Origin of the sequence: uncultured Paraglaciecola sp. (assembly GCF_913020055.1) — a bacterium.
Classification (GTDB): Bacteria; Pseudomonadota; Gammaproteobacteria; order Enterobacterales; family Alteromonadaceae; genus Paraglaciecola.
The window spans coordinates 1-45,344 of record NZ_CAJWCF010000026.1; the positions used below are offsets into that span (position 1 = coordinate 1).

At 41.0% G+C, this 45,344-nt stretch carries 38 protein-coding genes; 25 read left to right on the top strand and 13 right to left on the bottom strand.

Annotation, left to right across the window (positions count from 1 at the left end; translation table 11 throughout):
* The first annotated feature begins 52 nt into the window (after positions 1 to 52).
* The 6 genes from tsaA (at position 53) to QZ488_RS07590 (ending at position 5,831) form a co-directional block, all read left to right on the top strand.
* Positions 53 to 754, top strand: a complete 702-nt coding sequence (gene tsaA / locus QZ488_RS07565; RefSeq protein WP_293747266.1) for a tRNA (N6-threonylcarbamoyladenosine(37)-N6)-methyltransferase TrmO — start codon at positions 53 to 55, stop codon at positions 752 to 754.
* A gap of 90 nt (positions 755 to 844) precedes the next feature.
* On the top strand, positions 845 to 2,560 hold the full coding sequence (locus QZ488_RS07570; RefSeq protein ID WP_293747230.1) for a proline--tRNA ligase: 1,716 nt from the start codon (positions 845 to 847) through the stop codon (positions 2,558 to 2,560).
* Between the two features lie 171 nt (positions 2,561 to 2,731).
* The gene (locus QZ488_RS07575) at positions 2,732 to 3,571 is read left to right on the top strand and encodes an MBL fold metallo-hydrolase (protein WP_293747231.1); all 840 of its coding nucleotides are present in this window, start codon (positions 2,732 to 2,734) and stop codon (positions 3,569 to 3,571) included.
* Between the two features lie 12 nt (positions 3,572 to 3,583).
* Positions 3,584 to 4,714: a patatin-like phospholipase family protein gene (locus QZ488_RS07580; protein ID WP_293747232.1), complete on the top strand. Its 1,131-nt coding sequence runs from the start codon at positions 3,584 to 3,586 to the stop codon at positions 4,712 to 4,714.
* 98 nt (positions 4,715 to 4,812) lie between these two features.
* Positions 4,813 to 5,400, top strand: coding sequence for a hypothetical protein (locus tag QZ488_RS07585; RefSeq protein WP_293747233.1), 588 nt, complete (start codon positions 4,813 to 4,815; stop codon positions 5,398 to 5,400).
* A 299-nt stretch (positions 5,401 to 5,699) separates the two neighbouring features.
* A complete protein-coding gene (locus QZ488_RS07590) occupies positions 5,700 to 5,831 on the top strand; it encodes a hypothetical protein (protein WP_293747234.1) in 132 nt (43 codons plus the stop codon).
* Between the two features lie 146 nt (positions 5,832 to 5,977).
* On the opposite strand, the gene QZ488_RS07595 is transcribed toward QZ488_RS07590, so the two are convergent.
* The 3 genes from QZ488_RS07595 to fadR form a co-directional block, all read right to left on the bottom strand.
* Complete coding sequence (locus tag QZ488_RS07595; protein WP_293747235.1) at positions 5,978 to 6,607, bottom strand: hypothetical protein; 630 nt, start codon at positions 6,605 to 6,607, stop codon at positions 5,978 to 5,980.
* Positions 6,608 to 6,712: 105 nt separating this feature from the next.
* The gene (locus tag QZ488_RS07600) at positions 6,713 to 7,066 is read right to left on the bottom strand and encodes a phasin family protein (RefSeq protein WP_293747236.1); all 354 of its coding nucleotides are present in this window, start codon (positions 7,064 to 7,066) and stop codon (positions 6,713 to 6,715) included.
* A gap of 202 nt (positions 7,067 to 7,268) precedes the next feature.
* Complete coding sequence (fadR, locus tag QZ488_RS07605; RefSeq protein ID WP_293747268.1) at positions 7,269 to 7,979, bottom strand: fatty acid metabolism transcriptional regulator FadR; 711 nt, start codon at positions 7,977 to 7,979, stop codon at positions 7,269 to 7,271.
* Between the two features lie 225 nt (positions 7,980 to 8,204).
* Between fadR and nhaB the strand changes: the two genes are divergently transcribed.
* Together nhaB and dsbB are read left to right on the top strand one after the other, a co-directional pair.
* Positions 8,205 to 9,788: a sodium/proton antiporter NhaB gene (nhaB, locus tag QZ488_RS07610; protein WP_293747237.1), complete on the top strand. Its 1,584-nt coding sequence runs from the start codon at positions 8,205 to 8,207 to the stop codon at positions 9,786 to 9,788.
* A 17-nt stretch (positions 9,789 to 9,805) separates the two neighbouring features.
* Positions 9,806 to 10,321 (top strand): disulfide bond formation protein DsbB, encoded by a 516-nt coding sequence (gene dsbB / locus QZ488_RS07615; protein ID WP_293747270.1) that lies wholly within the window; start codon positions 9,806 to 9,808, stop codon positions 10,319 to 10,321.
* 33 nt (positions 10,322 to 10,354) lie between these two features.
* Here dsbB and QZ488_RS07620 read toward each other — a convergent pair whose 3' ends face one another.
* The gene (locus QZ488_RS07620; RefSeq protein WP_293747238.1) at positions 10,355 to 11,239 is read right to left on the bottom strand and encodes a formate dehydrogenase accessory sulfurtransferase FdhD; all 885 of its coding nucleotides are present in this window, start codon (positions 11,237 to 11,239) and stop codon (positions 10,355 to 10,357) included.
* Between the two features lie 49 nt (positions 11,240 to 11,288).
* On the bottom strand, positions 11,289 to 12,185 hold the full coding sequence (locus tag QZ488_RS07625) for a sulfite exporter TauE/SafE family protein (RefSeq protein WP_293747239.1): 897 nt from the start codon (positions 12,183 to 12,185) through the stop codon (positions 11,289 to 11,291).
* 84 nt (positions 12,186 to 12,269) lie between these two features.
* Here QZ488_RS07625 and QZ488_RS07630 point away from each other — a divergent pair, with 84 nt between their 5' ends.
* On the top strand, positions 12,270 to 12,770 hold the full coding sequence (locus QZ488_RS07630; protein ID WP_293747240.1) for a DUF2244 domain-containing protein: 501 nt from the start codon (positions 12,270 to 12,272) through the stop codon (positions 12,768 to 12,770).
* Positions 12,771 to 12,800: 30 nt separating this feature from the next.
* Complete coding sequence (locus tag QZ488_RS07635; protein WP_293747241.1) at positions 12,801 to 13,280, top strand: DUF4920 domain-containing protein; 480 nt, start codon at positions 12,801 to 12,803, stop codon at positions 13,278 to 13,280.
* A 97-nt stretch (positions 13,281 to 13,377) separates the two neighbouring features.
* On the opposite strand, the gene QZ488_RS07640 is transcribed toward QZ488_RS07635, so the two are convergent.
* Positions 13,378 to 14,490 carry a DUF2855 family protein gene (locus QZ488_RS07640; protein ID WP_293747242.1) on the bottom strand — a complete coding sequence of 371 codons (1,113 nt, stop codon included), beginning with the start codon at positions 14,488 to 14,490 and terminating at the stop codon, positions 13,378 to 13,380.
* 126 nt (positions 14,491 to 14,616) lie between these two features.
* Between QZ488_RS07640 and QZ488_RS07645 the strand changes: the two genes are divergently transcribed.
* Entirely contained in the window at positions 14,617 to 15,855 is a 1,239-nt protein-coding gene (locus QZ488_RS07645) for a saccharopine dehydrogenase NADP-binding domain-containing protein (RefSeq protein WP_293747243.1), read from the top strand.
* A gap of 274 nt (positions 15,856 to 16,129) precedes the next feature.
* Positions 16,130 to 17,368 (top strand): ABC transporter substrate-binding protein, encoded by a 1,239-nt coding sequence (locus QZ488_RS07650; RefSeq protein WP_293747244.1) that lies wholly within the window; start codon positions 16,130 to 16,132, stop codon positions 17,366 to 17,368.
* Positions 17,369 to 17,472: 104 nt separating this feature from the next.
* On the opposite strand, the gene QZ488_RS07655 is transcribed toward QZ488_RS07650, so the two are convergent.
* From QZ488_RS07655 to QZ488_RS07670, 4 genes are all read right to left on the bottom strand, one after another.
* The gene (locus QZ488_RS07655) at positions 17,473 to 18,546 is read right to left on the bottom strand and encodes a metallophosphoesterase (RefSeq protein WP_293747245.1); all 1,074 of its coding nucleotides are present in this window, start codon (positions 18,544 to 18,546) and stop codon (positions 17,473 to 17,475) included.
* A 90-nt stretch (positions 18,547 to 18,636) separates the two neighbouring features.
* Entirely contained in the window at positions 18,637 to 19,194 is a 558-nt protein-coding gene (locus QZ488_RS07660) for a hypothetical protein (RefSeq protein ID WP_293747246.1), read from the bottom strand.
* Position 19,195: 1 nt separating this feature from the next.
* Entirely contained in the window at positions 19,196 to 19,573 is a 378-nt protein-coding gene (locus QZ488_RS07665; RefSeq protein ID WP_293747247.1) for a PadR family transcriptional regulator, read from the bottom strand.
* 371 nt (positions 19,574 to 19,944) lie between these two features.
* Positions 19,945 to 21,060, bottom strand: a complete 1,116-nt coding sequence (locus QZ488_RS07670; RefSeq protein WP_293747248.1) for a DcaP family trimeric outer membrane transporter — start codon at positions 21,058 to 21,060, stop codon at positions 19,945 to 19,947.
* Between the two features lie 200 nt (positions 21,061 to 21,260).
* Between QZ488_RS07670 and acs the strand changes: the two genes are divergently transcribed.
* Together acs and QZ488_RS07680 are read left to right on the top strand one after the other, a co-directional pair.
* Complete coding sequence (acs, locus tag QZ488_RS07675; protein WP_293747249.1) at positions 21,261 to 23,201, top strand: acetate--CoA ligase; 1,941 nt, start codon at positions 21,261 to 21,263, stop codon at positions 23,199 to 23,201.
* 15 nt (positions 23,202 to 23,216) lie between these two features.
* On the top strand, positions 23,217 to 23,870 hold the full coding sequence (locus QZ488_RS07680; RefSeq protein ID WP_293747250.1) for a response regulator transcription factor: 654 nt from the start codon (positions 23,217 to 23,219) through the stop codon (positions 23,868 to 23,870).
* Here QZ488_RS07680 and QZ488_RS07685 read toward each other — a convergent pair.
* Positions 23,824 to 27,255, bottom strand: a complete 3,432-nt coding sequence (locus QZ488_RS07685) for a PAS-domain containing protein (RefSeq protein WP_293747251.1) — start codon at positions 27,253 to 27,255, stop codon at positions 23,824 to 23,826. The two genes, QZ488_RS07680 and QZ488_RS07685, sit on opposite strands and share 47 nt — an antisense overlap.
* A 315-nt stretch (positions 27,256 to 27,570) precedes the next feature.
* On the opposite strand from QZ488_RS07685, the gene QZ488_RS07690 reads away from it, so the two are divergent.
* The 5 genes from QZ488_RS07690 to QZ488_RS07710 all read left to right on the top strand — a co-directional run bounded on the left by QZ488_RS07690 (position 27,571) and on the right by QZ488_RS07710 (position 32,783).
* Positions 27,571 to 28,941, top strand: a complete 1,371-nt coding sequence (locus QZ488_RS07690) for a substrate-binding protein (RefSeq protein ID WP_293747252.1) — start codon at positions 27,571 to 27,573, stop codon at positions 28,939 to 28,941.
* An 84-nt stretch (positions 28,942 to 29,025) separates the two neighbouring features.
* On the top strand, positions 29,026 to 30,042 hold the full coding sequence (locus QZ488_RS07695; RefSeq protein ID WP_293747253.1) for a branched-chain amino acid ABC transporter permease: 1,017 nt from the start codon (positions 29,026 to 29,028) through the stop codon (positions 30,040 to 30,042).
* Positions 30,042 to 31,244, top strand: a complete 1,203-nt coding sequence (locus QZ488_RS07700) for a branched-chain amino acid ABC transporter permease (protein ID WP_293747254.1) — start codon at positions 30,042 to 30,044, stop codon at positions 31,242 to 31,244. Before QZ488_RS07695 ends, QZ488_RS07700 begins: the two co-directional genes overlap by 1 nt.
* Positions 31,241 to 32,002 carry an ABC transporter ATP-binding protein gene (locus tag QZ488_RS07705; protein ID WP_293747255.1) on the top strand — a complete coding sequence of 254 codons (762 nt, stop codon included), beginning with the start codon at positions 31,241 to 31,243 and terminating at the stop codon, positions 32,000 to 32,002. The genes QZ488_RS07700 and QZ488_RS07705 overlap by 4 nt, the downstream gene beginning before the upstream one ends.
* Positions 31,995 to 32,783, top strand: a complete 789-nt coding sequence (locus tag QZ488_RS07710; protein WP_293747256.1) for an ABC transporter ATP-binding protein — start codon at positions 31,995 to 31,997, stop codon at positions 32,781 to 32,783. The genes QZ488_RS07705 and QZ488_RS07710 overlap by 8 nt, the downstream gene beginning before the upstream one ends.
* A gap of 250 nt (positions 32,784 to 33,033) precedes the next feature.
* Here the strand turns inward: QZ488_RS07710 and QZ488_RS07715 are convergent, their stop codons facing one another.
* Positions 33,034 to 33,783 (bottom strand): GntR family transcriptional regulator, encoded by a 750-nt coding sequence (locus QZ488_RS07715; protein ID WP_293747257.1) that lies wholly within the window; start codon positions 33,781 to 33,783, stop codon positions 33,034 to 33,036.
* Positions 33,784 to 34,215: 432 nt separating this feature from the next.
* Between QZ488_RS07715 and QZ488_RS07720 the strand changes: the two genes are divergently transcribed.
* The 6 genes from QZ488_RS07720 (at position 34,216) to QZ488_RS07745 (ending at position 43,845) form a co-directional block, all read left to right on the top strand.
* Positions 34,216 to 36,339: an alpha-xylosidase gene (locus QZ488_RS07720; protein ID WP_293747258.1), complete on the top strand. Its 2,124-nt coding sequence runs from the start codon at positions 34,216 to 34,218 to the stop codon at positions 36,337 to 36,339.
* Entirely contained in the window at positions 36,336 to 36,878 is a 543-nt protein-coding gene (locus QZ488_RS07725) for a TRAP transporter small permease (protein WP_293747259.1), read from the top strand. Before QZ488_RS07720 ends, QZ488_RS07725 begins: the two co-directional genes overlap by 4 nt.
* Before the next feature lies 1 nt (position 36,879).
* Positions 36,880 to 38,166, top strand: coding sequence for a TRAP transporter large permease (locus QZ488_RS07730; protein ID WP_293747260.1), 1,287 nt, complete (start codon positions 36,880 to 36,882; stop codon positions 38,164 to 38,166).
* 1 nt (position 38,167) lies between these two features.
* Entirely contained in the window at positions 38,168 to 39,208 is a 1,041-nt protein-coding gene (gene dctP, locus QZ488_RS07735; RefSeq protein ID WP_293747261.1) for a TRAP transporter substrate-binding protein DctP, read from the top strand.
* Positions 39,209 to 39,448: 240 nt separating this feature from the next.
* Entirely contained in the window at positions 39,449 to 41,830 is a 2,382-nt protein-coding gene (locus QZ488_RS07740; protein WP_293747262.1) for a TonB-dependent receptor, read from the top strand.
* A gap of 320 nt (positions 41,831 to 42,150) precedes the next feature.
* Positions 42,151 to 43,845 carry a diguanylate cyclase gene (locus QZ488_RS07745; RefSeq protein WP_293747263.1) on the top strand — a complete coding sequence of 565 codons (1,695 nt, stop codon included), beginning with the start codon at positions 42,151 to 42,153 and terminating at the stop codon, positions 43,843 to 43,845.
* 30 nt (positions 43,846 to 43,875) lie between these two features.
* Here QZ488_RS07745 and QZ488_RS07750 read toward each other — a convergent pair whose 3' ends face one another.
* Complete coding sequence (locus tag QZ488_RS07750; RefSeq protein WP_293747264.1) at positions 43,876 to 45,117, bottom strand: cation:proton antiporter; 1,242 nt, start codon at positions 45,115 to 45,117, stop codon at positions 43,876 to 43,878.
* Positions 45,118 to 45,344: the final 227 nt, after the last annotated feature.

The window sequence follows — 45,344 nt, forward strand, 5'->3', positions numbered from 1 at the left end:
CGGCAACTATGTCAATCACTCAGCCTATAAAGCCGCAACGTATTATTCGTTTATGACCATCAATATCCAGCCTATTGGCAAAATCAGTACACCTTACAAAGAGAAATTTGCCATTCCCCGTCAGCCCGGTTTGGCCAAAAGTGCCGAAGGTAAAATTACATTTTTTGAAGGGTTTAACGATCCTAACTATTTACGTGGTATCGAACAGTTTAGTCATCTATGGCTGCTATTTCATTTTCATCAAACTGCGGATAAAGGCCACTCCCCCCTGGTGCGCCCTCCGCGCTTAGGCGGTAATAAAAAACTAGGCGTGTTTGCCACACGTAGTACCTTTAGGCCAAATGGTATAGGCATGTCTGTGGTTGAATTTGGGTCGGTGAGTTATCAAAACAATCAACTTAGTCTGATTGTGCGGGGGATAGATTTATTAGACGGCACACCGATTCTAGATATCAAACCCTATGTACCTTATGCCGATAGTATTGTGCAGGCATCGGGAGGTGTGGCCCAGCATAGTCCAGAATTAATGGAGGTGACTTTTAGCGAACAAGCCAGCAGCCAATTAAATCAGTTTGAATCGCACTATCCTAAATTAGCCGCACTGATACAAGAAGTGCTCAGCCAAGATCCCCGCCCTGCCTATCACAAAGATTCTCACTCAGATAAAACCTACGGTATGAGCCTGTACGATCTAAATATTCAATGGCAAGTGATTAACCAACAAAATGTAGTCTTGGCAATCCAATTAATTTAACCCGGTATAATACTCAATAATAGCTTTAGACATTATTGGTGTTAGAATAAGCGCCGTTTTTTCCTTTAAACCCTAGAGATTTTATTGTTCATGCGCACTAGTCAATATTTATTATCCACACAAAAAGAAACCCCAGCCGACGCAGAAGTCATTAGCCACCAGTTAATGTTACGTGCAGGTATGGTCAGAAAGTTAGCTGCGGGTTTGTACACTTGGTTACCAACAGGTTTACGTGTGCTGAATAAAGTTGCCGAAATAGTGCGCGACGAAATGAACAAAGCAGGCTCAATAGAAATATTAATGCCTGTAGTCCAGCCTGCTGATTTATGGCAAGAGTCTGGCCGTTGGGAAGAATACGGTCCTGAGTTACTGCGTATAAAAGACAGGCAATCAAGAGACTTTGTATTAGGCCCGACACACGAAGAAGTGATCACCTCGCTGGTCAAAAACGAAGTCAACAGTTACAAACAATTGCCACTTAATTTATATCAAGTACAAACCAAATTCAGAGACGAAATTCGCCCTAGATTTGGCATCATGCGTTGCCGTGAATTCACCATGAAAGATGCTTATTCTTTTCACCTTGGTCAAGACTGTTTAGAGACAACCTATCAAAACATGTACCAAGCCTACTGCAATATTTTTGAGCGTATTGGCTTAGACTTCCGCCCGGTTATTGCCGACAACGGTTCAATAGGCGGCAGTGCGTCCCATGAATTTCATGTGTTAGCTGAATCAGGTGAAGATGATATAGCCTTTAGTAACGGCTCTGATTATGCAGCTAACATTGAAATGGCCAGTGCGTTGGCACCAACCAGTAACTGCCCTGAAGGTACGCAAAACCTAGAAAAGGTGGCCACTCCCGAGCAAAAAACTATCGAAGCGGTGTCAGCGTTCTTAAACGTACCTGCAGAACAATCAGTTAAAACACTGATTGTATTGGCTGAACCAGACGAAAAAGGCAAGCAAGGATTAGTCGCATTAGTATTACGTGGCGATCACCAACTTAACGAAGTCAAAGCTGAAAAACTAACAGGTGTATTTGCCCCACTGACCATGGCAGGCGAACAACAAATACAAGACACACTGAATTGCACTATAGGCTCACTTGGGCCAGTGGGTATGTCTATCCCTGTAATTGTTGATACCAGCGCTGCGCATTTAGCTGACTTTGTTTGTGGCGCTAACGAAGAAGGGGTGCACTTCACTGGCGTAAATTGGGCAAGAGACGCAGGTGAATTTAACGTTGCTGACATTCGTAATGTAGTCGCCGGTGATGCTTCGCCAGATGGCAAAGGCACGTTAGAAATAAAGCGCGGTATTGAGGTCGGGCATATATTCCAACTTGGTGATAAATATTCGCAAGCAATGGGTTGTGGCGTGTTAGATGAAAACGGCAAAAATAAAATACTCAGCATGGGATGTTACGGTATTGGTGTTTCACGCATAGTGGCTGCCGCAATTGAACAAAACCATGATAAATATGGGATCATCTGGCCGGATGCCATCGCACCTTTTAAAGTTGCGCTAATTCCTATGAATATGCATAAATCACATCGAATAAAAGAACTCGCCGAATCGATGTATACACAATTTCAAGAAGCCGGTCTTGAAGTATTATTTGATGATCGAAAAGAACGCCCAGGCGTGATGTTCAACGACATGGAATTGGTCGGTATACCGCACACAATCGTAATAGGTGAACGTAACCTAGATGAAGGTAAAGTGGAATACAAAAATCGCCGTAGTGGTGAGAAAGAATTGATTGAAATCGACCAATTTGCTGAATTTGTTGCTAACTTATAAGCAACCAGTAGCTTTTAAAAAAGCGCCTTTATGGCGCTTTTTCATTATATAAAACAGGTTCTTAGAAATTTATACCCATACCTTTAGTAATAAGTTTATACTTAATTCAGTTTAGCTTTGGTGGTAATGTTTAGGCTCATGGATGCAACTAGTTTATTAATGAGATCATAAATGCAAGTGACCTTCTACGGTGTACGCGGCTCCTGCCCCGCTCCTGGCCCAGAATTTATTAAATATGGTGGTAATACTGCTTGTGTGCACGTCTGTTTAGACGACGGCACAGATTTCATTTTAGATGCTGGCACCGGAATAAAAAACCTCGGTCAAAAGCTGGTCAAACAAACTAACGATATCCATTTATTACTCACTCACAACCACTGGGATCATATTCAAGGTTTTCCCTTTTTTGCGCCTATCTATCAGCCCGAGCGTAATATTTTAATTACTCCAGGTCAGATTACCTTTGATGCAGATCATGCCATTTTAGAACAAATGAGTGGCAGTTACTTCCCGGTCGATTACAAAACACTGCCCTCAAATATACAAGTAGTACCGCAACCCAAAGAGGTAAATAATTGGAAAATTGGTAACGCCACTGTTAGCCGTTTAGCCATGAACCACCCCGGCAGTGGCAGTTCTTTTTGCATTGAGGCTGATGGCAAAAAAGTGACCTATATCACCGACAATGAATTATATCCTCCTTACAAAAAGAACACCGACTTTTTAGACTGGGTTGAATTTGCCCGTGATGCCGACCTCATTATTCATGATGCACAATATATGATTGCCGACATGCCCGCTAAGTCAGGCTGGGGACATTCCGTCGCCGAAGAAGCCGTCAAACTGGCCATGGGCAGCCGGGCAAAACGTATGGCATTGTACAGCCATGATCATATCCGCACCGATGAGGAAATTACCGAAATAGAAAGTCATTGCAAAGAAATCATCGAAATTGGCGGTGCAGACTTAGAGCTTTTTGCTGCAGCCGAAGGTTTAACGCTTAACTTATAGGGAACGAGGTTTTTGTCAGAGCGTAATCAATATGCGTTGTTATTATCTGGTGGTGGTGCAAGAGCCGCTTACCAACTAGGTGTACTTAAAGCCATTGCGACCTTTTTACCACGCAACCAAGGTTTACCATTTCCCATAGTTTGCGGTAATTCAGCCGGTGCAATTAACGCAACAGGTTTAGCCTGTTACGCCTCTTGTTATCATCTTGGTTTGAGAAAATTAGAATGGGTATGGAAAAACTTCAACACACGCCAAGTATACGACAGTGGTATTAGAGACGTATTCAAACATTTAACTGGCAATTTTTTGAGCAGCTTTCAATCCGAGCAAAATCAAAAAAATCCGTCCAGTTTATTAAATAATCAACCTCTGAGACAGCTGATCAGAAGCCGCTTAGATTTTCATCGTATTGATAGAAATATATTAAGTGGCCACTTACGCGCGATTACCGTCAATGCCTCTAGCTATACTAGCCATGACTCCATCAGTTTTTATCAAGGGCATGCCGATATAGAGCCTTGGGAGCGTGAACAAAGACGGGGCATACCCTGCACCTTAAACTCAGAACACTTAGTTGCTTCATCGGCTATTCCTATGCTGTTTCCCCCGGTGAAAATGATGGGTGAGTTTCTCGGCGATGGCTCGGTACACCAATTATCACCACTGAGTCCAGCGATTCATTTAGGTGCAAAAAAAATACTGATCATTGGTGTCGAACAACCAGAGAAAACCTCACGTTTTACCGACATGAACCGATTTCCCAGTAGCATCGCTATTGCAGGGCATTTACTCGATACTATTTTTGCCGACACCCTTAAAGCCGACCTTGAACGTCTAACGCGTATAAACGAAACAATCGCCCATATGACCTACAGGCAACAGCAACAAACTAATTTAAAAACCATTGATACCTTAGCCATCAACCCAACGGTTAACTTTAACGAAATGGCCGCCAAACATTTTCACCGCATGCCTTCGGGGATAAAAATCCTTCTGCGTATGATGGGCTTACACGATAAAGCCGACACTAGTTTGCTCAGTTATCTATTGTTTGAGAAAGAGTTCTGCCGAGAGTTGATTGATTTAGGTATGCAGGATGGCTTGGCTAGACAAGAAGAGTTACGTAGTTTTTTGTCAATATAGCATAGGGTTCTTTATTTTTAGAACATGTGCATCTCACACTTGTATTTATGTTGTCCGACTGACTTATTTTAGGGAGGTTATATCCAAAGGAGTGTATTTTGAAGTTTATCTTTTTTTTCATATTTTCTTTTTCTTCGGTGTTAGTTCACGCTGAAGTAGATTATAGAGTCCCATCTCGTGACTATATTAATATAAAAGGTGGCTGGAACATTTTTTATGAAGCTAGTATGGAAAGGGAAAATCCTAAGCTAGCGAAAGACTCTTTGCTTAAATTAAAAAACACCTTAAAGGTTATTGAACAAAAATCACCTTATTCTTCCTTGCGAAAACTAAAAACCTTGAAAATATTTTTGATGTGGGGCGAAGACTCCCAACATGGAGGGAAAAAAAGTGGAATGAGATTTGTTAGGAAAGGAGAAACAATTAAAAGGCTTCATTATGATAATCAATGGGAACATTCTGTAGTTATTTATAGTGCAGTAAATTTGATGTATTTAACCGATATGTGGGCAAAAAAAGCGTTAACCCACGAACTTTCACATGCTTGGCATATAATGCACTGGCCAGATAAGTATGCTGAAATAGTAAAGCCTTGGAAGAATGCTAAGTCTAAAAATTATACACTAATGTTAAAGACTACAAGAATCGTACTAAACCCGAAGCATATGCTACCAAAAACAATCTAGAATATTTCGCTGAATTATCAGCTATGTATTTTGTTGGTGGGGATTACTTTCCATATGATAGGGAAAAACTAGCTCGTTATGATCCTTCTGGAGTCGCTATGATCAAAAAACTATGGTCTGTCAGGTAATTGAATCAAGGGCTCAGGTTCGTTGAAAATCAACATGGCAGTCATATTAAATCGTTAATAATATTGGACATTATGATGTCATCAAATGCACCATGTGCGTTATGTATCTAACCATTTCAGTAACAGCTAAATACTCGTAATATTTTAATTTACAAAGCATAAGGTTCAACAATGAGCAAAATTAACGAAAAAGTCGAAGAGTTACTCGCCAAACATCCAACCCTATCGCAAGAAGAGGCAATCAAGATCGTAACTGAAAAAAATGAGCGCAAAAAGAAAAAGAGAACCGAAAAAAACAGATAGGAGTGAATCAAAAAACAGCCAATATAAAAGTCGATACCCTACGTCCAAATAAAAAGCCCTATGATCTTCCCCCTCCATAAAAAAAGCCGCTAAATTAGCGGCTTTATTAACAATATAGAGATTGAAGGGGTATAAAATCTCAGTCGTTAATCTTTAGACTCTGCTTTCACTTCGCTAGCCGGTGCAACTTCGGTCTTAGCAGGCGCTTTAGTTACAGTAGCTTTGGCTGTTGGTTTAGCAGCGGCCTTTGCTGGTGCTTTTTTAGCGGCGGCTTTTGCAGCGGGTTTAGTCGCTGTTTTAGCAGGAGCTTTAGTAGCAGTAGTTTTTGCTGCTGGTTTAGCTGCCGTTTTTGCTGTCGCTTTAGTTGCTGTAGCTTTTGCTGCTGGCTTAGCTGCTTTTTTAGCAGGCGCTTTTTTAGTGGTGGTGGCTTTTTTCTCTGCTGCTTTTTGTTGAGCGAGTTTAGCCACTACTTCAATTAGGCTATCAACACGTTGAGTTAACATATCGATTTGTTGGTCGCGGTTTTCGTTACCGAAACCAAGCTTTGCTTTTAATGCTGAAATTTTATCTTTTAACATTTTTCTGGCCTCTAATTTTTCTTGTATTTGCGTTTCAATTGATTCGCCTTTTTCTAGCAACTCGTTGACGAATTGTGAACTTTCAACAAATAGTTGGTCAATTTTGTCAGCGGCTTTTTCGCGCCCACTGTCGTAAGCACCTACGCCAACCAACCAAGTTTTATGTGCCATAGCGATCGTTTTTTTAGCAGGGTTCAAATTGATTCTCCTAATATCTTAGTTCACGCTAATTTAGCGCAAATATAAAAAACCCAACGCAACTTAGAACTTACAGCCCTAAACCAACGTTGGGTGTTGTACTAATTACTTAGCAGCTAGTTTTGCAACAGCGTCAGTCAATGCATCGATTTTTGCTGATAATTCTTCAACTCTTTGATCGGCACTTACGCTGTCTAGACCTAGTTTCTTACGTACTTCTGCTACGCGAGTTTCAACTTTGTCTTTCACTTGAAATTTGTCTTTTGCTTCAGTTTCGATTTTAGAACCTTTAACCACTAGCTCATCGAACACTTTGCTCGCTTCAACACTGATTTTTTCGTAACGGCCTTGGGCTTCATCAAAACTTTTACCGTATGCGCCTAAACCTGCAAGCCAAATTTTACGTGCAAATTCTTCAGCTTCGTTTACTTTACCTTTGATAGAATCTAATTTAGTCATGGGTCTTTCCTCGTTTAAATAAATGGGTCTGTCTGGATTGAGGACAAGATTAGAGAAACGAATTAGAAACCGCATACTAATTGAGCAATTATTTTAATTTTATTTTGAAATGAGTCTCATGTTATTGATATATAGATGATTTTTATTTTGATTTTTTTTCGAACAATCTCGACTGACAAGGGTGTCAGCCGGTTTAACACTTTTAATCTACTAACCCTTTGGGCATATTTGCTCGTAATTCTTGCCAAATTTTGCCACTTTCGATGCCATAGTCTCTGATGACCAGTGGAACGCCTTCGTAGTCGCCCTTTTCTGCAAGCTCTAACAATTGTTTGTAATAACCGCGAGTTAGGTCTCTGGAATCTTGATTAGAGAAATAATAACCTCCGATGCGCGAATACAATCCTCTAAAACCGTTCATCATTAAGACATACACTGGATTACCAGAAGCAAAGGCTAAGTCATGATTAAGTTGGTAATCACTGTGCGCAAAAATTTTGCCATCATCAGGAATATCACTATGACTTTTTAATATCTCGATAGTTTTTTCTTGTTGATTACGAATTGCGCCGCGAATAAACACCGCACTTAAATTAGTTCTTGCGGCCAATAGGTGATCAACAAGCTCTGGGATCCCCTCTTCGTCAAGTCTGGCTAAGGTTTCTAATATATTAAGACCCGACGTTTCCCAAAAATTATTAACCTTAGTCGGCTTACCATGTTGAATGGTTAACCAACCGTCTCGCGCTAAACGTTGTAATACTTCACGCAAAGTTGTACGAGTTACACCGATGAGCTCTGATAATTCACGCTCAGCTGGTAGAATTGTGCCTGGGGGGAAGCGTCCACTCCAGATAGATTCCACTATATATTCTTCAGCGAATCCTGCTGGGCTTTGTGCCTTGTATATCATCAACTACTCACTTCGTTGCTATTGTTCTTCTAATTTTTATAAACTGATTGTACCAGATGATTTTTGCTGGTAACAAGGAAACTTTGAATTGTTAACGAAGTATTGCTAAAAAGCAGATTAATTTTACCAATTTGTCTTCTAACTGTGGGATTTTGCGATTGTTTTTGGGTACAATCGATAAATCGTTGATTCAATAATTATAATATTCAGCAAGGAATTTTGCTTATGCAAATGTCAGTACCTCAAGCAGTAGCAGCCAACTTTTTGGGAAAAGCCCCAACTTGGTACAAACAGGCGATTATAGCCTTTCTTATTATTAACCCCATTCTATTCATAATTAATCCATATGTAGCGGGCTGGGCGTTAGTACTTGAATTTATTTTCACCCTTGCGATGGCATTAAAATGTTATCCACTTCAGCCCGGTGGACTGTTGCTGATGGAGGCGATGTTTATTGGCATGACCACCCCTGAGCATATGAAACATGAAATGGTGGTGAATATTGAGGTAATACTGCTATTGGTCTTTATGGTGGCCGGTATTTACTTTATGAAAGGGTTGTTACTTTATCTTTTCACCAAATTATTGATAAAGCTTGAAAACAAAATCACCTTATCCATAGCGTTTGCGGCATCCTGTGCGATTTTATCGGCGTTCTTAGATGCGTTAACAGTAGTGGCGGTGATTATTACCGTAGGTTTAGGCTTTTACTCCATCTACCACAAAGTGGCATCAGGCAAAGACTTTCATGCTGATCACGATCACTCTCACGATGGTGAAGTCCCCCACCCCAAGCGTAATGATCTAGAAGATTTTAGAGCATTTTTACGTAACCTAATGATGCACGCCGGCGTAGGTACTGCATTGGGTGGCGTAATGACTATGGTTGGTGAGCCTCAAAACCTTATTATCGCCGATAAAGCAGGTTGGGACTTTATTGAGTTCTTTATTCGTATGTCCCCTATCACTATTCCTGTATTTTTTGCCGGATTAGCCACTACCTATGTAGTAGAAAAATTTAGCCTCTTTAGTTACGGTGCGCAAATACCGCCAGTAGTTAGACAAATATTGACTGACTATGACAAAAATGTAGATGCAAACTTAACCACACAAGACAAAGCCAGATTAGCTGTTCAAGGCCTGATTGCAGTTTGGTTAGTAGTAGGTTTGGCAGGGCATTTAGCCGCTGTTGGATTAATTGGGCTGTCTATTATTGTTTTGGCGACCTCAATGAGTGGCGTGATTGACGAACACTCTATAGGCAAATCCTTTGAAGAAGCTTTACCTTTTACCGCTTTATTATGTGTATTTTTTGGCATTGTGGCAGTCATAATCGACCAAGGGTTATTTAGTCCGGTGATTAACTGGGTATTAACCTTTGAAGGTAAAACCCAATTAGTGATGTTTTATTTAGCCAATGGCCTGTTATCCATGGTCAGTGACAACGTGTTTGTTGGTTCTGTATATATCACCGAAGTAACAGCTGCACTTAATAGTGGCGTAATCACTCGCGACCAATTTGATTTGTTAGCAGTGGCGATTAATACCGGTACTAACCTGCCAAGTGTTGCTACACCTAATGGTCAAGCTGCTTTCTTATTCTTGTTAACGTCAGCTATTGCGCCACTACTTAGATTGTCATACGGCACTATGGTGTATATGGCACTGCCTTATACAGTGGTACTGACATTAGTAGGTTTAGCTGCAACATACTTCGGTTTGTATGACTTAACACAATGGTTATATGACATGCACCTAATTGAGCATCACTCTGGGGTGATACCCGGCAGTGATGTTGTTCCTCATTAGTCAAGGATAGACCATTGATAAACACGTTATCAGCGTTATCCACAAACAAACGCGCATGGGGGTTATTATTTGTCTCCGCGCTTTGTTTGGAAGTAACCGCTTTGTATTTTCAACATGCAGCGGATTTACGCCCCTGCATTATGTGCATTTATCAGCGAACAGCCGTTTTTGGCGTAATGTTCGCTGCAATGCCAGCGATGTTAGTGAATAACCTTATCACCCGATTGATTGGTTATATTGGCTGGGGAATATCGGCTATTTGGGGCTTACTGATAGCCATCGAACACGTTGATATTCAAACGGCTGCCAACCCATTTTTTGCTACTTGTGAGTTTGTGCCTAACTTCCCTAGTTGGGCTCCTTTACATGAATGGCTACCGAATATCTTTGGCGCGACAGGTGACTGTGGCGATATAAATTGGTCATTTTTTGACATGAGTATGCCGCAATGGATGATTGTGATTTTCGCCGTTTATACGACTATTTGGGTGGTGATTTTGCTCAGTCGACTATTAGTGAAACGTAGTCTGTAATCTTAAGCGAACACTAATGTGTTCGCTGTTTATTCAAGCCAACAGATGGGGGTTTGAATAAACATTAAATTTAATTGAGTTTGCTGACGTTTTTATAAAGCCAAGTAAACAAATATCACATTCTTTTGCTAAATCTATGGCTAAACTAGTTGGTGCGCCCATAGCAATAATAAACCGAATATTTACCATTGCCGCCTTTTGTACTAATTCAAAACTAGCTCTTGAACTCAACACCACCCCCCAAATAGACCCTACCTGATGATTATCAACAGCCAACATTTTTATGTTTGCACCTATCAGTTTGTCAAAAGCGTTATGTCTGCCTACGTCTTCTCGGACATCTAATATGTGTAAACCTTGGTCAAATAACGCGACACCATGACTACCACCGGTTTGAGCGAATATCCCCTGGTTGGCTGTTAAGTTTTGGGTTAACGAGCGAAGTTCAGATATTGGCAGCGAAGCAACTTGCTCTTCTGTTCGTAGGGTCTGTGGCAATTTATCTAGTAGATTTTCGATGCTTTGCTGGCCACATACGCCACAAGCCGAGTTCATGATTTCAACTCGCTGATATGCCGCAAGATCAATATTCGCCCCAACAGCTAAGTTAACTTGTACGCGGTTAGTAGGCTCGGATTTTAATCGACCCGTTCCTGTATGCACAATTGAAGTGATTTTACTGGGATCTTGAATGGCGCCGCTAGAATATAACCAACCTCTGACCAAGTTCAGATCGTCGCCTGGTGTACGCATAGTGGTTAATAATAACTCTGGTGATGCTTTGGAGTAGGAAGATAACCAGATTTCTAGAGGCTCTTCGACTACCACTAGGTCGTCACACTCAATACGCTCAGGGGATGCTCCCTGCTCGCTAGACTGAGAAACTTTAACTATTGGATATTGTGCAATTGATCGCAAGAATAAAAACTATAACAAGAAAGACTAAGGTCTAAACTACCTTAGGCGATTAGAAGGGTAAAGATGTGAACCCTAAAATAAATATCCAACCTGCAAAAAACAGCTTTAAATTTTTAGCAGAAAAATACAATACCAATTGTTTAGCTAATATCCCGCCTGCTATGGCTCCCGCACCGGCAAACAGTACCACAGGCCAATATATCGCTTGGGTAATCACTAGGTGAAAAACAATTCCGCCCCATACTGTCCAAGCGCTCAAAATAACGGCAGCAGCAATAGCGAGGGTCACATTAAAACGGCAAATAATTAAATACACCGCTACCAATTCCCCTACACCTATTGATAGCCATGCAGTAATGCCGCCACCAACCAAAGCAATAACTGGCAATGCAATATAGTCATGTTTAGCTAGCTGAGTATTAAAACTGGGGTTATTCAGCAACAACACTGTGGCAAAAATGGCTAATGCTAAGCCAATTGAAAAGATCCCAAAACCTGTATGCAAACTTGTAGGGTCGCTAAAATGCGCAAAAAATTGTGGATTAATTTGCACCATCCACAAACCCATTAGGGAAAATGGGATCGTGAGTAACAATACCCTAACCAAAGGTTGCCATTGGTTACTCTCTGGTTGATTGTGAGTTTTAACCTGTTTGTAAAAGACCCACCACGTTATGGCTCCAGCGGTCATGCCGCAACATTGGATAGCAAAACTGGTGGCCACAGAGGTAGCAGCGGAAAAATCAAGTTGATTAAAAAACGGCACAAAAACAACACCACCGCCCGCACCAGTAGCATTGGCAAAAATAGCACCTAACAAACCCAAAAAGGTGAAACCGCCGTACTCTTGTATTAAGGTTAAAGGATGTGTTTGCCAAAACAGCAAACCTAACCAAATAAGCAGCATAGATATTCGGATATGTTTGCTGGATATTTTTGAAAACATAAAAAATTCTTGGCCTAAACTGAAAAAACAAAGGCGGACTTTGCCAGAATATGACACTACAAACAAAGAAAAATTGTTATTTAAATGGTTAAACTAAAATATAAACATGACTCGGTTATTTTAACCCTGCAACCTAATCGTTCGGCCAATTGGCGGGAAAATAAACTGATCATTGGATTTATCGCAGCCTTTGTGATGATCATTGCCATTGCTTGGAGTGTGGTCGGTGTTTGGATGATTTTGCCTTTTGCCGGTTTTGAAGTGGGTCTATTGGCTTTTTTAATGTATCGGGTGTCTTATTCGACCTATCAAAAACAAATTATTACCATTGATAAAGATACGCTCTCCTTTCATGCTGGCGTTTATTACCCCAAACGTTCATGCTTGTTCATCAAAGATAAGGTGTTAGTAAAAACAATCGAACCTAAAACTGAATATGAACACACCTATATTGCTTTACATGACGGACATCAGAGCATAATAATAGGCCAATTTCTAAACCAAGCTGACAGAATTACCACCCTAGAATATTTAAAAAAGGCAAAACTACATATCCACAAAGATAAATGGTGGAAAACCCAATAATTGCGTCTGAAAATTTACTTAAGGTTACCTATGAAATCGATACTGAATATTTTAATTGGCCTTTCACTGAGCATGAGTGTTTATGCTGAAACAATCAGACTATCTGAACCTGTTGAGCAGAATACCAATAGCGAAACCTTTGGTGTGATACTTGATGAATCTTTGCCTAACTTGAGTATGGAAAACCTAGTGGTTGACTCATCGACTCACCTAACGAAACCATTCCAAGTAGAAGCTAGAATAGCCAAAGTGTGTCAAAAGAAAGGATGTTTTTTTATCGCCCAACAAGACCAGCATATCTTGCGTGTTTCGTTTCGTGATTATGGCTTTTTTATCCCAACAGACAGCAGCGGAAAAACAGTAACCCTTGCCGGAGAATTGGTACAGAAAGACCTTAGCCCAGAACAAGCGGCTCACTTTAAAGCCGACCTAAAAAGCGATACCGAAATACTCAAGCCAGGTGTGGTATATGAAATTGTGGCTGATAGTGTAAGAATTCCACGAAGCTAATAAAACAGGAGTCTGCTCCTTTTTGCTGGAGCTGTAGAATGAATAGAAGCGGTCACAGCCATCTTTTCCAGTGACCGCTTAACAAGTGTTACTTAACTTAAAACTTCAATACATTAATTTCCAAGTTATTTAACTTATTCTCAAGGCCGGTATGATAGAGCGCTTCAATCGCTTTAGCGCCAGAATAATTAGCCACTGCCACTTTGTTATTCATATGCACCGCAAAACTTTGCCACCCTTTTGCATAACGCTCTGCAAAACCAGCATGTCCCCATTCTCCAGTGCGTTTTTTCACTTGGCTAGGAGCAAAGAAAAATTCACTGTCAAGGTGACCATCAGGTTTATCTTGCTGGGCATCCACATCGGTAGAACCAATTAGAATCAACTTATCGAGGTTGTCAGCAAACTGTTTTTTTAAATTCAGCAGTAAATTTTTGTTACCTGCAAAATCCAATACCCAGCTCGCCTTGTCTTTTCCTAGCTGAGCAATGTCGTCATAACTAATGACTTGGTCGTAACAGTCTAGGTCTTGGGTAAAGGCTTTATTGCTTGCCGAAGTTAGGCCAACCACTTGATAATCTAAACCTCGTTCGGCTTTATGTTTCATCAACAGATGCGCCGCGCCATAAGCGGTTTTACTCGACGCACTGGTTAGTATCACTTGCTTAATTGGTTGCTGCGCAGCCACTAACCCTTCACCAACAAAATCATCTAATACAAAAGACGTCATAAACAATGGGCGGTAATTGAGTTGCCATGATTCTCGATCAGCTTGGTAACCGGGGTCGGTGGCACAACGCACATAGTTATCATATACAGGAGAAATGCTTTTGCGTTTTTCACTGATATCAAAAAAGTGAGTGGGTGACATCTTGCCTGCTTTGATCACTAAATGACTTGCCATAGGCAAATAACCAAATACTTTCTCACCTACTTTTACATCAGCATGATTTGACTCAAGCACAGTGGCAAAACCCCACATGGGTACAATTCCCCAAGTGTCATCCGCGGGGAAAAAACCCCAGTACCCCATTTTATCGCCGAAAACTGAATAGGTAACATTATTCGCAGAAAAACCAAAAGTATCGATTTTAAGCAACACATCATCTGCGTCTAATTGTTTGCTATCTATACTTTTCTCAACAATTTTGGTGTTCGCCACATTGGATTTTTCAATCCAGATTTCGGTGACATTATGTACTTCGCTCATTTAGTTTCGCCCTAAAGTGAATTTATTCTGATAGATTGAGTATAAGTATTTAATCCGTTATCACGGCATCACAAATTTGAATGCGGTGAAATAAACCAAGATGATTAGCTCAGAGGCAAAGCAACCATGAAAGACACTCACCCTAAGTTTGATATTGTAATATTTGGTGCCACCAGCTTTGTGGGTCAAATATTAACACGATACATGCTTGCGCAGTTTCCCATTGAAGGCGAATTAAAGTGGGCTATAGCAGGACGTTCACAAAACAAACTAAATGAATTAAAGCAGTCTTTAGGCATAGCCGGAGAACCTCTTGACATTTTAGTCGCCGATTCAGCAGACGAAAATAGCTTGCACGAGCTATGTAGTGCTACCCGAGTGGTTATTTCGACGGTGGGACCTTACGCACTGTATGGTGAACCTTTGGTAAAAACCTGTGTGGCTTTAGGCACTGATTACTGCGATTTAACCGGCGAAGTGCAGTGGATAGCCAAAATGTTAGAAGGATACGAAGACCAAGCTAAAACAACTGGTGCGCGCATTGTTAACAGTTGTGGCTTCGACTCTTTGCCCTCTGACTTGGGTGTGTACTTTTTACAGCAACATGCCAAACAAAAATTTGGCGAGCCATGCAGTAGTATCAAAATGCGAGTCAAAAAAATGAAAGGTGCTGCGTCGGGTGGCACAGTTGCCAGCATGACTAATATATTTAAAGAGGTTGCGAGTAACCCTGCCCTACGCAAACTGTTGGCGAACCCCTATGCGATTTGTCCGCCTGACCATGGCAATAAAGTGCGCCAAGACAACATGAACCGGCCTCAATATGACAATGACTTTAACAGCTGGCTAGCGCCTTTTGTGATGGCTGTTATTAACACCCGCATAGTACATAGAAGTAATGCCTTAGTTGAAGGTGGCTACAGCCCACATTTTGAATACAACGAAGCAATGTTAACCGGTAAAGGGCTCATGGGCGGTGGTTTGGCAGCCGGTGTAGGTTTTGGATTAGGTGGTTTTGCCATGGCGGCGGTGATCCCCCCTACCCGCTGGGCAATGGAAAAATTTATTTTACCTAAACCCGGTGAAGGCCCAAGCCAAGATGCCCAAGAAAAAGGGTTTTACGACTTACGTTTTTACGGCACAACCGATAGTGGTCAAGAAATTCGCTGTAAAGTCACAGGCGATCAAGATCCAGGTTATGGCTCTACCGCTAAAATGTTAGGCCAAGCCGCAGCCTGTTTGGCGCAAGATATCAGCAAAGAGAATACACCCGGTGGATTTTGGACTCCCGCCAGTATCTTTGGCAATCAATTAATCACACGTTTAGAGAATCATGCTGGTTTAACATTTGAGATTATTGATTAATAACCTCAGAGTTTTCTTCACGACAAGCTTTTTGTGGCCTGTCTTTTTGAGGCCGATGCTTGTGTGTCGGCCAATTTGATTTGGTTTAGGATATACTTTATACAGTAAACCAATTTCATATGTGGAATCTCTGTTTTAGGCATTCCTGGCAACAACTATTTGTAATACAAGGAACTCACCTAGTTGCAAAATAGAATTTCAAGCGAAACATGGATAAAACTGTAATAATAGTAGTTATGTTTTAGTAAACTTTTTTGCAATATTTGGAATGCAATTGAATCATACAGGTTACATTAATCTAATTTTTATTAGCGTTATAAGCACGATACTTCTGAGTTTTTCAGCCTTTGCGTTGACTATTGGTGTCGTTCACGACAATGCAGCAGAGCGTTATAATTTTTTTGAAATTAAAAATAGCTTTCATGCACTGTACCCCGATATTCCAATTGAGTTTATTGGCTTACCTTCGGCAAAATATAAACTGCAAGTGAATGACTGGTTAACCAGTGAAACGGGTCCTGACGTGCTTTTTTGGTATGGTGGTATGCGTTTAAAGCAATTTATCCGTCAAGGTTATATAGAGAATTTGGACGGGCTTTCAACAGAACTCAACTGGCAACAAAACTTTTCCTCAACCGCGCTACAAACGGCAAAATACAAAGATTCGATCTACGCCATTCCTGTTTCTTATTATCAATGGGGTATTTATTACAACAAAAAAATACTCAAGCAATTTAACATTGCACCACCAAGTAATTGGAAGGATTTTCTCGCCGCTTGTAAAGCCCTGAAAAACGGTCGATTTGAACCTATTGCACTAGGCAGTGCTGAACCTTGGGTCTTAGCGGCATGGTTTGACTATCTTAATTTGCGATTGAATGGACTCGATTTCCATCAAAATTTATTGATTGGAGACATCCCCTTTACTGACCAACGGGTTATTAAGGTATTCGAGTATTGGGCTGAGTTAATAAACAAAAAATATTTTTTATCAGGTCATCAACGACTGAATAGAAATGAGGCTATGCCTTATTTGTTTAGAGACTTATCAGCTTTTATCCTGAATGGTAATTCCCTTTCGAATAGGATACCGGCTAATCTTGAACAAAATATTGGGTTTATGCCTTTTCCTGAAATTGCTCCTGAACATGCCGGTTATGAAGACGCACCTATGGATGTGTTTTTTGTTAGAGCAAGCAGTAAAAATAAGAAAGATGCAAAAACCTTCATAACCTATTTATCACAAGCTGATGTGCAAACTAAATACAATAAGTACGCGGCTGGCTATCCTCCAAATATAGCTAGTAGCATATCCGAAAATCTATTTAGTAAAGCTGGATTACAGTTATTACAAAATGCCAAAGGTTTAGCGCAATTTTTTGATCGAGATTCGGAGTCTGATTTTTCAGAACCGGCTTTGGCAGTCTTCGCAGAATTTATGAAAAATCCAAACATAGAAGTAACAGTGGCAAAACTAGAGCAACTTAGACAATCCAAATTGTTAGATAAATAACCTTATCTTTACAGCATCAATTTTGTGCCATCACTAAGTATTTGATAATACTCTTCATCTTCAATGAGTAATCCTTCAGAGCTTCTTGGAGGAAAATGAGACTCCTAGTCATTAGGGTGTTTCACATCGATTGCGAACACTTTCCCTTGGTACCGCTTGTTCACTGACCATTGTATGGTGTGACCCACTACCACTGCTTTTGCAGAAAAATGGTTCAAGCCTTTTTCTACTTCTTTTTGACTTAGATTATCTTTGAAATAACCGCGATACCAAGCGGGGCCGGTTTTTGAAGAAACCAAAAACGCCTCGTTGTCGCTATCTCGTTTTGTATAATATGGTTTTCTATAATTGCTGCGAATAATTTGATTTATTTCTTCAAGGCTATAATTAAACTCGCTAATTTTGGGGTGTATACCACCATGTACAAACAAATGGTCATTAATGCGTTCAAGGATATTTTTACTGGCCATCCAACGGCCTAAAAACGACTCTTTACTGTATAAATCAGATTGTGTTTTATCGATAATAGATGCCACATAAAGATACTTTTCAGATGCACTGTAGAAGTTATTTTGCATGTTTTTAATTTCGTGGTTACCAATGATGAAATGTACATTACCTCCATGCTTTTTGGCATCTTGCTCCATTTTGTAGATGAACCACAGCACTTGGGTGACAGAGTTACCACGATCAACAAAGTCCCCCACTAAAACCAAATGCCCTTGGCCAAAAGTCCAATTTAATTTTTCATCGATTACATCATGGGTTATCAAAAAGTCGCGAAAAGTTTTATAAGCACTTTCGATATCTGAAATAGCCAAGATAGGATTTTTATCGGTATAAATTGATGGTGGTGTTTCAATGAAGGCATTCACTTCAAAATCAATATCCTGCTGTTCTAAAGCGAAATAAGCCTTAACTGGAATATCACTACCCAATGGATAATGACTTTGATCGTTATAAAAGCCTTCAGGTTTACCACCTCGAACATAATTAACCACCAGCTGGTTGTCTTCAAAAAAGATATGCGGCCCTTCTTTATCAAGTTTATAGGCCAATCTATCTTCATTAAAATGCGCTTCTGCGCCATGGTAAATACCCAATGCAACAACCAATACAAACACAATACTAAAAGTAATGAAAAAGTGTTTGAGGTTAGTTTTCAAAATCTTAAACATATCAATCAACTCCCTAATTCAGGCCGAACAAATTTACATCTCTACAATTGAGCAGAAATGAAAGGTACTATTTGATAAATAGATTTTTAGTTATTGAATACTTTGTTTAAGCACGCGTAACACGCTCTTAGTTAACTGAGCGATACCGACTCCAAGACCAATAGCGATGGGGCTCAACCAATAACCCAATAACTCTGCCGAATCAGGATAGACGTGTTCAGAAAATGTAATCATGATGCTATTGCCTTGCGCTGCTGACCACACGCCAATCTCACCCGGCATAAAGAGTTTTGCAAGACCAATGGTTATCAATAAAACTGATATTCCAAACCCTAAAAACCCCATGGAATAATAAAGTGTATTTGTAGCGCCTTTTTTAACGTTTTGAATCGCTTTAAACCCTATTGGAGGAGGCGTGCCCTTTAATAAATGTTCGACATATTGATTTGCCAGTTCCCGTGGCTCGCCAAACCCATCTAGAATTTCCTGTGGGTCACTCAAGCGTCCACTATTTTCTTGAATTTCAAGGGCATCAAGAATGTGACTTTCAATCTCACGAATGACTTCTTGGGCGTCAGACTTATCCAATCTAGATAAGTATTTAGATAAATTTTTCAAATATTGATGAATTAACTCACGATCTGGCATGTCATTCTCCTTTAGGATGAGTAGTCTGTGGATTTGAGTTTTGTATAAGGTGTTCGATATCTTCAACAGATTGACGCCAACGATTAGTTAATGCTTCAAGCTTAATCAAACCTTGCTGGGTTAGTTGATAGTATTTCCTTGGTCTTGAATCACCTTCTTGACGCCAAAATGCATTCACCAATTCATCGCGTTTTAGACGATCCATCAAGGGATAAAGCGTACCTTCAGTGATCTTCATTGTTTCAAATGAGTGCAATAACTTCAGCAACTCCAAACCATATAACGTACGTTCTTTTAACGCCGCCAAGATGACCAACTCCAACGTGCCTTTTCGAAGTTGTACATCCCATTTCTCATTCAAGCTTTGTTGTTTTGTCATCATTTAACCTATGTTGTACACTGTTACTATGCAGTACATAGCAACAATGTACAACATAGGTTGGTAGAAGCGCAAGTTTTAAATGATGTTAGTGACAAAGAAGAATTGAGCCACTATTGGTTTTGCTAAGAGTAACATTCACAAAAAACAAAAGTGTTAAAGCGAATGAAAACCCCACGTTATTGAACGTTGCAAGGAGATTAATGATTTTTTATTGAAATTAAACTAATTACAAATGAAGTTATGAATTTGCTACTAAGGCTTTGATGGTTGATTTATATACAAAAAGTTATTCACGTACTAATAAGTAAGCAAAAAAAAGGAGGAAGTTACCTTCCTCCTCCTTTGCTAGGTTTTTATGAAATCAAACTCTACAGAGTAAATTTCACTGATGTTTGTAGGTAGCTTGAGTCAAGATCCAAACCACCGTCATCAACTACGTATTTACCAAATTCTAAACCAATTATCATCTTAGGCGTGTACTGTCTGATGAGGTTAACTGCGTAATGAGAACGATCATGTCCAAGTATATCGGTTTCACCGTTACCGTAGAAAATTGTGCTGCGATATTCATCACTCCACACTCTTCTATATCCAACATACCAAGCAGTTGTATCTTCTACTTTTGTTTTACCATCAACAGGGTCAACAACAATATCTGTCGCCAAAGTGGTACCCACATAACGACCCGACTCACCTAGAGTCATCTGAAAACGGATATCATCTTTGCCTACAGCGTTAATTTTACCTGACAAGCTAAATGCTAAGGCAGTATCATCAATGCCACCTTGGTCAACTTTTCTCAATAAACCAGCGGCACTGACCTGTCCCCAATCACCCTTCATATTGTATCTGGCAACAAAATCTGGAATTTTACTGTCTGGATCATTATTAGCGCCAGTTACACCAACATTACCAGAACCACCAGTATCACCGTCTCCGTATGTTTGCGCATTTTCAAGAGCAAATTGCCAATTGCCAACGGTATAACGTATTTGTACTTGTCGAATAAACCCTTCAGCAACATGTGGCCCACCGAAGTCCAAAGACTCAAGCAAAGCAGCTAGTGGCATAAAGGTTGACCATGTTTGACCAACTAACCAGTTTTTGTTTTTAACGAAGGCATGACGTAAACGCGGATTGACCGAGTTACTGATAATTTCGTTACCACCACCACCATAAAAATCCATTTCAATAAAGCCGGTCCATTCTCCGTGTGTATAAGTGGTATTAAAACGGGTTTCTTTTATGTTTAAACCCAATTTGGAGGTATCTACCGCACCTGGGTTATTACCTATCCAATAATCCTGGTAATTCAAATCTCCGCTGACATATCGTGCGTCAGCTTTTAAATAACCACCAAACTTCATCTTGTCGCCATTTTTGAAGTCTATTTCAAATGCATCTGCGTTTGCTGCAGTACTCATAAGGCTTGCGCCGGCTAACAAAGCACAAACAGCTGTCGTTTTCTTTATAGTTTTATTCATGTGTGTAACCCCAGTGTGTAAAGATTATGTTAACTTTGAACCAGAATTGTAAAACTGCATATAAGCTTATGGTCTATAAGACCAAGGTCGTATAAGAATGAAGAACAAATTATTCAGATTAAGACCAAAGTCTTATTTCTAAGTTTTTGTAGAAGAATAGAGTACCCGATTAAGGTTTTTACAGTATATGGAGTATCGACGTGTTAAAGAAAATATATCCGGTGCCTGAACAGGCAAAACAAAATAGCCATTTAACTGAGCAAGCTTATCATGAAATGTATAAGCAGTCGGTTGAGTCACCTGACGCATTTTGGTCCGGACAAGCCAAAAGATTAGATTGGTATAAAACTCCCACACTGATTAAAAACACTTCCTTTGACCAAGACGATTTGCATATTAAGTGGTTCGAGGACGGTGAATTGAACGTCTCTTACAATTGCATCGACCGCCACCTTGCTGAGCGGGCTAACGTTACAGCACTTATCTGGGAAGGAGACGATCCTGAAACTCACGATATAATAAGTTATCAGCGTTTACACGATGAAGTGGCAAAACTGGCTAATGGCTTGAAGAAACTTGGGGTTACCAAGGGAGATAGGGTCGCAATTTATATGCCTATGGTGCCACAAGCTGCCTATGCCATGCTTGCTTGTGCACGAATTGGTGCTGTGCATTCAGTTATTTTTGGCGGTTTTTCACCAAATGCTATTGCTGACCGCATCGAAAACTGCGGGGCGAAAGTCATAATTACCGCAGATGCTGGTTTACGCGCAGGTAAAACGGTGCCGCTAAAAGAAAATGTTGATATCGCTTTGGCTGAACATGAATGCGCTACGTTGGAACAAGTGGTCGTGTTAAAGCATACTGGTGCAGATGTCGACTGGAATACGAAAGATGTATGGTGGCATGAGCTAGTTGCTGATTGCCCAGCCGTATGTGAACCTGAAGTCATGAACGCAGAAGACCCCTTGTTTATCCTATATACCTCAGGTTCAACAGGTCAACCTAAGGGAGTGGTGCATACCACAGGCGGCTATTTGTTATATGTAGCCATGACTCACGAACAAGTTTTCGATTATCAACAAGGAGAAATATACTGGTGCGCAGCAGATGTTGGATGGGTGACAGGTCACAGTTATATGATCTACGGTCCTCTAGCGAATGGTGCCACGACTGTATTATTTGAGGGCGTGCCGACCTACCCAGATGTACGCCGTATCGGGCAAATAGTAGACAAACACAAAATTAATATTTTATATACAGCGCCTACCGCGATCCGCGCATTGATGGCCCAAGGTGATCGCGCTGTGGAAGGTATGAGCGGAGAATCTCTACGTTTACTCGGCTCGGTAGGTGAGCCCATTAATCCCGAAGCATGGCACTGGTATCACAGCAAGATGGGTAAAGGTCTCTGCCCTATCGTAGATACTTGGTGGCAAACTGAAACCGGCGGCTTGATGATTTCTCCTTTGCCAAGCATTACCCCATTGAAACCCGGCTCTGCTACGCGTCCTTTATTTGGTATTCAACCAGCATTAGTGGATAGTGAAGGTGTTGAACTAGAAGGGGCAACAGATGGTAATTTGATTATAAAAGACAGCTGGCCGGGTCAGGCGAGAACAGTTTATGGTGACCATGAACGTTTCATTCAAACTTATTTCTCTACCTACAAAGGTCATTATTTTACAGGTGACGGAGCAAGGCGAGATGAAGATGGATATTATTGGATAACTGGCCGCGTAGATGATGTTTTGAATGTATCAGGTCATCGACTTGGTACAGCAGAAATTGAAAGTGCGCTAGTATCGCACCCAGCAATAGCTGAAGCGGCGGTTGTGGGCTATCCCCATGATATAAAAGGACAAGGGATCTATGTCTACGTGACCCCCGTCGAAGGGACCGTCAGTGATGATGCCCTAACGCTTGAGATACGAAATTGGGTTCGTAAAGAGCTAAGCCCTATTGCCACACCCGATTTAATCCAATGGACAAATGGTTTGCCAAAAACGCGTTCGGGGAAAATCATGCGCAGAATATTACGTAAAATTGCTGCCAACGAATATGAACAATTAGGTGACACATCTACATTGGCAGACCCTTCAGTTGTTGATACACTTATTGACCAAAGGTTAAATAGATAACAACTAGGCTACTTTATGGCAACATTGCTAATCGCTGATGATCATCCGTTGTACCGCGATGCGATAAGGGGAGCATTGACTAGCAACTTCGAGCAACTCACCTTGCTTGAAGCTGCTGACTTAGACACTACAGTCGAAATGTTGCACCACAATAAACAAATTGATTTGCTACTACTTGATCTTCATATGCCAGGTAGTGGTGATCTTTTCGGTTTGATTCATATCCGTAAAATATTTCCTGATTTGCCCGTTGCTGTTGTATCAGGGCTGGAAGATGTCGACATAATCTCCAAAGTCATCAATGTAGGTGCAATGGGTTTTGTACCCAAAACAACTAGTGCCGCACAAATTTCAAAAGCAGTAAATGTGATGCTTGAAGGCGATATTTGGTTGCCGGAAAGTTATGCAGCTAATGACGTTGAATTGGATACAGAATTTACAGAGTTAGCCGTTAAAGTCGCTAGCCTTACGCCCGCACAATATAAAGTGCTGTGTTACATGCGTGACGGCTTGTTAAATAAACAAATTGGTTACAATCTAGATATTGCAACGGCAACGGTCAAAGCTCATGTAACCGGCATATTCAAGAAACTACATATCAATAATCGCACTCAAGCAGTGCTTATTGCTTCGCACCTTCAACTTGCACCGCCTGAAGCAGGGATCTGAGTTTAGCTGGTTTTACCGGTTTGCTTAAATAATTACAATTTGCTTTAAACGCTTCGGTAATAATCTCATCGTCCTGATTCGCTGTAACTAAAATAACAGGGATCGGATAACCCAAAAATTTACGTATCTTGGCAACAAGTTGTAGTCCGTTTTCGCCCTTATCCAAATGGTAGTCCATCAAAATGACTTGTGGTTCACTGACTTTCAGCGCTGCCATCGCTTCATCAGATGTTAAGGCTGTAGTGACATTTACCTGCCACTTATCTAAAAACGTCAGCATAGCATCCAGATTTTCTTGTTTATCATCAACACACAACACTCTTAATCCAGCTAAGCCAACTTTATTGCCACTTGCTTTCTTAATGCTTACTGGCTCGACTGCTGCACAGCTTGGTAATTCGATTGAAAAGCAGCTTCCTCTTCCCAATATCGAGCGAACCTCTACTAGCGCATTCAGTTGCTTACTAAGACGTGCGACTACGCCTAACCCCAAACCAAATCCTTGCTGACTATGATCACCAGAACGGTAAAAATCTCCAAAGATATTATTTAATTCCTCTTGATGAATGCCGGTACCGGTATCCCAAACTTGTAAAAGCACCTTGTCTCTTCGCTTACGTACACTCAATAACACTTTTCCTGTAGGCGTGTATTTAATCGCATTTGATAACAAGTTTTGTAAAATTCTGTACAAATAAGTACGGTCAGTTTTAAGCCAAAGGTCTTGTAATCTGTATTTGAGTTGCAAACCTTTTTCTTCCGCATTCATACTTAGCTCATCGATTAAAGGAGACACTAAGGCTTTAATTGAAACAGCACTATAACGGGGTTTCATATCTCCTTGATCTAAACGTGCAATGTCTAACAAGGTGGCGATTAGTGCTTCACTAGCGTTAAGACTTTCACCCAATTTTTGCACAATTTGACTGGCATCCTTTTCAAGAGATACTTCTTGTAGCGCACTCAGATAAAGTTTAGCGGCATTTAGAGGCTGTAAAATGTCATGGCTAGCAAGGGCTAGAAAATGTGTTTTATTGGCATTAGCGACCTCAGCATTTTTTCGAGCACTGACAAGTTCTTTTTCGGCGTCAGCACGACGCTCAATTTCTAAATGTAATTCCGCGTTAATGGTTTGCACTTCTTCTGAGCGCTTTTGAATACGGTTTTCCAGATCTATATTGGCTTCTTTTAGTGCATGCTGAATTTCAATATGCTGAGTAACATCATTAAAACTAGTGACAAAGCCCCCTCCAGGTAAAGGGTTGCCAACCATTTCAATCACGCGACCATCACTACGTTGACGTAAAAATCGATGGCTGGTGCCGCAACGCATATGTTCAAGTCGCTTCTGAACCAAAGTGTCAACATTACCTACCCCACATTCGCCCCGTTCAGCGTTATAACGCACTAATATTTCAATGGGTGTACCAACAGTAATCAAGTCATCTGGGTAGTCAAATAAGGCGACATAACTTTTATTCCAAGCCACTAAATCAAGATTTCTGTCTATTACACTTATTCCTTGCTCCAGACTTTCCAAAGACGTAAACAAAGCACTGATGTTAAATTGAATGGCTTGAGTCGTATCATCAAAAAAGTTAACCACTTCTTCGAAATTGAGGCGCTTACCGCTCAAGGCACTATCCACCAAGACCTTTGCACTCGATGCACCGATAACTCCACCTAGGGCACGTTCGCTGAAGACCACAAAATTTTTGTGTGGTCGTTGATCAAACGAAAGGATAATACCCTGTCTTTTCTGGTATTCCTTTATTAACATCTGACAACGACTTTCCCCAAGAAACGTGGATAACAGAGTGATTAAGTCTCCTACTGTGGTACTTAGAGGATGCTTGTCATAATGTTCACCTCTGGTTTCAATCGATGTGACAAAAGCCTCTGCTTGTATCCGATCGATCAACCGAGTTTGTGCGAACATGGAAAATAATACATAAGCCATTGTATTGGCTATTAAGCTTAAAATAGCGCCTTCACTGATCGCATTGTTATGTAAGATGATGCCTGAACTTTCGTTTATTATTGGTAAAATCAACCACAATACCCACACACTCACACCAACTATAAGACCCGCATAAACACCGTGAGCATGGCCTCGTTTCCAATATAGTCCCCCAACAATTGCAGGTAATAACTGAATAACTAAAGAAAAAGCAATAAGCCCTATTGAAGCGAGAGAACGACTATTGGTCATTTGTTGTTGATATAGATAAGCCAACAGCAGCAACACACCAATGACGATCCGGCGGATCATTAAAATAGTACGTGTGTAATCGGGGCTATGCTGTTGGTGACTTCGAGTCGCTAGAAACTTAGGTAAAATAACATCATTGGTTAACATAGTACTTAAGGTCAAAGTAGCGACTACGATCATTGCCGTCGCGGCCGACAGTCCACCTAAAAACACCAACATTTTCAGCGCCAACGATTCTGACATTATGGCTAAACCTAACACATAAGTATCAGGCTCATTGCCACTGCCCCCTAACATTGCCTGGCCTGCCACCGCAATGATAGGAATGACCGCCGCCATTAAACCTAAATAAAGAGGAAATAACCAACGAGCGGTTTTGATATGACTAAGACTGAGGTTATCGATTACCGCAACGTGGAATTGACGAGGTAAACAAATTACTGCAGCAGCAGCCATCAATGTTTGCGCCCAAAAGGAGGTAGATTGAAAGTTATCTAAAACCTCATAACTAACAAATGACAGCAACATTGGCTCACTACTTTGCTGTTGCCACCAGTAGTAACCGTAAAATGCTACACAAATCAAAGCAGTTAATTTAATTATCGATTCGAACGAAATTGCCAGGATCAAGCCACGCCGATACTCAGTTACATCGGTGCGCTGGGTACCAAAATATATAGAAAACAGCGCGATAAAAAGGGTCGCCCCCAATACAACGTTACCCGCATCCTTTTGCCCAGACACTAGGAAAAATGCTGAACCAATGGCTTTTAATTGTAGCGCGATATAAGGAATAGTCGCTAATAAGGCAATGATAGTGACGAGTAAGGCAACCGTCTGTCTTTTTCCGTAACGAGAAGAGATAAAATCGGCAATAGTGGTGATATGTTGTTTTTTGCTTACTTGTGTAAGCTTTAATAAAAATCGATAACCAAATAGATACAGTAGAGTCGGGCCAAGTAATATGGGCAAATAACTCCACGTATTTCGAGTTGCTTCCCCTACAGAACCAAAAAACGTCCAGGCTGTACAGTAAATCGCCAATGCCAAAGAATAGATAGCCGGATGTGAAGTTAGCTTTTTTGCACTTACTGAATGACTGTCACCCCAACGTGCCAACCAGAATAAACATGCCAAATAAGCAATGGCTAGCGCAACCCAACCTAAACCCATATATTTCCTTGCAGCTAACTTAAACCAATGTACATGACTCTAACATAGCTTTATTAACAAACTAACTAAGACCATGGTCGCATTTACTGATGCAACCACCGGACTAAACTAACCTTAGTCACGAAACCCCGAGCAAGTTTAAGAAAGAAATAAATTAAACAATGCAAATTAATTTGGGGAAATAGACCAAGGTCTTATGGCTGAACGAAAAGGCATGCTGTAAAAATAACTTAGTGAAGTAAAAATGCAGCATAAAAATAACAAGTGTTTAACTGAGTGTTTACAATCCACCATAAACGTTAATAGGGGTTTCTAATGAGCAATAAAGACAAGAATGACAATAACCTAGCGAATACCAGACGTAGTTTTATGAAAAAATCGGCAACTGCCGGCATCATCGCCGCAAGTAGCGCACCGACGTTTTTCATGAAAAACGCCTTTGCTGCAGACGGTAGTTTCAGAAACATGCCGGGCATGGGTAAGAGTATCAAACTGGGATTTAACGTCCCTCAATCTGGTGCTTACGCAGATGAGGGTGCCGATGAGCTTCGCGCATACAAGCTAGCGGTCAAACATCTTAATGGTGAAGGCGACGGTGGTTTAATGAACACCATGAAGCCACTATCATTGAAAGGCAACGGCATACTTGGCAAGAAAGTAGAGTATGTAACGGGTGATACTCAGACCAAGTCAGACGCAGCTCGTGCATCTGCTAAGCGTATGATCGAAAAAGACGGCGCATTAATGATTACTGGAGGTTCATCTTCTGGCGTTGCTGTTGCGGTACAAAGTTTATGTCAGGAAATGGGCATCATTTTTATGTCAGGACTGACCCACTCGAATGACACTACTGGTAAAGATAAACGTCGTTACGGTTTCCGTCATTTCTTCAATGCTAAAATGTCAGGCTCAGCACTAGGTCCAGTGCTGAAAGAAGAAATGGGTACTGAACGTCAGGCTTACCATTTAACTGCCGATTACACTTGGGGTTGGACACAAGAAGAATCAATTAAGGAAACAACAGAAGCCTTAGGCTGGAAAACCACCGCAACAGTTAAAACACCGGTTGGAGCAGGAGATTTTTCTCAGTACATCACGCCAATCCTTAACTCTGGCGCCGATACATTGATCCTCAATCACTACGGTAAGGACATGATTAACTCCTTGACGCAAGCTGTGCAGTTTGGCTTACGTGACAAACAAGTGAACGGCAAAAACTTTGAAATCATCGTGCCGCTATATTCTCGTTTAATGGCACAGGGTGCAGGAGAAAATCTTAAAGGTATTTTAGGTACCACTAACTGGAACTGGGCATTAACTGATGCAGGTTCAATGGCCTTTGTTAAGTCATTTGGTGCAGAGTATGGTTTCCCACCGTCACAGGCAGCACATACTTGTTATGTTCAAACCTTGTTGTATGCCAATGCTTGTGAAATGGCAGGTACCTTCTACCCACCTGCAGTAATTAAAGCGTTAGAAGGCTTTAAATTCGATGGTATGGGTAATGGTGAAACTGAGTATCGCGCCGAAGATCACCAGTGCTTTAAAAACGTATTGGTTGTACGTGGTAATCAGAACCCTACTAGTCAGTTTGATTTATTGGAAATTGTTAAAGAAGTGCCAAGATCTCAAGTTGAATATGATGCATCGATATTCGGTGGTGAATTAGGTCCATACAAAGTATAGAAATGGCCTAACCTCAAGTTAAGCCATGTCACAAAAGGTGATATGGCTTGTTTTTTTAACTTATTAATGCTGAAGTAAAAATTTATGGATGTTTTCTTAATTCAACTACTCAATGGTCTAGACAAAGGCGGTGCTTACGCACTGATTGCCCTCGGTTTGACACTGGCCTTTGGCACGCTAGGCATTGTTAATTTCGCCCATGGCGCCTTGTTTATGTTGGGTGCATTTTGTGCAGTAACGGTTCAGCAAATTCTGACTATGTCGGTAAAAGTCAGAGATGAGAGCATTACCTTTTTTGAAGCCTACAAAGAACAACCCTATTTAGAAATTTGGTGGGGGGACACTGGTACAGCCATTATTGATTATGCCGTTCCTATATCAATTCTCTTCGTTATACCGATTATGTTACTCATAGGTCTTGCACTTGAAAGAGGTTTGATAAAACACTTTTACAAACGCTCTCACGCAGAACAAATTTTGGTTACTTTTGGTTTGGCCATTGTATTGCAAGAAATTATTCGCGCGTTTTTTGGTGCAAACCCAATACCGACGCCTGCTCCCGATATTGTGGCTGGTAGTGCAGCGATAGGCTCATTCCTGGGTTTAAGTGATAACTTGGTTTATCCATGGTGGCGCCTTATTTACTTAGCATTTTCATCTTTAGTTATTTTTGGCGTATTTGCCTTCTTAAAATTCACCACCTTTGGCATGGTAGTGCGCGCCGGCATGGCAGACCGCGAGACGGTAGGCTTATTAGGAATAAATGTGCAGCGTAAATTTACCATTGTTTTTGGCCTCGCCGCTGTTGTGGCAGGTGTGGCTGGTGCAATGTATGCCCCTATATTACCTCCTGATTATCATATGGGTATGGACTTTCTAGTCCTATCATTTGTGGTGGTCGTGGTTGGTGGAATGGGTTCTCTGGGCGGCGCAGTGACGGCTGGTTTTTTACTTGGGATCCTGCAATCTTTTGCTTCAATGAATGAATTTAAGGCGATATTTCCGGGTATCGACCAAATTATAATTTATCTGGTAGCAGTAATTGTTTTATTAGTTAGGCCTCGTGGTCTGATGGGGCGTGAAGGAGTGATGGAGGACTAATGATGAAATTAACGCTTAAAAATAATTTATTCGTGATGCTGATTTTTTCAGTAGTCGTGTTGACTGCTCCAATTTGGTTATCTCCAATAGGTGCAAACTACCCAGATTTACTGCAGAAGTTTGCTATATTTGGAATTTTTGCCATTGGTTTTAATATCTTGTTTGGGCTGACTGGTTACCTATCGTTTGGCCACGCGACCTTCTTGGGTATTGGTTCTTACTCAGCAGTATGGTGTTTCAAATTATTTAGCATGAACGTGTTACCTGGTATTGTTATGGGCACCGTTATTGCTGGTATATTTGCTTTCCTGATAGGTTATGTGAGTCTACGTCGTTCGGGGATCTACTTTTCTATCCTCACTCTGGCTTTTGCTCAAATGTCATATAGCTTGGCTTACTCAGTACTGACTCCCATTACTAATGGTGAGACTGGTTTACAATTATCCTCTGAAGATCCTCGTTATCTCGATGCGTTATTTTCAGTTGAAGTTACTGAGGGATTACCGTCGACTAACCTATTTGGTCAATTGATGAGTGGTTATCCTGGTTTCTACTTTTGTGCGACCTTGTTGATAATTGGATTTTATATTTCACTTAAGATCTTTCGTTCACCTTTTGGCCTAAAGCTAAGAGCGATAAAGTCTAATCAAACACGTATGCGCTACACCGGTTTTAATACTCGCCCTTACCTATTAACTGCCTTTATTATTTCTGGCATGTATGCAGGATTGGCAGGCTCTTTAATGGCGGTCACCGATCCGCTAGCAGGAGCCGAACGGATGCAATGGACAGCTTCCGGTGAAGTGGTATTGATGACAATCTTAGGAGGCTCAGGAACATTATTGGGACCTTTATTCGGGGTTACCATCATAAAATATTTCGAAAATATATTTTCCGCTATGAACACCTCCACTCTGAATGAATTTTTTAGCTTTTTACCTGAGTTTTTGCAGAGCATTATGGTTTCTATTTCCCAACATTTTGTTGGTGAAGGCTGGCACCTGACACTAGGTGCGCTATTTATGTTGGTGGTGATATTTTTGCCTGGAGGGGTTATGGAAGGGGTAACCTTAATCAACAAACATGTCAGGTTAAAACTGGGCCTGAGGTACGATGATCCCTCAGTAGCACAAAGTGAACCAAGCGGTATAGAGGCAGCTCCAGCTTCCTTAACTGATAGCCAGAAAGAGGAAAAGAAATGAGTTATATCCTCGATATTCAAGGTGTAAACAAAACCTTTGGTGGTTTGCACGCCCTATCCGATATTCAGTTAAAAATTGAAGCGGGAACTACCCATGCGATTATTGGCCCAAATGGCGCAGGAAAGTCTACTTTGCTTAACTGTTGCATTGGTAAGCTGATCCCTGACACTGGAAGCGTGACATTCAATGGCATGAACATGATTGGTAAAAAGCCACATGAAATTAATCATGCTGGCATGGTGCGGGTATTTCAAACACCGGAAATTTTTCCTGATTTGACCCTATTGCAAAACGTGATGATCCCGGCTCTAGCCAAACGGGATGGTATGTTTAGTTTTAATCCATTTAAGAGCATGTCCCGAGAGGGGGTTATTCAGCAAGAAGCCATGCAAGCTCTACATGATATTGGTTTAGAAAAAAGCTGCGATCAACACGCTGGGAGTATTTCAAGGGGTGACAAGCGTCGTTTAGAAGTTGCCATGGGTTTAATCCAAAAACCCAGCTTGCTTCTTTTAGACGAACCCACAGCCGGTATGGCGCGACATGATACTAACGCGACCATTGATTTGCTTAAACGACTGACAAGCGATGGTATGACCAAAGTGATCATTGAGCATGATATGCATGTGGTATTTAGTTTAGCCGACACCATAAGTGTATTGGCCCAGGGGCGAATTATCGCTACAGGAAGCCCCGAAGAAATTCGTAATAATCCAAAAGTAAAAGAAGCCTATTTAGGAGAGTCCGAGGATGAGTGAGACAGTCAGTAATGAAATAATCGGAACCAAAAATCCTACTGAGACTGTTAAACCTGTCACTAGTAAGGGTTCGGCACCTGCCTTCTTTTCTTGCTGGGATATGCACTCTTACTATGGTGAGAGTTATATAGTGCAAGGGGTGAGTTTTGATATAAGACAAGGTGAAGTGCTGGCGCTTCTGGGCCGTAATGGTGCAGGAAAAACCACCACACTGCGTTCTATAGCTAGAATGGATAGTCCGAGTGTTTCACACGGTGAACTTTGGCTAGATCATAAACCTTTGCATAACATGTCTTCTCACGAGGCGTCCCAATCAGGGGTGGCATTAGTACCGGAAGATCGCAGAATTATTGCAGGCTTAACGGTTGAAGAGAATCTGGTTCTGGCGCAAATTGCACCGCCTATTGGATGGTCTATAGAAAGGATCTATGAACATTTTCCTCGTTTGGCAGAGCGTCGTAACCAAATGGGCACTACCCTTTCTGGTGGTGAACAGCAAATGTTAGCCGTAGCCAGAGCACTAGCACGAGACATCAAATTATTGCTGTTAGATGAACCGTATGAAGGGTTGGCTCCGGTAATTGTGCATGAAATAGCGTCAATAGTGGACAGTATCAAAAAACAGGGTATTACTACTATTATCGTAGAGCAAAATGCAGTAGCGGCTTTGAGACTCGCCGACCGAGCGATCATCTTGGATATGGGTACTATAGTGTTTGATGGCACAGCTCAAGAGGTGATGGATAACGAAGAGCTTCGTCATGAGTATCTGGCGATATAACCGCAGCAACTTACGTTAGTTGGCTGTACAATCTGATGCTGATGGATACTATTATCTCATCAGTAGTATAAATAAACAACGCTTGGCCTAGGGTCTAGAGAAATCTAGTCCTGATGGCCACAGCTTTCTTGGCTATCAAACATAAGTTCCTCCAAGAATAGAATCTAGCCTCCGTTCAGAACAGACATCACGTCTAAACAAAGCATTATTCATTTTAGCAAGTAATCCCAAACAGCTTATTTCTAATGACTTATCCCAATTCCACTAAATAATGATAATTGTCACTACGACAGCGACTGAGTCTAAATTCAATAGCCTTATTATCTAACGAATGAGTAACTCTTGTAACTTCGAGCAAGGGATCACCTTCTTTAATATCTAACATTTGTGCATCATTTTTTGTTGCAAGCACTGCCTTGATACTGTCACTCGTATCTCGTACTGTCAGATTAAATTGAGTTTGATAAAAATGGTAAAGAGTGTGCGGTACTTCTTGCTGCGTTTCCAATATAGAAAAATATTTGTGGGGTAAAAATATGGTTTCAGCAATACAAAATTCATTATTTAGAATTCGTCTTCTTCGCAACACTATGACTTTGGCTTTAGGCTCTAACTCTAATGCTTGGGCAACCTGCTTAGTCGCCACTTTGGTTTCCACTGACAATAGTTCAGCTTTAGGTAACTCAGGGCTTTTTCCATCGGCAACTAATGGAAAAAACCGATATAAACTATGATGACCTGTATGCTCAGATACAAATGTGCCAATACCTTGCTTACGGTTCAATATTTTAGCATCAGTTAAACTGTTTAATGCTTTACGCACAGTGCCTTGGCTCACATTCAACTCGCTTGCCAATTGAAATTCGTTTGGCAACATTTCACCTGGCTTCCAACGTTGTTCAACAATCAGCTGAGTCACGTGTTCTTCAACTTGCTTGTATAGTGGCTGGAACGCCAAACCTGGATGGCTGAGTTTGTTATCAAAACGATTTTTATTCATGGATCTGAACTGCAAATGAACATGGCTCTAGAGTATTATTAACTGCCACTCTTGCACAAGATAATAAATAGATATTGTGCTAAAAAATGTAGGCCTAAGTGATTGACAAAATTTAGGAATAGTTAGTAACCTGAACGTTGAGTATGTTAACCCCCTAAGCCAATACATTTTATACTTCTAACATTCTGTTTTTATTATAGTTAATTTGAATAGATCAGTACGTGTTCAACTGTAATAGGTTAGCCAGATTGACACTTAACAAACACACCAATCGATTATCCTCCTCGATTGACAAAAATTTAACACTACTATAACTTACGTCTTATATAAGATTAATAATACACTTTTTATTCATACTTGATTTGTTGTGCCAAAATCAATTTCTGATGAATATATGTAGCTTTAGTAAACGTCCAGAGGTTACCTTTATCCGTGCTTACCCCTTCACTAAACCCCAAACTTAACCTTTCAGCACCCGATTGGAATACAGTCACTCAAGTGACTGTTACTGAGGATGCCTACTTAACCGAAGATACTTCAGTGATCCTGCCGACTTCGGAGGGTTTATTACATGTAAGTTTTCACATGTGTGGAGTACGCCTAAGACTAGCTGGTAAGTCTAGTGCCAATTATGAAATGTTGCTGCAGGAGCCTGCTCCCCTGCCCTGTCAACTCACTCACTTTGAACACAGTACGTCTATTACCTCAGGTAACAACGAACTGATTATTCAACATGCTCCTTTTTCATTTTTATTAAATTGCGATGGAAAGACGGTACAAAAAACCCCGAATGATGGCCATTTTGTGCGCCAATATCGTATTCCGCCTCTAGCAAAAACCACACAAGGTTGGTTATTTAGTTTAGATTTAGGTGCTGAAGAAGCGGTGTATGGTTTAGGCGAAAAATGGTCAAGCCTGAATAAACGGGGGCAGTTTATTCGCTCATATAATCACGACGCTTTGGGGGTAAACGCCGAAGTCTCATACAAAAACACACCTTTTGCTTGGAGCCCACAAGGCTGGGGTGTATTTGTTCATACACCAGCTCCAGTGACGCATGCGATTGGTTACGCTCCTTGGTCACAACGGGCTTATGCCTTGTTGATAGAAGACGACGCATTAGACATATTTTTACTGACAGGTAAAAACGGTGGTGAGATGATCCATCACTATACCGAACTAACAGGCAAAGCCCCGGTTCCGCCAGTCTGGAGTTTGGGTGTTATTTTATCTAAAGCCTATTACAAAGATGTGCCGGAACTAATGGCTACCGCTAAATCAGTGCGTGAGCACAACATGCCCTGCGATGTGATCACATTAGATGGACGCGCTTGGCAAGATACAGATACACGTTTCGCCTTTGAATGGGACCCTAAAAGATTTGCTGATTTCCCGCCCAGTAAAGTAATAAGTGACTTAAAAGCCATGCACTTTAAAGTGTGTATTTGGGAATACCCTTTAGTCTCTGTGCAAAACCCATTGTTTGAAGACATGGCTCAAAAAGGCTGGTTACTGACGGACAGACGCACTGGTGATGCCTACCGATACCAATGGGATATGAGTGCTTTTGCCGAAGTACTTACGCCATTACCTGAGTCAGGCATAGTCGATTTTACCCACCCTGAGGCATTTGCATTTTGGCTGGAATCACATAAACCCCTATTCGACTTAGGCGTAGATATGATCAAAGCCGACTTTGGTGAGCAAGTAGAAGATGACAATATGCTCGCTTACAATGGTGATTCAGGGCATCGATTACACAATGTATATAGCTTACTGTATAACCGTTGTGTGTATGAAGCAGCTGAAAAATACAGTCAAACACAACCATTTTTATTTAGTCGTAGTGCATGGATTGGTTCACAACGCTACCCAAGTCAATGGGGTGGAGATCCTCAGGCCGATTGGGGCGGACTGATTGGAAGTATTCGAGGCGCTTTATCTTGGGGCATGTCGGGCGCACCCTATTTTGCTACTGACGTAGGCGGATTTTACAAAGATACGCGAGACTCTGAGTTATTTGTTCGTTGGTCACAAACAGCGGTGTTTTCAGCGCATATGCGTTTACATGGCATTGGTCAGCGAGAACCTTGGAGTTATAGTTCAGAAGCTGAAAATGCAGTTAATCAAGCGCTGAAACTGCGTTACCAGCTCATCCCTTATATTCAAATATCAATGCTCCAAGCGAGTCAATCTGGTATGCCTTTGATGCGCGCCATGGCGTTGGCGTTTCCCGACGATAGGTTAGCCAGAGGGTTTGAAATACAGTTTATGTTTGGTGACGATTTATTGGTGGTACCTTGCACACAAGCAGGTGGTGAGGTGGAATTTTATCTGCCACAAGGGCAATGGTTAAGATTCCCAGACCAACAAATATTCACTGGCGGCAGAGTGCACAAACTGGCGTTAACCCTAGATGAAATTGCCGTATTTGTTCCCGCAGGGCATAAAATTCCCATTGGCCCCGATGTGTTGCATACCGAACAATTAGACAACCCAACAATTGGTAACCAAATCAGTCATTACTGGCCAGCTAAAAATGCAAAGTCACCATGATTAAGTTGCAGCAAGCTTTGTTCGCAATCAACAGGCCATTGGGTAAACTCAATTATGTGCTGGCAAGTGTAGCCAAAAATCTAGCCGGTGGATTACTTGCACTGATGTTAGGCATGGTTTTAGCGCAGGTGTTTTTTCGCTATGTGCTTAATGATTCATTGGCATGGACTGAAGAATTGGCAAAATTTTCCATGGTCTGGGTCGCATGTTTAGTCGCACCTTGGGCCTATCGTGCACATCTAAATGTCTCAATCCAAATGTTTGCCGATGCATTGCCGGCAGTATTGCGCAGAATTACCGAACTAATGATCACTTTATTGGTAATAGTTATTTGCGGCATATTTTTTATCCAGAGCTTAGAGTTTTGGCAAACAGGATTGAGTATTAATGCCTCGTCTGTTCCTATCAAATTAGCGTATTTTTATAGTTGTGCACCCTTTGCTTTTGGTTCGATATGTCTGGTGGGTTTAGAAAAACTGATAGAACAACTATGTTTGCCCTTAGACCATTGCTTCACCCCACCTCAGGATACCGTCTAATATGTCCTTAAGTTACTTTTGGGTCTTTATCTTATTATTAACTGCTGGTGCACCAGTCATTTTCGCACTGTTAATTGGGCCTGGCGTCAGCCTGATTTTAGATGGCAAAGAAGTGTTTTTTTCTGCCCTTTTAAATAGATTGTACTCAGGCATGAACTCTTTTCCATTAATGGCGGTTCCGTTTTTTATACTCGCGGGCGAACTTATGAACCAAGGGGGCATAACCCAATCTATTGTAAGATTTAGCCAAACTCTAATAGGCCACTACCGAGGCGGGTTAGCACAAGTGAATATATTATCTTCTGTGTTATTTGCAGGTTTATCAGGCTCTGCGGTAGCAGATACTTCGGCACTAGGTAAAATGCTTATTCCGGCGATGGAGAAAAATGGCTACAGCAGGCGTTTTGCCGCTGCGGTGACAGCCGCATCGTCAGTGATTGGCCCTATCATACCGCCCTCTGGCATTATGATTCTTTACGCCTTTATTATGAATGTGTCTGTTGCTGGTATGTTTTTGGCCGGTATTGTGCCAGGCGTATTAATTTGCGCGGGTTTGATGTTAATGACTAATCGAATTGCAAAGAAACGCAATTACCCTGTTGCCAATGCCAAAGCTAATTGGCATCAACGTGGTAGTGCACTAAAAAGCTCCTTTTTACCTTTATTAACCCCAGTTATTTTATTAGGCGGCATAGTACTAGGCGTGTTTACCCCGACTGAAGCGGCAGCAGTAGCGGCAGGTTATGCTCTAATTATCACTCTATTTGTCACCAATACTTTAAAACTATCAAAGCTGCCGACGATATTAATTAACGCTGCAGTGCAGTCTGGAACCATTTTGTTATTGGTCGGTTCGGCAGTAACCTTCGCGTGGATCATCACAGTATCAGGCATGGCAGATATGCTCGCCTCAGAAATTACAGGCATAACCGATAATGTGTTATTGCTGCTGTTAATCATCAACTTATTCTTATTTGCCATAGGCATGTTCTTAGATGCTGGACCCGCCATTTTAATTTTAGGCCCGGTCCTTGCCCCAATATTTATTTCTCTTGGCATCGACCCGTTACATTTTGCGGTCATCATGTGTGTGAATTTAACCGTTGGGCTTGCTACCCCTCCAATGGGTCTAGTGTTGTTTGTTGCAGCGTCTGTATCCGGCGAAAAAACCGAAAATATTGCCTTAGAAATGTTGCCTTTTTTAGCGGTTGAAGCAACTGTAATACTTTTGATCACTTACTTCCCGGCACTCACTATGACCTTACCTACGTATTTTGGATTCGCTTAACATGACGACAAAACGCTTAATATTACTGCTTGTTTATGGGCTGATTGTCATTGGTTGTTTAGTCGGTATTTTTCGGGCCAGTGTAACAAAGGCGGAATTTACCATTAAAGCGTCTATTCAAGCCTCCACTCAAGATGAAGACTATGTCGGTCTATTGGCATTCAAGGAATATGTGGAACAAAAAAGTAATGGTCGAGTACAAGTTCAATTGTATGCGTCAGGACAATTTTGTGGCAGCGTTCCTGAATGTATCGGCAGTTTGCAATCGGGGGTTTTAGAAATGTTCCCCAGTACAGCTGGCGGTACAGGCAACTTTTTTGCACCCGCACAGGTCTTGGACTTACCCTATGTATTTACCAGTGACGTCCAGGCAGAGTGTGTATTAGATGGACCGATATTGCAGAAAATGCGAGAAACAGTACTAAGCAAAGGTTTAAATATTCGTTTGATTGGTGTTTCTAATACGGGCGGTTGGCGTAACTTTGCGACTACAAATAAACCGATCCACAGTCCTGATGATTTAATAGGTCAGAAAATTCGGACTACTCCAGCTGAAATTCAGCAAGAGTTAGCCAGACAATTAGGGGCTAACCCTACCCCTATTTCCTGGGCAGAACTTTATACTGCGTTAGCAACCGGCGTGGTTGAAGGCAGCAAAAATGGTATCCAAGATATTATCGGCGCTAAGTTAGAAGAACATTTAAAATACATCATCCTTGATGGGCATTCCTATATGGCCACCCTTTGGTGGTTTTCTGAACCTATATGGAAAACGCTACCAGAAGATATTCAGCAAATTGTACTAGAAGGTTTTGCCAAACAAAAAGCGGCTGCCAGTTTGTTCGTTGCTACTCAGGAAAGTCACTCTTATAGGATTTTTGAACAAGCAGGTGGCACTATTTATCATCCATCTGTTGCAGAAAAACAGGCATTTAAAGACGCTTCGGTCAACATGCGTCAGTGGTTTATCAGTAAATTCGGAAAAGATTGGCTAGATTTATTGGAATTATCTGTCGCACAATGTAACGCCAACATCAATTAACACACTCCATACCACCTAGCAATTAACGTCTAAGCAACAAAATGATTGCAAATATTTTACTTAAAGGTTAAATTTTCCACGTCTTCTGTCTTATATAAGACGCATAAGGTAATTCAATATAATAATAATAATGGGTGTAATCATCCAATAACACATAAGCCGTCACCTCAGGCAGCTAAAATACTTTTCCCTGAGGCGAGACAACATAATTAGATCAAGAAAGAATCTTGGGAGAACACAATGCACTTTAAACCCAGTAACTTACATACAAGTATTAGCAAAGCCCTTGCACTGTCTGCGTGTCTGACATTCGGTTTAACCGCCAACGCTCAAGAAGCCGAGAATGAAGAATCCAAAGGCTTTGAAACAATCACTGTTACAGCGCAAAAACGTGTTGAAAACCTAAATGAAGTGCCCGTAGCTGTAACTGTTCTTAGAGAAGATCAAATTAACTCAGCATTTTCGGCCAACATTGAAGGTCTGCAAGCGTTAGTACCTTCTGTTAGCTTTAGAAAAGGTAACACCACTCGAAATTCTGCAATTACTATCCGTGGTGTAGGCACAATTTCATTTAGTGTTGCTGCTGAACCAAGCGTATCTACTGTAGTTGATGGCGTGGTATTAGGGCGTTCTGGACAAGCTTTTGTGGACTTATACGACCTTGAGCGTATTGAAGTTTTACGTGGTCCTCAAGGTACACTTTTTGGTAAAAATGCATCAGCTGGTGTGGTTAACATCACAACCAAGCGCCCATCAGATGAATTTGAAGGCAGCTTTGAAGCCACCTTATTTCAAGACAACGAATACCGTTTAAAAACCAGTGTGTCCGGCCCGTTAAACGATAACGTAAGTGGCAGTTTAACCGTTTTAAAATCTCAATTTGATGGATACATTAATAACGTTTATAACAACCAAACAGTGAGTGGCTACGACAAAGAAGGCGTGCGTGCCATGCTGGATATCGAAGCGACGGGTGACACAGACATCTTGTTTATCTTTGAAAATGTAAATTCGAATGACAGCTGTTGTGCAGATTTAGAACTGACTCCAAGTGGTCGTCATAATTCAGAAGCTTCACCTAATAGTACAGGTACTGGAGATTTAGATCTTGAACAAAGACAATTAGATCATGATTTTGAAACCCGTACCTTAGATGAAACCACGGCATTTTCAGTACAAGTAGACAAAGAGCTAGGTGATCATCAATTTACCTCTATTACTGCCTATCGTAGTTGGAACAATACTGAATTTCGTGAAGGAGATTTCACCTCCACCGCTGGTGACCTACCTTTTCCTGTTTTTGGCGTTCCCTTTCAATTGCATGATGTTGGCCCTCAAGAATGGGATCAAATATCTCAGGAATTGCGTATAGCCTCTCCAACTGGCGAAGCTTTTGATTACCAAGCTGGTTTCTTTTGGTGGAATCAACAATCTGAGCGTAACTTCACTCGTGATGCTAGTTGCCAGAATAATGGTGGTCAATTCCAAACGGCTATTGGCAATTATCTGACTGACGTATTGGGGGTTGCCAGTCCATCTGATGCCGACATAGAACAATTTATTAGCGATGAAAGCTTAAGTTGTAATGCTAACGATATTGTAAGTGCTACTGCTTACATGGAAACCGAGTTTGATAACTGGGCATTATTTGCCGATGGTAAATACCATATCAATGACGACTTTAGATTGTTATTTGGATTACGCTATACCGATGACGAAGTCAGTTATTCCCACAACAGAAACAGCAATGATCAATACGGACGTAAAGGAGTTGGCGTGCGTGAAGCCTCTCTTGATACCAATTATAACGGCTCGACTGATGAATCAAATTTTTCTGGCAAATTTGGCGCGCAATTTGATATCAACGACGACAGTATGGTTTACGCTACATACTCTCAAGGTTATAAAGGCCCTGCCTTTAACGTGTTTTACAACATGTCTGAAAACGATACCTTACCTATTGGTGCAGAAACATCAGATGCTTATGAGTTAGGTTACAAATATGCAAGTCGCGACTTGATTTTTAACGCGGCCATATTCCGCACTGAAATTGATGGATTTCAAGCCAATAATCCAGAATTGCTCGACGGGGTGTTTATCACTCGTTTAACTAATGCAGGTTCAATTATCACTCAAGGCGCAGAATTTGACTTTATGTGGCAAGCCACAGACCAGTTAACGCTAACAGGTGGCCTTTCAACAGTTGACGCTGAAGTAGATCAGTTCCTTTGCCCAGTTGGCTTAGAGACATGTGATGGCAGCTCTGGTGATGACTTACCCTTTTCACCTGACTTAAAATACTCAGTCACCGGGGAATATGTGTGGGAATTAGATGATATGGAAATATTTCTAAATGGTTCATATGTTTACACCGATGAAATTTTTGCAGGAGCGCCTGGCGCCACGCCAACAACCAACCCAGAAGCCCTATTGCCTGACTACGGTATTTTTAATGCCAGTTTAGCATTCTCATTTAGTGATGATGATTACCGTATTTCCATAATTGGTAAAAATTTGACTGACGAAAGTTATGTCACTACGTACAGCGGTGACAACTTCCGTTATCAGATCCCACGTGACGCAGATCGCTACTTTGGCGTGCAACTGCGAGCAAAATTTTAATCCTTAGTGTGTGTTGGCGCTCTACTTCTTAGTAAGTTAGAGCGCTTTTTTTTGCCTGTACCTAGTCACCCATATAACCAATGAACAGGTAAAGCGCAAAACAATAAAGTGAGTTTGATGTTCATTTAACTCCCTACGCCCAGCCCCACATAGCCTTTGTTACTAGATGCAAACGAGTTGCCTTTTTCCAAAGTAAAACTTAAAACAATTCAAGCAAAACCCGCCGATTGCTCTTTCCTCTGGTTATTAAGAAGTTTTACGTTAAAATGCAAAGACTCTAACTTAAATAAGCTGAGAAAATTCTGAAGTATTTCGCGTCAATGTTGTTACTTATGTGGAGCATATTAGGCAACTCTGCAGAGGTAGAGTGGCAAGAGGTCTCACAACTAAAACTTGACCAATATATGGAGTTCACTGTAACAGATAGTGGAGTTCTTCTTGGTGATGAAAAATGGCATTCTCAGGCTGAAAATATATCCCGTGGTAAAGAACAATATTTACATTTTCGAGTGTCTGTTTCGAATCCACAAGTCATAATTCAATCTTTATGGTTGGTCATCCCATTCCCAGCAATCAAACATTTAACCATCACAGATGAAAGCAATACATGGGTGACAGGTGATGCGATGCCGTTTTCAACACGGCCAATAGGATCACCAAATTATGTTTTTCCAATACGCCTTAAAGCACAACAAACAACCCAAATATCAGGCTACATGCAAGGCGAGATTTTACGTTATTCATTTAGCTTAAACACCCCAGAACTAATCAGGACGTCAGATCGGAACAATGTCATTAGAGACATGGCGTTTTTCGGTTCAATGGGCACTTTAGTTATTGTTAGTTTAATTATTTTTATCGCAACAAAATATCGTTCATATTTGAGTTTTGCAGTATTTACTTTTTCATTCGGCGCTTGGTTTTTCCGCGTATTTGGTTACGGATTTGAATTGTTATGGCCAAATCATCCCCAACTCAATGATATCTCATACGCTCTTTTACTTTATGCCGTAATGATTTCTTCGACATGGTTGCTCATTTCACTCTTAAAGCGCCAAGGTAAAGAAGTTAAATATCAAGGTGTATTATGGGGATACACGGTATTACTTATTTTAAGTGGATTATTTTCTGTATTATTTCTAGACTTAAGTACCACTTTGGTCATTCCCCTATATTGGTTTTTCCCGTCAATTCTATTATCAGTATTCATCACTTATAAAGAACATAAAGCAGGATCTATTAAAGCCAAATGGTTTGCCTTTTCAATTTTTCCGTCCGTTGCAGGTGGTGGATTCATTGTTTTATTTGCCTTAGGTTTTAGTTTTCCAATCGACCCAGTGGGGTCGTTGATGCTGGGCATAGTCACAACTTGCTTATTGTTAACCGTGATGATTTCGACTTACCTAATTAAACTTTTGCAAAGCCAAAGAGATACTGAGCTAAAGCATTCAATACTTAAAACCCACCAAACCCATGAGTTAGAAAAGTTGATTCGAGAGCGTACCCAAGAACTTGAGTCTTCTAATCAATTACTACAGGAGTTAGCGAGCAAAGACCCTTTAACTAAACTACCAAACCGTCGAAGTTTAGACTTGTTTGTTGATAAGAGCATCGAAGACAATGTCAAAGTTATTGGCATTGCCTTGTTGGACCTAGATCATTTTAAACGCATCAATGATACCTATGGTCATGATGTAGGTGACATAGTGCTTTGTCAGGTTGCTGAGGTACTTAAACCATTGAATACTTCTGATTGTATTGCTGGTCGTTTTGGAGGTGAAGAGTTTGCAATTATTCAACGACTACCTGAAAAAACCAAGTTTGAAACTGCACTTAAAGCATTACATGTAAAAATCAATCAAATCGTGATCACCGATTATCAGGATATTCATGTGAAAACCTGCATTGGTTGGGTGATAAGTGACGGCAACGAAACTATAGGCGAATACTTTAGGCGCGCAGACAAAGCACTTTATCAAGCCAAAGAACAAGGGCGCAATCAACTGGTACCTTAAACACTATCAATCCCATCTAAGATAAGTGTATTAGCCCATTTTAAAATGCCGTTTGTGCCAACTTATTGTCAGTGGCACGGAGAGATTCAGCATGAAAGCCACCAGCATAAGTGTATAAAAAGCATCAACAGACATGATGTGATGTTGAACATAGGCAATATCCATTACCACAAATGCCAGTTCTGCCCTGCCCAACATACCAAACCCTATCATCCAACTGGCAGGCCAATCAAAGTTACCGGTATACCGGGCTGCAAGAGCAGCAGAGAGCACTTGACCGATAAACAATGCCACAAACAACATTAGCGCTTCGGGTAACACAGACAGAAACGTGTCTAGGTCAAATAATAGTTTACTGCCCAAAGCGACAAAAAATACTGGCCCAATCCATGAAAAAGCCACATTGTCGATAATTTCCTTAGCTTGTTGGTAATAATCCTTATCTTCTTCTTGGTGAAAATCAAAATATTCACGATGAATTATCAGTCCCGCCATATACGCGCCAACCGCCGGATGAAAGCCAAATTCATGTGCCAGAAGCCCTACTAACACCGCGATAAGTAACAGAGAAAGTACGGTATATTCACCTTTTGCCATAGCTAATACTTCTTGTAAATTAAGCTTTCCTAACAAAGGGATTTTTTGGGTAAAACCCTGACTGGCTGGAAATAACCATCCTCCAATCAAAGTCACAAGGGCAAAAAAAGCGACAGCTTTACCTAGAATAAGTAAAATGCCGTCTAAGGAAACGGTTGCTTCGCCGGTTGCAATAGGCACAAGGATGGCAACTAAAGCCAGTGAAGCGATATCATCTAAAACGGCAGAAGTCATGATCCCTGTTGCTGCAGGTGTATTACTTAACCCCTCACTCTTCAAAGAAACCATGGTTAAAGACACGGCCGTGGCCATCATTGCTAAACCACAAAAAAGTGAGGTGTTATTGTCATTCCAATAAATATCTGCCGCGACATACCCTATAGCAAAAGGTGTGATAGCACCAAATAGAGCGATCCCCCAACTACGCTTAATACCTTGCAAAAAATTAGCAGTGTCTTCCTCAAAGCCAAGGGCAAACATAATAATAATGATCCCTAGCTCTGCAAAATCAATAATGAATACAGGTAATACTTCAGGTAAAAACCCCACATTGACCAAAATTGTACCGCAAAACAAATACCACAAGACTGGAGTCAATCTAGTTTTATGAGCTAAGTAGGATGCAATAAAGACGGTTATCCAAATCAGGGCCAAAACGGCAATATCGTGCATCATAATCTCCAGTGACTAAGAACCAAAGATACGCCTATGGATTACAATTTTATTGATTCGGATCAGCACTATTGCCTTTATACTGATTAATGGTATGGACCCTCTCCTCCCATAACGGCTTCAAATGAGCCAAGATAGTGGTTGTTAAAATCGACTATCAAAAAAGAGAGGGTCACATGAATAAAGTAACAATTGGATTGGATACTGCCAAGTCTGTTTTTCATTTAATC

Coding starts and splice junctions, on each gene's coding strand:
- QZ488_RS07680 (WP_293747250.1), top strand. CDS start 23,217: ATGGCAACATTGCTAATCGCTGATGATCATCCGTTGTACCGCGATGCG.
- QZ488_RS07665 (WP_293747247.1), bottom strand. CDS start 19,573: ATGACAAAACAACAAAGCTTGAATGAGAAATGGGATGTACAACTTCGA.
- QZ488_RS07750 (WP_293747264.1), bottom strand. CDS start 45,117: ATGATGCACGATATTGCCGTTTTGGCCCTGATTTGGATAACCGTCTTT.
- QZ488_RS07670 (WP_293747248.1), bottom strand. CDS start 21,060: ATGAATAAAACTATAAAGAAAACGACAGCTGTTTGTGCTTTGTTAGCC.
- QZ488_RS07645 (WP_293747243.1), top strand. CDS start 14,617: ATGAAAGACACTCACCCTAAGTTTGATATTGTAATATTTGGTGCCACC.
- QZ488_RS07690 (WP_293747252.1), top strand. CDS start 27,571: ATGAGCAATAAAGACAAGAATGACAATAACCTAGCGAATACCAGACGT.
- QZ488_RS07745 (WP_293747263.1), top strand. CDS start 42,151: ATGTTGTTACTTATGTGGAGCATATTAGGCAACTCTGCAGAGGTAGAG.
- QZ488_RS07655 (WP_293747245.1), bottom strand. CDS start 18,546: ATGTTTAAGATTTTGAAAACTAACCTCAAACACTTTTTCATTACTTTT.
- QZ488_RS07740 (WP_293747262.1), top strand. CDS start 39,449: ATGCACTTTAAACCCAGTAACTTACATACAAGTATTAGCAAAGCCCTT.
- QZ488_RS07705 (WP_293747255.1), top strand. CDS start 31,241: ATGAGTTATATCCTCGATATTCAAGGTGTAAACAAAACCTTTGGTGGT.
- QZ488_RS07660 (WP_293747246.1), bottom strand. CDS start 19,194: ATGCCAGATCGTGAGTTAATTCATCAATATTTGAAAAATTTATCTAAA.
- QZ488_RS07685 (WP_293747251.1), bottom strand. CDS start 27,255: ATGGGTTTAGGTTGGGTTGCGCTAGCCATTGCTTATTTGGCATGTTTA.
- QZ488_RS07600 (WP_293747236.1), bottom strand. CDS start 7,066: ATGACTAAATTAGATTCTATCAAAGGTAAAGTAAACGAAGCTGAAGAA.
- QZ488_RS07695 (WP_293747253.1), top strand. CDS start 29,026: ATGGATGTTTTCTTAATTCAACTACTCAATGGTCTAGACAAAGGCGGT.
- QZ488_RS07700 (WP_293747254.1), top strand. CDS start 30,042: ATGATGAAATTAACGCTTAAAAATAATTTATTCGTGATGCTGATTTTT.
- nhaB (WP_293747237.1), top strand. CDS start 8,205: ATGCAAATGTCAGTACCTCAAGCAGTAGCAGCCAACTTTTTGGGAAAA.
- QZ488_RS07635 (WP_293747241.1), top strand. CDS start 12,801: ATGAAATCGATACTGAATATTTTAATTGGCCTTTCACTGAGCATGAGT.
- QZ488_RS07640 (WP_293747242.1), bottom strand. CDS start 14,490: ATGAGCGAAGTACATAATGTCACCGAAATCTGGATTGAAAAATCCAAT.
- QZ488_RS07715 (WP_293747257.1), bottom strand. CDS start 33,783: ATGAATAAAAATCGTTTTGATAACAAACTCAGCCATCCAGGTTTGGCG.
- QZ488_RS07630 (WP_293747240.1), top strand. CDS start 12,270: ATGGTTAAACTAAAATATAAACATGACTCGGTTATTTTAACCCTGCAA.
- QZ488_RS07710 (WP_293747256.1), top strand. CDS start 31,995: ATGAGTGAGACAGTCAGTAATGAAATAATCGGAACCAAAAATCCTACT.
- dctP (WP_293747261.1), top strand. CDS start 38,168: ATGACGACAAAACGCTTAATATTACTGCTTGTTTATGGGCTGATTGTC.
- QZ488_RS07625 (WP_293747239.1), bottom strand. CDS start 12,185: ATGTTTTCAAAAATATCCAGCAAACATATCCGAATATCTATGCTGCTT.
- QZ488_RS07725 (WP_293747259.1), top strand. CDS start 36,336: ATGATTAAGTTGCAGCAAGCTTTGTTCGCAATCAACAGGCCATTGGGT.
- tsaA (WP_293747266.1), top strand. CDS start 53: ATGACCATCAATATCCAGCCTATTGGCAAAATCAGTACACCTTACAAA.
- fadR (WP_293747268.1), bottom strand. CDS start 7,979: ATGATATACAAGGCACAAAGCCCAGCAGGATTCGCTGAAGAATATATA.
- QZ488_RS07575 (WP_293747231.1), top strand. CDS start 2,732: ATGCAAGTGACCTTCTACGGTGTACGCGGCTCCTGCCCCGCTCCTGGC.
- QZ488_RS07570 (WP_293747230.1), top strand. CDS start 845: ATGCGCACTAGTCAATATTTATTATCCACACAAAAAGAAACCCCAGCC.
- QZ488_RS07590 (WP_293747234.1), top strand. CDS start 5,700: ATGAGCAAAATTAACGAAAAAGTCGAAGAGTTACTCGCCAAACATCCA.
- QZ488_RS07730 (WP_293747260.1), top strand. CDS start 36,880: ATGTCCTTAAGTTACTTTTGGGTCTTTATCTTATTATTAACTGCTGGT.